The organism is Pseudomonas fluorescens (assembly GCF_902497895.1).
GTDB classification, from domain to species: Bacteria; Pseudomonadota; Gammaproteobacteria; order Pseudomonadales; family Pseudomonadaceae; genus Aquipseudomonas; species Aquipseudomonas fluorescens_BP.
Genome location: NZ_CABVHQ010000018.1, coordinates 1 through 57,325 on the forward strand (window position 1 = coordinate 1; position 57,325 = coordinate 57,325).

Sequence of the window (57,325 nt, forward strand, 5' to 3'; positions counted from 1 at the left end):
GGTGCCCGGGCACTGGCCGCCGCCGGCCGGCCGCTGGGGCGTGCAGCGGTGATCGGCGAGCCGACCGGGCTCAAGCCGATCAGGATGCACAAAGGGATAATGATGGAGCGCATCGATATTCTCGGGCAGAGCGGCCACTCATCGGATCCCCGCCTGGGTCATAGCGCGCTGGAAGCCATGCACGATGCCATGGGGGAATTGCGCGGCTTGCGTCTGGCATGGCAGCGCGAGTACCGCAATCCGCAGTTCAGCGTGCCGCAGCCGACCCTGAACTTTGGTTGCATCCACGGTGGCGACAACCCGAACCGGATTTGCGGCCAGTGCTCGCTGGAATTCGACCTGCGACCCCTGCCGGGCATGGACCCGAACGTCTTGCGTGCAGCGATCCGGCAGAAGCTCGAGCCTATCGCCGAGTGGCATAAGGTGAAGATTGATTACGCGCCGTTGTTCCCCGAAGTGCCGCCTTTCGAGCAAGCCGAGGACTGCGAATTGGTCCGCGTCGCCGAGAGACTCACTGGCCATCTCGCCGAAGCAGTAGCGTTTGGCACCGAAGCGCCTTATCTTCAGCGCCTTGGCTGCGAGACTGTGGTGCTTGGCCCGGGCGACATCGCCTGCGCGCACCAGCCAGGGGAATACCTTGAAATGTCACGCTTGCAGCCTACCGTGCATCTACTGCGTCAACTGATTGAACATTATTGCCTGACACCGGCCTGACCTCAGTTAAATCGCCGATGATCAAGCCCGTATCTATAAGGAGAGCTCGCGTGCCGCCTAGCCTGTTCCGACGATAACCAACAGCCCGCTGTGCGTTTTCTGTGTTGTCCCTTTTTTGGCTGCTTCTTATTACAGGTTCAGGTTATGCCCGAATACGTCACTTGGCTTCGTCATGCATCTCCCTACATCAATGCCCACCGCGATTGTACCTTTGTCGTCATGCTGCCGGGCGATGGGGTCGAGCATCCGAATTTCGGCAATATCGTCCACGACCTGGTGTTGTTGCACAGTCTGGGCGTACGGTTGGTTCTGGTGCATGGATCGCGCCCGCAAATTGAAACCCGCCTCACGGCTCGCGGCCTGACCCCGCATTACCACCATGGCCTGCGCATCACCGATGCGGCGACCCTGGAGTGCGTCATTGATGCGGTCGGCCAACTGCGGATCGCCATTGAAGCGCGTCTGTCGATGGATATGGCCGCGTCGCCGATGCAGGGCTCGCGCCTGCGGGTGGCCGGCGGCAACCTGGTGACTGCGCGGCCGATCGGCGTACTGGAAGGCGTCGACTATCACCACACCGGCGAAGTCCGCCGGGTCGACCGCAAGGGCATCAACCGGCTGCTGGACGAGCGTTCGATCGTGCTCCTGTCGCCGTTGGGTTACTCGCCGACCGGGGAGATTTTCAACCTGGCCTGCGAAGACGTCGCGACCCGCGCCGCTATCGACCTGGGTGCCGACAAGCTGCTGCTGTTCGGCGCGGATCTCGGCCTGATCGACGAAAACGGCAAGCTGGTGCGCGAGCTGCGGCCGCAACAGGTTCCCGCGCATTTGCAGCGCCTGGGTGGCAACTATCAGGCGGAATTGCTCGATGCCGCTGCCGAAGCCTGTCGTGGCGGGGTCGGCCGCAGCCATATCGTCAGTTACGTCGAAGATGGCGCATTGCTGACTGAACTCTTCACCCGCGACGGTGGCGGTACCCTGGTCGCCCAAGAGCAGTTCGAACTGGTCCGTGAAGCGGCCATTGAAGACGTCGGCGGATTGCTGGATCTGATCAGCCCGCTGGAAGAGCAGGGCATTTTGGTTCGGCGTTCCCGCGAAGTGCTGGAGCGTGAGATCGAGCAGTTCAGCGTGGTCGAGCGCGAAGGGATGATCATTGCCTGTGCGGCGCTGTATCAGATTGCCGATTCGGATGCCGGCGAGCTGGCCTGCCTGGCGGTGAACCCGGAATATCGGCATGGCGGTCGTGGTGATGAATTGCTGGAACGGATCGAAACCCGCGCCCGGGCGCAGGGCCTGAAAACCTTGTTCGTACTGACCACGCGAACCGCGCACTGGTTCCGCGAGCGCGGCTTCGTACCCAGCAGCGTTGAACGCCTGCCATCGGCCCGGGCTTCGCTGTACAACTATCAGCGTAACTCGAAGATCTTCGAAAAGGCGCTATGACCGCTGATAATTGATTAACGACAAACTTCCTGATCACCTACGGCGATAACCTGAAGCACGGCCGCAATGTCTCAGCTGCTTGAGTCATTGGACGGTTTGCCGAGGGTTGTCGCCGTTCTTGTTATGCCTTTATCGTATTAAAATTTACAAAATAATTCTTTTTAGATTTATGAAAAATTCATTACCCTGCACGAATCCATCACGCGGTTAGACCATGGCCGTAGACACACTTGGTTACGATTGACTTCCCAGTCACGGTCTGGCGCTAATCGCGCACCTACGGATCCAGGGCGTTCGACTCAGGACCTAAGTACAGAAGAATTAGAAAACGAGAGGAGCGAAACAATGAACAAGTCCATGTTGGCCCTGGCTGTGGCCGTGGGGGTGCTGGCACAGCAAGCAGGTGCCGCCGGTTTTGTTGAAGACAGCAAGGCTAACTTGAAGCTGCGCAACTTCTACATCAACAATGACAACCGTGATTCGAATACCCCTGCAAACGCGAACTATCAAGAAGAGTGGGGCCAAGGCTTCCAGCTCGACTTCGCATCGGGTTTCACCCAAGGTACTGTGGGCTTTGGTGTCGATGCGATCGGCCTGTTGGGTGTTCGGCTGGATTCGGGCAAAGGTCGCCATGGCAACCCAACCAGCTCAGCTTACGGCGGTTCGGTATTCCCGACTGACAGCGATGGCCGCGCCGTCAATGATTTCTCCAGCGTTGGCCTGACCGCCAAGGCTAAAGTCTCCAAGACCGAATTGCGCTACGGCACCCTGATGCCGAAACTGCCGGTCATTTCCTATAACGATGGTCGTCTGTTGCCGCAGACCTTTGAAGGTGGCCAGGTCACCTCGAACGAGATCAAGGACCTGACCCTGATCGGCGGCCAGATCGAGCATGTAAAAGGTCGTAACTCCAGCAACAACGAAGAGATGTCTATTGGCGGTGCGAACAACCCACAAACGGGTAAGTTCAGCAATAAATTCCTCTACGCGGGCGCTGATTACAAAGTCACCAAAGACCTGTTGCTGCAGTACTACTACGGCAACCTGGATCAGTTCTACAAACAGCACTTCCTGGGTCTGGTTCATAACTGGGCAATCGGCCCGGGTGTCCTGAAAACCGACCTGCGCTATTTCAACAGTCGGGACGACGGCGCCAACGGCCACGATCCTGCCTATTTCAGCGCTGGTAACTACTCGGGTGTGGCGAGCGGTAAAGGTAAAGTCGACAACAACCTGTACAGCGGCCTGCTCCTGTACACCGTTGTCGGTCACACATTTGGGGGCGGTTATCAGGTCAGCAATGGCAGCAGTGACTTCCCTTGGTTGAACCAGGGCGACGGTTCGTCCAACTACACCATCACCGACTCGCAGATTCAGAAGTTCGGTCGTGCAGGTGAACGTACCTGGCAAGCTCGCTACTCCTATGACTTTGCCAAGGTCGGCCTGCCAGGTGCAACCGCGGGTGTTGTTTACCTGCGCGGCGACGATATCGACACGGTAAACGGCGCTGGTGGCGTTGCAGGTTCTGGCCGTTCCGAGTGGGAACGCGACCTGACCCTGGCCTACGTCGTACCGGACGGTTCGTTGAAAGGTCTGGGGGTCATGTGGAAAAACGCCGTATGGCGCAACGACATTCCGGGCCAGCGCGACCAGGACGAAAACCGTCTGATCGTCAGCTATTCGATCCCGTTGTTGTAATACCTGTGTAAACCCCGTCCGGCGCAATGCCGGGCGGGGTTCTTTCAAATCAGGCTCCCCTTCAGCTCTCCTCGGATCAGCGCCTTCATCACCTTATCCAGTCCGATCTGAAGGCTCATCTTCACGTGTCTGTGTACGCGGAAAAAATGTTTTTTATATGCTATTTAGATATAAATAAATCGATATTAATTCTTTTTAGATAGTCCTCGGTGCAGGCAGAGTAGGCTGCACAAGCACACACCAGGAGCACTATCATGAGCCTCAGACTGGGCGACATCGCCCCCGACTTCGAACAGGATTCCAGCGCCGGCAAGATCCATTTTCATGAATGGCTTGGCGATAGCTGGGGCGTGCTGTTTTCCCATCCGGCGGACTTCACCCCGGTGTGCACCACGGAGCTCGGTTTTACCGCCAGGCTCAAGGACGAATTCACCCAGCGCGGGGTCAAGGCCATTGCCCTGTCAGTCGATCCGGTGGACTCGCACCACAAGTGGATCGAAGACATCAACGAAACCCAGAACACCCTCGTCAACTTCCCGATCCTCGCCGACGCGGATCGCAAGGTCTGCGACCTCTACGACCTGATCCACCCGAATGCCAGCGACACCCTGACCGTGCGTTCACTGTTTGTCATCGACCCGAACAAGAAGGTGCGCCTGACCATTACCTATCCGGCCAGTACCGGGCGCAACTTCCATGAAATCCTGCGGGTGATCGATTCGCTGCAGCTCACCGACAACTACAAGGTGGCGACGCCAGGCAACTGGCAGGACGGTGATGAGGTGGTGATCGTGCCATCGCTCCAGGATCCGGAAGAGCTCAAGCAGCGCTTCCCCCAAGGCTATCGCGCGGTGAAGCCGTATCTGCGACTGACGCCGCAGCCGAATCGTTAAAGTCAAAAGATCGCAGCCTGCGGCAGCTCCTACAGGATCGCGCCGTGTGCAAATCCCGTAGGAGCTGCCGCAGGCTGCGATCTTTTCAAGGTATCCACAAAGCAAGGGTTTTTCAGGCCGTTCCGACGGCCTTTTTTTACGCCTGGAGAAATACTCACTTCTTATGTGTTTAAGAAATAAGTAAATGAATAAATAAGATTTATAGATATATAAAACGCCTGTTAAGGTCTGTTCATCCCAGCGAGATCGCAGACAGCGAATCGCCAACAACCCAAGGAATTATCTGCATGCTGGTCGTCTCACTCGGTGGAAGTCCCAGCCAGCGCTCTCGTTCCGGGGTGCTGCTGGAATACTCCAAACGTTGGTTGCAGCAGCAGGGCGTAGAAGTGGTGAGTTATCAGGTACGGGACTTCCCGGCCGAGGATTTGCTCCATGCGCGCTTTGACAGTCCGATGGTGATCGACCTGCTGCAACAGATTGAAAACGCCGATGGTCTGCTGATCGCCACTCCGGTCTACAAAGCGTCGTTCTCCGGCGCACTGAAGACCGTGCTCGATCTGCTGCCGGAACGCGCGCTGAGCCACAAGGTGGTGCTGCCCTTGGCCACTGGCGGCAGCATCGCCCACATGCTGGCGGTGGATTACGCGCTCAAGCCGGTGCTTTCGGCGCTCAAGGCCCAGGAGATGCTTCAGGGGATTTTCGCCGAGGACAGCCAGATTGCCTACGGGGAAGGCAGCGCCCAGGCGCAGCTGGTGCCGATCCTCGAACGACGTTTGAACGAGGCACTGGAGCAGCTCTACAGCGCCATGGTGCGGCGGCCAAAGCCGATTGATCCGAATCTGTTGAACGAACGTTTATTGAGTGCTCGCTGGAGCATTTAAGCCCTATCTGAATCTGGAAGTACTCACCTTACTCAGCCGCTAACGGCCAAGCAGGTGCAGCCAAAAACCCAACAGCAAAAGGAGAGCGCTATGCGCACTGTCATTTTGCGTCGTGGTCTGGTCGCTCTGTTTGCTGCGGCTGTGTCCTTCGGCGTTGTTACTCAAGCTCAGGCCGAAAGTCTGCGCATCGGTTATCAGAAATACGGCACCCTGGTGCTGCTCAAGGCCAAGGGCACGCTGGAAAAGCGCCTGGCAGAGCAGGGCGTAAAGGTGCAGTGGACTGAATTTCCCGGCGGCCCGCAATTGCTCGAAGGGCTGAACGTCGGCTCCATCGACTTCGGCGTGACCGGTGAAACCCCGCCGGTGTTCGCTCAAGCGGCCGGTGCCGATCTGCTCTACGTGGCCTACGAGCCGCCGGCGCCGACCAGCGAGGCGATCCTCGTGCCAAAAGACTCGCTGATCAAATCGGTGCACGACCTCAAGGGCAAGAAGGTCGTCCTCAACAAAGGTTCCAACGTTCACTACCTGTTGGTTCGCACCCTCGAAGACGCCGGCCTCAAATACAGCGATATCCAGACGGTATTTCTGCCACCGGCCGATGCCCGCGCCGCATTCGAGCGCGGCAGTGTCGATGCCTGGGTGATCTGGGATCCGTACCAGGCGGCCGCCGAGCAGCAACTGCAAGCACGCACCCTGCGTGACGGCAGCGGCATCGTCGACAACCATCAGTTCTACCTGGCCACCCGGCCTTACGCCGAGAAACACCCGCAAATAATCAAGACGCTGGTGGAAGAAGTGCGTGCCGTCGGCGAATGGTCCAAAGCCAATCCTGAAGACGTGACCCAACAGGTTTCGCCGCTGCTCGGCTTGCCTGCGGATATCACCCTGACTGCGGTGAAACGCCAGGGTTATGGCGCGCTGTTCCTCACGCCGGAAGTGGTCGCCGCTCAGCAGAAAATCGCCGACAGCTTTTACCAGCTCAAGCTGATCCCCAAACCGCTGACCATCAAAGACGTGATCTGGACGCCACCGGCGACCGTTGCCAAAGCGCCGTAATTGGAATTCCCAAGGAGACAACTCCATGAGCCTGAGCATTTTCCGGTCCCTGACCCATCCTCCTCGACCCTGCGTCCCGGAACTGAGGCACGGCCATGAAGAGTAATAAATTTATCCAAAGCCTCGCACCCTGGGCCTTGCCGGTGTTGCTGCTGGCGGTGTGGCAGTTGTCGGTGTCGGCGGGCTGGTTGTCGACGCGGATTCTGCCGGCACCGAGTGCGGTGATCGAGGCTGGAGTCAGCCTGGTGCGCAGCGGTGAAATCTGGACTCACCTGGCAATCAGCGGCTGGCGCGCGGCAACCGGCTTCTTGATCGGCGGCAGTATCGGTCTGGCCCTGGGCTTTATCACCGGCTTGTCGAAATGGGGCGAACGCTTGCTCGACAGTTCGGTGCAGATGATTCGCAACGTGCCGCATCTGGCGCTGATTCCGCTGGTGATTCTGTGGTTCGGCATTGATGAGTCGGCGAAGATTTTTCTGGTGGCCCTGGGCACCTTGTTCCCGATCTACCTCAATACCTATCACGGCATTCGCAATGTCGACCCGGCGCTGGTGGAAATGGCTCGCAGTTATGGTTTGTCCGGCTTCGGCCTGTTTCGTCAGGTGATTCTGCCGGGAGCGCTGCCTTCGATTCTGGTGGGAGTGCGCTTCGCGCTGGGCTTTATGTGGCTGACCTTGATCGTCGCCGAAACCATCTCCGCCAGCTCCGGTATCGGCTACCTGGCGATGAATGCCCGGGAGTTTTTGCAGACTGACGTGGTGGTGCTGGCGATCCTGTTGTACGCGGTGCTCGGCAAGTTGGCCGACCTCGCGGCCCGCGGTCTGGAGCGGGTCTGGTTGCGTTGGCATCCGGCTTACCAGGTTGCCAAGGGAGGTGCCGCATGACTGCTCAAGAACAACCGTCTCGTCTGCTGCGCGGGATTCCACTGGCAGTACGCAAGCTGCAAAAGACCTTTGGCTCGCGGCAAGTGCTGCGCGAGATTGATCTGCATATTCCGGCTGGTCAGTTCGTCGCCGTGGTCGGCCGTAGTGGTTGCGGAAAAAGCACCCTGCTGCGCTTGCTCGCCGGTCTCGACAAGCCCACCGGCGGCGAGCTGCGTGCAGGTTCGGCAGCCCTGAGTGAAGCGCTTGAAGACACGCGTCTGATGTTTCAGGAAGCGCGGTTGCTGCCCTGGAATAAAGTCATCGACAACGTAGGGCTCGGGCTCAAGGGCGACTGGCGGCCAAAAGCACTGGAGGCACTGGAGGCGGTCGCCCTGGCGGATCGCGCCAATGAATGGCCGGCAGCCTTGTCCGGTGGGCAGAAGCAGCGTGTGGCGCTAGCCCGTGCGTTGATTCATCAACCTCGGTTGTTGTTGCTCGACGAACCGCTGGGGGCCCTGGATGCCCTGACTCGAATCGAGATGCAGCAATTGATCGAGCGCCTTTGGCAGCAACACGGATTCACCGTGCTGCTGGTGACCCATGACGTCAGTGAAGCCGTGGCGATTGCCGACCGGGTGATTCTGATCGAGGACGGTGAAGTCGGCCTCGACCTGCTGGTGGAGCTGCCGCGCCCTCGGGTTCGCGGTTCTCATCGGCTGGCGGCGCTGGAAACTGAAGTCCTTAACCGTGTGTTGTCGCTGCCTGGTTCGCCACCCGAGCCGGAACCCGTTTCACCCTTGCCCACGCAACTGCGTTGGGCTCAATAACTGCGCTGCAGAAAATCTCTTAGCCAAACAGGAATACCGCACATGACTATCAAAGCCATCAACGTCCGCAACCAGTTCAAAGGCACCATCAAGGAAATCGTATTAGGCGATGTACTGTCGGAAATCGACGTGCAGACGGCTTCTGGCGTGGTGACTTCGGTAATTACCACGCGCTCGGTCAAGGAGCTGGAGCTGGTAGTCGGCAGCGAAGTGATTGCCTTCGTGAAATCCACCGAGGTATCGATCGCCAAATTGTAGGTCGTGCGCTACAAGCGGCCCCGAACGGCTTGAGCCCTTCGGGGTTTTTTTGCGGGTGTTTGTCCGTGAATCGGCAGTGCGGCCATCGCGAGCAAGCTCGCTCGCACATTTGATCTTCAGTGAACACAGATTCTGTATGCGACAGAAATCCACTGTGGGAGCGACGGTGCGGCGATCCGACTTGCTCGCGATGAGGCCAGTGAAGCCAGCAAAGAAATCAGGCTGGAATAGCGCGTTTGGGCAGATAAGGCGGCAGATACAGCCCCAGATAGGCATCGAATACCCGCATGCCTTCCTCGGCCATGCGCGGGGTGATTTGCCCGTGCTGTTGCACTGAACGGGCGTAGACGCGATCGCCCAGCTCCATGGCCAAGGCGAACACATCGACATCCTTGGGCAGCGCCGGCAGCTGGAAATGCTGATCGAACAGTTTGTGCATCAAATCGCCCAGCTCGATGTCGTGCTGACGGTCGGCCTGGGTGACCTCGGTCAAGCCGTGCTGCGCCAGAATCAATTGGCGGGCGGCGGCGTCTTCGCTGTAGATGCTCAGCATGCGTTGCTCCACCAGCCGCGACAGGTCGCGCCAACCGTTGAGCGAGGCCGCTTCGATGGGCGCTTGCAGGCACGCGCGAAAGGCTGCGTGGACATCCGCGGTCAGGGCTTCGAGCAGGGCCGGGACGCTGGCAAAGAAGTGATAGACCGACGACGGCGGGATCTGCGCGCGTTCCGCCACACTATAGATCGACAGGCTGGCCACGCCCTCGGCGGCAAGCAGCGTGCGGGCGGCGTCGAGTATCGAGTCGATCCGGGCCTGGCTGCGTGCGCGGGGTTTGCGGATGGTGGCGGGGCGCGTCATTGAAGTCTCCTGCGGGGCAGCGGGCATTGTACGAGCAGGGTTCTGTGTTGTCTTCCCGGCCGCCATCGCGAGCAAGCCCGCTCCCACAGGGGATTTGTGTCGGATCACAAGATTGCGGGCTGCCACAAAACCTGTGGGAGCGGGCTTGCTCGCGATGAATCCAACTCGGTCCAACTGAATGAAGCCATAAAAAAACGCCGCAAGCTGTGAAGCCAACGGCGTTATTTTTACTGCAACCGCTTACACGGTATGCAGGTACCAGTTGTACTCGAGGTCGGAGATGGAGTGTTCGAACTCCTCCAGCTCGCTTTCCTTACAGGCGACGAAGATATCGATGTATTTCGGGTCGATGTACTTGGCCATGACTTCGCTGTCGTCCAGCTCGCGCAGGGCATCTCGCAGGTTGTTCGGCAGGCTCTGCTCGTTCTGCTCGTAGGAGTTGCCTTCTACGGGCGCGCCAGGCTCGATCTTGTTGGTCAGACCGTGGTGCACGCCGGCCAGAACCGAAGCCATCAGCAGGTACGGGTTGGCGTCAGCGCCGGCAACCCGGTGCTCCAGACGGACCGCGTCGGTAGAGCCGGTCGGCACGCGCACCGCAACGGTACGGTTGTCCAGACCCCAGCACGGGGCATTCGGCACGTAGAACTGTGCGCCGAAACGACGGTAGGAGTTGACGTTCGGGCAGAGGAAAGCCATCTGCGCCGGTAGGGTCTCGAGCACACCGCCGATCGCGTGACGCAGTGCGGCGTTCTGCTCGGGATCCTCACTGGCAAAGATATTCTTGCCGTCTTTATCAAGGATCGAGATGTGCACGTGCAGACCATTACCCGCCTGGCCTGGGTAAGGCTTGGCCATGAAGGTGGTGTCCATCTCATGGTCGTAGGCGATGTTTTTGATCAGCCGCTTGAGCAGTACCGCGTAATCGCAGGCTTTGATCGGGTCGGCAACGTGGTGCAGGTTCACTTCGAACTGCGCTGGAGCACTTTCCTTGACGATGGCGTCAGCCGGGATGCCTTGCTCTTTCGCACCTTCCAGAATGTCCTGGAGGCAATCGACGTATTCGTCGAGGTCGTCGATCAGGTAGACCTGGGTCGAATGCGGGCGTTTGCCGGAGATCGGCGAGCGCGGAGGTTGTGGCCGGCCATTCACGTTCTCCTGGTCGATCAGGTAGAACTCCAGTTCGAATGCGGCGCAGATGGTCAGGCCCATCTCGTCAAACTTGGTAACAACTTGGCGCAGGACTTCGCGCGGATCGGCGAAGAAAGGTTCACCTTCGATTTCGTGCATGGTCATTAACAGTTGCGCAGTGGGGCGCTTCTGCCAAGGTTCATTGCACAGGGTGTCAGGGATTGGATAGCAGATTCGGTCAGCATCACCGATGTCCAGGCCCAGGCCGGTGCTTTCCACCGTCGAACCATTGATATCCAGAGCAAATAGAGAGGCCGGCAGGTTGATGCCTTTCTCGTAAACCTTGTGGAGACTGGTGCGTTCAATGCGCTTGCCGCGCACCACACCATTCATATCCGCAATCAGAAGGTCAACGTACAGAACCTCAGGATGTTCCTTAAGGAACGCGTTCGCTTCGTTAAGCTGAACGGCACGCGGGGGTACCGACATGATGCAACACCTTTGTTGTTAAAAATATCAATCATTGAATTCTCGAGAAACCAGTCAACCCGAACGGCATGCCGAAGTCAAGTAAGGCCTTTTTTGCCCTGAAAAAGCGCTACAAGGGCATTTTTGGGGCAATTTAAACGTGGTTTTATGCATTCCGGGCCTTTGGTATTCACAGGCTTGAGCGGGCCGTGTTGTATTTTTTACGGGGGTGTTGTGTAAAAAAATGAACAAGGCTAAGCTCGATTCAAACCCATAACAGCAATAATACCGGGGTGCTACATGTCTCGCCTGCCGTTAATCGGCGTCACCGCCTGCTCCAGGCAGATCGGTTTGCATGCTTATCACATCAGTGGCGATAAGTACGTCCGCGCAGTCGCTGTTGCTGCAAAGGGCTTGCCATTGATTCTTCCGTCTCTGGCGGAACGGCTCGATCCGACCGATATTCTTGACGGTCTGGACGGCATCCTGTTTACCAGCTCTCCTTCAAACGTCGAACCCTTCCACTATAGCGGACCTGCCAGCACTCCGGGGACTGCTCATGATCCTGCATGCGATCGCGCCACCCTCCCGTTGATTCGCGCCGCTGTTGCGGCGGGCGCTCCGGTGCTCGGGATTTGTCGCGGTTTTCAGGAAATAAATGTGGCGTTCGGCGGGCCATTCCAGGCATTTGGCGATGCCTGTCGAAAGCGCGCAACCCAACGCGACGCGGATGCGTCAACCAGCGCCTGACTCCAACGAGTCAGGAAACCCAGCCCAGAGGCATTTATGAGTAACAACCTCGACCAGCTCACCGATTGGTTGAAAGACCATAAGATCACAGAAGTCGAATGCATGATTGGCGACCTTACCGGGATTACCCGCGGCAAGATCTCGCCGACCAACAAGTTCATCGCCGAGAAAGGCATGCGCCTGCCCGAAAGTGTGCTGTTGCAGACAGTGACGGGCGACTATGTCGAAGACGACATCTATTACGAACTCCTCGATCCGGCAGACATCGACATGATCTGCCGTCCCGATCAGAACGCGGTATTTCTCGTACCCTGGGCCATCGAGCCTACGGCCCAGGTGATTCACGACACCTACGACAAACAGGGCAACCCGATCGAGCTGTCGCCGCGCAACGTGCTCAAGAAGGTTCTGAAACTCTATGCCGACAGAGGCTGGCAGCCGATCGTGGCGCCAGAAATGGAGTTCTACCTGACCAAGCGTTGCGAAGACCCGGACTTCCCGTTGCAGCCGCCGATTGGCCGCTCCGGTCGCCCGGAAACCGGTCGCCAGTCCTTCTCTATAGAAGCAGCCAACGAATTCGACCCGTTGTTCGAAGACGTCTACGACTGGTGCGAACTGCAGGAGCTGGATCTCGACACGCTGATCCACGAAGACGGCACGGCGCAGATGGAAATCAACTTCCGTCACGGTGACGCCCTGTCCCTGGCCGACCAGATTCTGGTGTTCAAGCGCACCATGCGCGAAGCGGCGCTCAAGCATAACGTTGCCGCGACGTTCATGGCCAAGCCGATGACCGGTGAGCCGGGCAGTGCCATGCATTTGCACCAGAGCATCATCGACATCGAGACCGGTAAAAACGTCTTCTCCAATGAAGACGGGAGCATGAGCGAGCTGTTCCTGCACCACATCGGCGGCTTGCAGAAGTTCATCCCCGAGTTGCTGCCGCTGTTCGCACCGAACGTCAACTCGTTCCGCCGCTTCCTGCCGGACACCTCGGCGCCGGTGAACGTGGAGTGGGGCGAGGAGAACCGTACCGTCGGCCTGCGCGTGCCGGATGCCGGTCCGCAGAACCGTCGGGTGGAAAACCGCCTGCCGGGTGCCGATGCCAATCCGTACCTGGCCATCGCCGCGAGCCTGCTCTGCGGCTACATCGGCATGGTCGAGGGGATCGAAGCCAGCGCACCGGTAGTCGGGCGTGGTTACGAGCGACGCAATCTGCGTCTGCCATTAACCATCGAAGATGCACTGGAGCGCATGGAACGCAGCACCACCATCGAGAAATACCTGGGCAAGAAATTCATTACTGGCTACGTCGCGGTCAAGCGGGCCGAGCATGAAAACTTCAAGCGCGTCATCAGTTCGTGGGAGCGGGAGTTCCTGCTGTTCGCCGTCTGATGCGCCGGGCGCTGCTGTTCCTTGCGGCGCCCACTATTGGAATCTTGGGAGAATTCGTATGACCAGCAACAACCCGCAAACCCGTGAATGGCAAGCCCTGAGCAATGATCACCACCTGGCCCCTTTCAGCGACTTCAAGCAGCTGAAAGAGAAAGGCCCGCGGATCATCACCAATGCCAAAGGCGTGTACCTCTGGGACAGCGAAGGCAACAAGATCCTCGACGGCATGGCCGGCCTCTGGTGCGTGGCCATCGGTTACGGTCGCGACGAGTTGGCCGATGCCGCCAGCAAACAGATGCGTGAATTGCCTTATTACAACCTGTTCTTCCAGACCGCTCACCCGCCGGTGCTGGAATTGGCCAAGGCCATCGCCGACATCGCACCGCAAGGCATGAACCATGTGTTCTTCACCGGTTCCGGCTCCGAAGGCAACGACACCATGCTACGTATGGTCCGCCACTATTGGGCGATCAAGGGCCAGCCGAACAAAAAAGTCATCATCAGCCGCATCAACGGCTACCACGGTTCGACCGTCGCCGGTGCAAGCCTGGGCGGCATGACCTACATGCACGAACAGGGCGACTTGCCGATCCCGGGCATCGTGCACATTGCGCAGCCGTACTGGTTCGGCGAAGGCGGCGACATGAGCCCGGAAGAATTCGGGATCTGGGCGGCCGACCAACTGGAGAAAAAGATTCTCGAAATCGGCGTCGACAATGTCGGGGCCTTTATTGCCGAGCCGATCCAGGGAGCGGGTGGGGTGATCGTGCCGCCGGAAAGCTACTGGCCGCGCATCAAGGAAATCCTCGCCAAGTACGACATCCTGTTTGTCGCCGATGAGGTGATCTGTGGTTTCGGTCGTACCGGTGAGTGGTTCGGTTCCGATTTCTACGACCTCAAGCCGGACATGATGACCATCGCCAAAGGCCTGACCTCCGGTTACATCCCTATGGGCGGCCTGATCGTGCGTGACGAAGTGGTCGAGGTGCTCAATGAAGGTGGCGATTTCAACCACGGCTTCACCTACTCCGGGCACCCGGTAGCGGCTGCGGTCGCCCTGGAAAACATCCGCATTCTGCGCGACGAGAAAATTGTCGAGCGCGTCCATGCAGAAACGGCACCTTACTTGCAAAAGCGTCTACGGGAACTGAACGATCACCCCTTGGTGGGGGAAGTTCGTGGAGTCGGTCTGTTGGGTGCCATCGAGTTGGTTCAGGACAAGGCCACCCGTGCGCGGTATGTCGGGAAAGGCGTCGGCATGATCTGCCGGCAATTCTGCTTTGACAACGGCCTGATCATGCGCGCCGTGGGCGACACCATGATCATTGCTCCGCCACTGGTGATCAGCCATGCCGAGATCGACGAGCTGGTGACCAAGGCTCGCAAGTGTCTGGACCTGACCTTGAGTGCATTGCAAGGCTAAGTGCTAGGCTCTGAGCGGGGGTGCAACATTGCACCTTCGCTCGGAGCAATAACAAAGGATAGGGTCTTTCCTTGAAAGCCTGCCTTGGATCTTGCCAGACTACCCACAGTTCTAGTTGCCCGGGAATCGGCCGCTGGCTCTTGGTTAACAAGAACGTGGTTAAAAAGAATAATTGGAGCATGACGCATGAAGGCATTAGGTTTAAAGATCGCTGGCAAGACCCTCCTTGCCTTGTCGCTGATGGGAGTGATGGCTGGGGCTGCCCAGGCTGATGACAAGGTACTGCGCGTATACAACTGGTCCGATTACATCGCGCCAGACACCGTCAAGAAGTTCGAGGCCGAGTCGGGGATCAAGGTGGTCTACGACGTTTTCGACAGTAACGAGACCCTTGAAGCCAAGTTGCTGGCAGGCAAGTCCGGTTACGACATCGTCGTACCGTCCAACAACTTCCTCGCCAAACAGATTAAAGCCGGGGTTTACCAGAAGCTGGACAAGTCCAAGCTGCCTAACTGGAAAAACCTCAACCAGGACTTGCTCAAAGCGGTATCGGTGAGCGATCCGGGCAACGAACACGCTTTCCCTTACATGTGGGGCTCGATCGGTATTGGCTTTAACGCCGACAAGGTCAAAGCTGCACTGGGTGCCGATGCGCCAACCAACTCCTGGGATCTGCTATTCAAACCTGAAAACGCCGCCAAGTTGAAGTCATGCGGTATCAGTTTCCTTGATTCGCCCACCGAGATGATTCCGGTGGCGTTGCACTACCTGGGCTATCCAACCGACAGCCAGGACAAGAAACAACTGGCTGAAGCCGAAGCGCTGTTCCTGAAAATCCGTCCTTCGGTGGGCTACTTTCACTCGTCCAAGTACATCTCCGACCTTGCAAACGGCAACATCTGCGTAGCCGTTGGTTACTCGGGCGACATCTACCAGGCCAAGGCTCGTGCAGAAGAAGCCGGTGGCAAAGTCAAAGTCAGCTACAACATTCCGAAAGAAGGTGCCGGCAGCTTCTTCGACATGGTCGCTATCCCCAAGGATGCGGAAAACGTCGAGGGCGCCTACAAGTTCATGACCTTCCTGATGAAACCGGAAATTATGGCCGAAATCACTAACGCCGTGCGTTTCCCGAACGGTAACGCGGCTGCCACCGCATTGGTCGATAAAGAAATCACCAGCGATCCGGGCATCTATCCGCCAGCAGAAGTCATGGCCAAGCTGTATGCCATCGCCGATTTGCCGGCCGCTACCCAGCGGATCCTGACCCGCAGCTGGACCAAGATCAAATCGGGTAAATAAGCCTGTTTGAAGCAATGCCTGTAGCCGCCGACCCTCGCGCGGCGGCTACAGGAATAATTAAGTGACAGAAAGTTTTGCGGGAACGGTTTATCGAGGGTAAGTTGCGCGCCGGTTTTGTTGCCTGGCAGCCAAGGCTGTCATGTAACGCGGGCACAACTGCGGCCCAACTATTCAGAGGACCTCAACTTGCCTATTTCTTTGTTTCGCAACGCTATGCTGATCGGTGCCGGCCTGACTCTGGCAGTCGGTGTTCACGCGGCACCTACCGTGCATATTTATAACTGGTCGGATTACATAGGTGAGACCACCCTGGCCGACTTCGAAAAAGCCACGGGCATCAAACCGGTGTATGACGTGTTCGATTCCAACGAAACCCTGGAAGGCAAGTTGCTCGCCGGGCGCACCGGTTATGACGTGGTCGTGCCGTCCAACCACTTCCTGGGCAAGCAGATCAAGGCCGGGGCCTTCCAGAAGCTCGACAAGTCGAAACTGTCGAACTATTCGAACCTCGACCCGGTGCTGCTCAAGCGCCTGGAGAAGAACGATCCGGGTAACCAATACGCGGTGCCTTACCTGTGGGGCACTAACGGCATCGGTTACAACGTCGAGAAGGTCAAGGCGGTACTGGGTGTCGACAAGATCGATTCCTGGGCGATGCTCTTCGAGCCCGAGAACATCAAGAAGCTTTCCAGCTGCGGCGTCTCGTTTCTCGATTCCGCCGATGAAATGCTGCCGGCGGTGCTGAACTACATGGGTCTGAACCCTAACAGCGAGAACCCGGAAGACTACAAAAAGGCCGAAGCCAAGCTGATGGCGGTGCGGCCTTATGTGACCTACTTCCACTCCTCCAAGTACATCTCGGACCTGGCCAACGGTGACATCTGCGTCGCCGCCGGTTTCTCCGGCGATATCTTCCAGGCCAAGGCGCGTGCGGCCGAGGCTGGCAAGGGCGTCGACATTGCCTACGTGATTCCCAAGGAAGGCGGCAATCTGTGGTTCGATCTGTTGGCGATTCCCAAGGACGCCAGCAACGTCAAGGAAGCCCACGCCTTTATCAACTATTTGCTGAAACCTGAGGTGATCGCTCAGGTCAGTGATTATGTCGGCTACGCCAACCCTAACCCCGGGTCGGACAAGCTGATGGAAGAGTCGATACGCAACGACGAAGCGGTTTATCCACCGCAATCTGTCCTCGACAAGACCTATGTGTCTACCGAGTTACCGCCCAAGGTGATGCGTTTAATGACCCGCAGCTGGACCAAGGTCAAGTCGGGTAAATAGCTTCAATGGCTCAAACTATCCAAGGTTCGCCTGCATTGGGCGAACTGCAAATTCTGTTGGGAGTTTCGTAAATGGCAGTTGCCTCCGGCGCCTATAAGAAAGCCCTCGAGGGCGACCAGTCACCTAAGCAGGTGTTGGTCAAAATCGACCGGGTCACGAAAAAGTTCGACGAGACGATTGCTGTGGACGATGTGTCCCTGGAAATCAAGAAAGGCGAAATCTTCGCCCTGCTCGGCGGTTCGGGATCGGGCAAATCCACCTTGCTGCGGATGCTAGCAGGCTTTGAGCGGCCTACGGAGGGGCGCATTTTCCTTGATGGTGTCGACATCACCGACATGCCGCCCTACGAGCGGCCGATCAACATGATGTTCCAGTCCTACGCTTTGTTCCCGCACATGACGGTGGCGCAGAACATCGCCTTCGGTCTCAAGCAGGACAAGATTCCGTCGTCTGAAGTCGATGCTCGCGTAGCCGAGATGCTCAAGCTGGTACAGATGAGCCAGTACGCCAAGCGCAAGCCACATCAGTTGTCCGGCGGTCAGCGCCAGCGAGTGGCGCTGGCACGCTCCCTGGCCAAGCGGCCGAAGCTGTTGCTGCTCGACGAGCCGATGGGCGCTCTGGACAAGAAGCTGCGCTCGCAAATGCAGCTTGAGCTGGTCGAGATCATCGAGCGGGTCGGCGTAACCTGCGTGATGGTGACCCACGACCAGGAAGAGGCCATGACCATGGCCGAACGCATTGCGATCATGCACCTGGGCTGGATTGCCCAGATCGGCAGTCCGATCGACATCTACGAAACCCCGACCAGTCGCCTGGTCTGCGAATTCATCGGTAACGTCAACATCTTCGAAGGTGAAGTGGTGGACGATGCCGAGGGCCATGCACTGATTACCTGCAAGGATCTGGATCGCAACATCTACGTGGGTCACGGCATCAGCACCTCGGTGCAAGACAAGTCGGTCACCTACGCGATTCGTCCGGAAAAACTGCTGGTCACCTCGCAAATGCCGACTTGCGAAAACAATTGGTCGAGCGGCAAGGTGCATGACATCGCCTACCTGGGCGGGCACTCAGTGTTCTACGTCGAATTGCCGAGCGGGAAGTTGGTGCAGTCCTTCGTGGCCAACGCCGAGCGCCGCGGCACACGGCCGACCTGGGGCGATCAGGTGTATGTGTATTGGGAAGATGACAGCGGCGTGGTACTTCGCTCATGAACATGAAAAAATTCAAGCGCCGGCTACAGCGAATAACACCCGGTGGCCGCCAGTTGGTCATCGGGGTCCCGTTCCTCTGGCTGTTCCTGTTCTTCATGCTGCCGTTCTTCATCGTGCTGAAGATCAGCTTCGCTGAAGCTGACGTAGCCATTCCGCCGTACACCGAGATCTACAGCTACGTCGAGCAGAAGATCCAGCTGCTGCTCAACCTCAGCAACTACGTGATGCTGAGCGAAGACGAGTTGTACATCGCCGCTTACCTCGGTTCGCTGAAGATGGCGTTGGTCAGCACGGTCCTCTGCCTGCTGATCGGTTATCCAATGGCCTATGCCATTGCCACCGCGCGCAAGGAAATGCAGACCGTACTGATTCTGCTGATCATGATGCCGACCTGGACCGCGATCCTGATCCGTGTGTATGCGTGGATGGGCATCCTCAGCAACAACGGCCTGCTCAACGGCTTCCTGATGACGATGGGCTGGATCGACGAGCCGCTGCAGATCCTCAACACCAACCTGGCGGTCTATATCGGCGTGGTTTATTCCTACCTGCCGTTCATGATCCTTCCGCTGTATGCCAACCTGGTGAAGCACGACAACAGTTTGCTGGAAGCCGCTTCCGACCTGGGTTCGAGCACCTTCAACAGTTTCTGGAAAATCACCATCCCGCTGTCCAAGAACGGCATCATCGCAGGCTGCATGCTGGTGTTCATTCCGGTAGTGGGCGAGTTCGTGATCCCGGAACTGCTCGGTGGTCCGGAAACCCTGATGATCGGTAAAGTGCTCTGGCAAGAATTCTTCAACAACCGTGACTGGCCGGTGGCGTCCGCCTTGGCCGTGGTGATGCTGGCGATCCTGATTGTGCCGATCATCCTGTTCAACCGCAGTCAGGCTAAAGAAATGGAGGGCAAAGAATGAAGCGCTTCAGTTTTTCAAGCCTGATGCTGGTACTCGGCCTGCTGTTCATCTATCTGCCGATGCTGATCCTGGTGATCTACTCGTTCAACGCCTCGAAGCTGGTGACGGTCTGGGGTGGCTGGTCGATCAAGTGGTATGTCGGTCTGCTGGACAACACCCAGCTGATGGGCTCGGTGGTGCGCTCGCTGGAAATCGCCTGCTACACGGCGGTCGCCGCGGTGATCCTGGGGACGCTGGCGGCGTTCGTGCTGACCCGCATCACTCACTTCAAGGGCCGCACGCTGTTCGGTGGCCTGGTCACCGCGCCGTTGGTGATGCCTGAAGTAATCACCGGTCTGTCGCTGTTGCTGCTGTTCGTGGCCATGGCGCAGATGATCGGCTGGCCGCAGGAGCGCGGCATTATCACCATCTGGATCGCCCACACTACCTTCTGCGCGGCTTATGTGGCGGTGGTGGTCTCGGCGCGCTTGCGTGAACTGGACCTGTCCATCGAAGAAGCGGCCATGGACCTCGGTGCCCGGCCGTGGAAGGTGTTCTTTTTGATCACCATCCCGATGATCGCGCCTTCGCTGGGCGCGGGCGGCATGATGTCCTTCGCCCTGTCGCTGGATGACCTGGTACTGGCGAGCTTCGTCTCCGGGCCGGGTTCAACCACCCTGCCGATGGAGGTGTTCTCCGCCGTGCGCCTGGGGGTGAAACCGGAGATCAACGCGGTGGCCAGCCTGATCCTGCTGGCGGTATCGCTGATGACCTTCCTGGTCTGGTACTTCAGCCGCCGTGCCGAAGAACACCGCAAGCGCGCGATCCAGCAAGCCATTGACGAAAGCGCTGCCGACTCCTGGAAACAACCGGATATACGCCGCGCCCCGGCGCCGGCTTCGGTTTAACGACCCGATACCAAAAAAACCTCGCTCTCTGTACTGGGCGAGGTTTTTTTATGCGCTCGCGAACCCTTGTGGCGAGGGGGCTTGCCCCCGCTGGAGTGCGCAGCACTCCCAAAACATGCGAATGCGGTATGTCTGAAATGATGCGGTTACAGGTTTTGGGGCTGCTACGCAGCCCAACGGGGGCAAGCCCCCTCGCCACAGGATCGAGGTCAGCTCATCAGTATTGTTTAGCTCAAGCAGCCCAAGGGGATTGGCGGATGACTTCGACGAAGTTCATCGGCTTGAACCCCGGCTCCTGATCCACCAGCACATCGGTCTTCACATTGCCGAAGGTAGTCTGCGGGCGATGGCGCAAGCCATTGGCAAAGGCGCAGATGATGCACTCCTTGAACCCCTCTCCCCGTGGATGCGCATGCACCACCGCTTCAGGCTGCACGCTGGAAAACGCTGCGTAGTCCATCCCCAGCAGGCTTGGGGTGACGCCGCAGCAGTTTCGGATGAATTTTTCGGCGATGGATTGAGTGGCGGCGGGAGGATTTAGAGGTTTGATGCCTGACAGCCAAAGATCGCAGCCTACGGCAGCTCCTACAGAGGCATAGGAGTACGCAGCCCCCGTAGGAGCTGTCAAGCGAAGCGAGGCTGCGATCCTGACTGATGAACAGGCGCCGTGTTTGTAGCGCGAACCAAGATCAAAAGATCGCAGCCTGCGGCAGCTCCTACAGGGATTGTGTACATCCGATGATTTTGTCTGTACCCGGGTGGCGTAGGAGGAGCCTGCGATCTTTTGATGTTTGCTTATTGAACCACCTTCGCCGGCACCAGTTTCAGGGTGCTGCGGGTATTGGCCGCCACTTCCTCTTCGCTGAAGTGCGCCTGCTGGTAAACCCCCTCGATGTACGCCTCGGCCTGATCGTCATAGTGCTTGTCGAACAACACGCCGCTTTGCCCGACCGGGTTGATGGTCAGGCTGTGGGCCGGGTCGGCGAAGTCGATGATGCGCCGGGTCGAAGGACCGTAGGTCACCGGCCACGGCGCCGGACCGATCCTGGCCGAGAGGTTGTTCGGCACTTCGTGGCTGCCCGGGGCTTCGAACGGGCCGATGTTGAAGACTCGGTCCAGTGGTTTTTGCAGCCCCAATGGATGGCCGTGGGTCAGGGTGTGAGCCTTGCCCCACAACCATTGGTTCGAGTCATCGCCGAGAGTGGCCTTGAGGTGGGCGATGCTGGCCTGCCAGGCAACGGTGACCGTGTCGGCGCGGTTTTCCTTGCCGAGGGTGTTGCGGTTGTCCCACCACGGCGAATCGGTAGAAGCGGCGAGACGTGGCAGCGCGGCATCGATCACCCGAGTAGCGAGCAGGGTCGCGAAGAAGCCGTCGCCCAATTCGTCGTGGAACGCGGCATCGGTCAGGTTGAACAGCAATTGGTTGAACAGCGTGGCGCTGGTGGAATCCAGCGGATAGTCGCCTTTCCACTGCGCCAGTTGCGCCACCAGTTGGAGTTCCGCGGGATCTTTCAGCACCTCTCGCAGCACCGGCAACAGCGGCGCGAGCAGGCGCGGGCCGTAGGCGGTGGTGGTACCCAGTTGCAGCTTCTGACTGCTCTCCAGGTCCCATTTGGCATTCGTCTCGCTCAGCTGTTTGTTCAACTGCTGACCGCGATCCGCCAGGTTGTAATAGCCAGGGATTTCCAGGGTTGGCGACGACGGCTGGAAGTTGGCCGAGACGATGTAGCCACGCGCCGGATTCTCTTCCTGGGGGTTGGCGCTGAAGGGGTAAAAGCCGTCCTTGTCCGCCTGACTGGTACTGCCGTCGAGGATAAAGCCCGGCGTGACCCCGGCCGGACGCTTGGGCAGTTGCGCCGCCGCCCACCAACCGATGTCACCCTTGGCGTTGGCCCATACCAGATTCAAACCGGGGGCCTGCACCTTGGCCGCGGCGCCCCGGGCCTTGGCCAGGGTGTCGGCGCGGTTGAGCTGGTAGAAGCCTTCGAGGATCGGATTCCGGGTTTCGAGGAATGCCCACCACATGGCAATCGGCGTCTTGCCGACGCTGGTACCGAGCAAGTCATTGATGATCGGGCCGTGGGGCGACTGGCGCAGGAGCAGCCTGACCGGTGCCTGGCCTTTGACGGCGATCTGCTGTTCGCTGCTGCTCAGCTCGACCCACTTGTCGCGATACCAGATCTGATTGGGGTTTTGGGGGTTGACCTTTTCGGCGATCAGATCGAGGTCATCGTTCTGGAACATGGTCATGCTCCAGCCGAAGTCACGGTTGTGACCCAGGGAGGCGAAGGGCATCAGCGCCTGGTAGTGGCCGTACAGCTCGAAATCGGGCGCCGACAAATGAGCTTCGTACCACACCGAGGGCACGGAGAAACGGATGTGCGGGTCGCCGGCCAACAGCGGTTTGCCACTTTTGCTCCGGTTACCGGAAATCGCCCAGGCATTGCTGCCTTCGAACTGCGGCAAGCCGTGGTCGGCCAGCGCCTGTTCGCTCAGCCGGGCAATGGCGTTCAGGTCTTTCCAGTCGCTGGCAGCCAGGGTGGGGGTCGAGGCCAGCACGCCCTTGGGCTGCCAGTCGAGGTCAAAGACACTGAGGTAGTCATTGCCCAGTTGGTCGCGCACATAGGTCAGCAAGGGTTCGGTGCGAAACGCCGCGGCAAAGCTGTAGGCCATGTAACCGACGATGCTGATAGTGTCCTGTGCGGTGAAAGGGCGCTTGGGAATGCCCAGTACATCGAACTCCATGGGCCTGGCGTGAGTCGCCTGATACTGGTTGATACCGTCCAGATAGGCATCCAGGGCCTTCCAGCTGGCAGATTGCCGGTCCATCCCGGCCAGGTAAGTCTCGGCGCGCTCGCGGATGCGCAGGTTGCGCATCAGTTTATCGGTGTCGAGCAATTTCGGACCCAGCACGTCGGCCAGTTCGCCACGAGCCAGCCGGCGCATGATGTCCATCTGGAATAGCCGGTCTTGCGCCTGCACGTAACCGAAGGCATGGTACATATCGATCTGATTCCCGGCGCGGATATGCGGCACTCCGCGTTCGTCATAACGCACCGTGACCGGTCCTTGCAGGCCTTGCAGTTCCACCTGCCCCTGACGCAATGGCTGCTTGCTGTACACGTACCAGCCCCCACCGATGGCGAGTGCGACGACCAGGGTGGCCAGTACGGTCAGGCTGCGCTTCATTGAAACTCCTTGTTCTTCCTGGGTTGCCGCCACTCGCAAGCGCGAACATTTAGCACAGGCCCTCTGTGCTGTGCTGCGTTGTCCTTGAAAAGTCAGGAATGCCTTAGTTCGTCTGGCTGATCGACCACGGGCAATAACAGCCCACCGCCAGGGTGTGAGTAGCGTTGACCGCTCGTCCTTCACTCAGCGCCTGCAGAATGGGTTCGATAAAGCTGTTGTTGGAGTTACAGGTCAGGCCTTCGCTATAAGGCCCGAAATACGCCAGTTTGCCGTTGCGATCCCAGATCGCCACGGCTGGGCTGGCGGGGATGTGTTCGGCGCCGGGCAGGGTCGTCAGGGGCTTCAGGCTGCTCAGGTTGCTGGGCAACTGCCCGTGGCTGCCTGGTTTTTGCACCGAATAGAACTCCACGCCTTGGGGCCCGAAATGTTCGATCAGTTCGCTCAGGTGCTGCTGGTTACCGACGTTGCACGGGCAGGCCGGGTCCCAGAAGTGCACCAGGCGGATAGCCCCGGGGCCGGCCAGTTCGGCGGGCAGGCTCAGGGGGTCGCCGGAAAACACGGCGGTCTGGTCGCTGAAGGCGCGCAGGTAGCGCCCCTGGAACCAGTCGTAAGCCGCCCACAGCGCACCGGCGCACACAAGGGCGAGCAGGCTGGCAAGCAAGGTCGTGCGGTAGGGCAGACGCATTTGGATCAATCCTCGAAGGTCGGGTAGCTTGCCATGCTTGCCGCGACAGATGAATATCGCAGACCTATAAAGTCTGTTTCGCGTTTTTGTCTGGAATTCTTCATGCCTGCCACCTTCGACCCCGATCACCTGCGTGCCAGCCTGCGACCCTTGGCCGCCGGGCAGCCGCTGTCGGTGGAAGCGCAGGCCTATCAACGTTTCTATGGATTGGATTTTGCCCAGCACAGTGTCCCGGTCAAGCGTGCGCTGGGACGCTTCGAGGTCGGCAACTATGAGCTGGTCAGCCAGGTCTGGTGGCCACCGCAGGTCGTGGCCACGCTGTTTTTGTTTCACGGCTTCTACGATCACATGGGGCTCTACCGCCACGTGATCGAATGGGCACTGCAGCAGAATTTCGTGGTGATTTCCTGCGACCTGCCGGGGCATGGCCTGTCCAGCGGCGAGCGCGCCAGCATCGAAGATTTCGCCGAGTACCAGGCCGTGCTGCAAGGGTTGTTCGCCGAGGCGCAATCCCTCGACCTGCCGCAGCCGTGGCACCTGTGCGGACAAAGCACCGGCGGGGCGATAGTGCTCGATCATCTGCTCAATCACGGCGCCAGCAGCCCGGCGCAGGGTCAGGCCATACTTCTCTCGCCGCTGGTGCGGCCGCGGTCCTGGGGGTGGTCGCAGTTGAGCTACTACCTGGTCAAACCCTTCGTCAATGGCATCGCCCGGCGCTTCAGCGAGAACTCCAGCGACCCAGGGTTTTTACCCTTCCTGCAGGCCGATCCGTTGCAGCCGTTACGGCTGCCGACTGCCTGGGTCGGCGCGCTGGCGCGCTGGATCAAACGCATCGAAGCCGCGCCGCGCAGCAACCGGCGGCCCCTGATTGTTCAGGGGCAAGCGGACATGACGGTGGATTGGGCGCATAACCTGGAGGTGTTGCGCAGCAAGTTCGATCAGCCGCAGGTGTTGCTGCTGCCTGAGGCGCGGCATCATCTGGCGAATGAAACTGCGGCGTTGCGCGAGCGGTATTTCGGGTTTTTGACCAAGAACTTCTGAAAGGATTGTAGTGGCTACACTGGCGCTATCGCGAGCAAGCTCGCTCCTACATGGGACCTTCATCAACCACAAACTTTTTGTACACAGCAGATCCAGTGTGGGAGCGGGCTTGCTCGCGATTGGATTCTGCAGGCGCCTCAAGTCACTGCGTCAGGCTCGAGGTACTTTGCCCCACCGCCAATCCTGCGCGGATCGCTGCCAGCGCGGCCTGATAGTAAGCCTTGCCTTCCTGCGACTCGGCGAAGGTGGCGAATTCTTCCAGTTCCGTATCTGACAGGTCGCGGTAAACGTAGAGCAAGGTGTTGTTCAGGTCGGTGCCGATCTGATCCATCAGTCGCTGGCGCTGACCATTCAACATCCCCTGGGCCTGACCACTGCCCAGCAAGCCAGGGATCATCTGGCTCAGGCTGTCGGCGGCAACCCCGGCGATGGCCAGGCTGACCTCGGCACCGGCCTCGCGGGCAGGCAGCGCCTGAGCCAAGTGGCCAATGATCAGCAGGCGGGCATCGCTGGCCTCGATTTTCGGCAAGCCCTGGGCGTTTTTCGCCAGTTGGTCGCGGCGGGTCGCCAGCAGTTCGGCGGCGACGATCTTGCGGCCCAAGGGGGACTGAAAGAACGCCAGTGCCGGTTTCGGATCGACGAGTTTCTGCCGTAACTGCGCCTGGGCTCGCTGGTCCATTGCCTGGGGGGCAAAGCGCTGATTGCTGTTGTTCACCAGCGCCTGGAACACCGCAGGTGGCAGGCTGTTTTTGTAGCGTTGCTGGGCGGCGGTGAGGGCATCATTAAAATGCGCGCGTTGTTCTGGCCAACCGGCGACCTTGTATAACTGGTCGAGGCCGTCTGCCCAAACGGGCAAAGTGCAGAGCATCAGCAGTGGAAAAAGCAAACGGCGCATGAGGACTCCTGTCAGCAGGGCACTATTCTCCGTGTGAGTACCAGACTTGTCGAGAATTCGTATCAGTCCGCCCTGTGGCTCTGTCGGATTTCCAGGCGTATGGATACTATGCGCGGCATGCAAATACCCTCTGACCACCCGCTGCTGTTACGTATCGTCGATGACCTGGCTGCACGCGGCTGGTCGCAGCAGAATATTTTCCTGCCAGAGACTCTGACCCTGGAACTGGCGGCTGAGTGCCATAGACGTGCGGCCGAGGGTGAACTGGCTCCGGCCGCGGTGGGTCGAGGGGCCTCCCAGGAAATTCGCGAGGGGATTCGGGGCGATCATATCCAGTGGCTCGAACCCGGTCAGGTCGAGTCGTGCGACCGCTACCTGGGGTTGATGGACAGTCTGCGGCTTGCCATGAATCGCGGGTTGTATCTGGGGCTGGAAGATTTCGAAAGCCATTTCGCGCTGTACCCACCAGGCGCGTTTTACCTCAAACATGTCGACCGCTTTCGTGATGATGACCGGCGTATGGTCTCCGCGGTGCTTTATCTGAATCAGGCCTGGTTGCCTGAGCATGGTGGCCAGTTGCGGATGTATCTGGACGTTGGCGTTGAATATGATGTGGTGCCCACCGGCGGTTGCCTGGTGGTATTCCTTTCCGGCGAAGTGCCCCATGAAGTCCTGCCGGCCACTCGGGATCGCCTGTCGCTGACAGGGTGGTTTCGTCGCCGCGGTAATGAGCCGTTCTGAGATGCAAAGGATTCTGATGAGTTGCTGCTTGCTTGGGCAATGTGGGAGCGGCGGTGCGGCGATCCCACATTACTAGATCTTCGGTGTAACAAATCCCTCAGCCAGACTTATCAAGGCGTCGGCGGTTTGCTCGCATCCATCCCGAACCATTTTTCCGAGAGTGCCATCAAGCGACCATCGGCCTTGATGCGTTGCAGGGCGTTGTCGATGCTGGCCTGGAACGCTGGATTACCCTTCTGGAATGGAATCGCCAGGCTCAGCGTCGGGCCGACTTTGGCACCTTCCTTGACCGGTAAGTGGCTGTCACGAATGGCGTAAGGCACCAGCAGACGATCGCTGATGGCCGCGTCGATCTGCTTTTCCGCTACGTCCTTGAGTGGCTGTTGGGCGTCGGGATAGCTGCGCAGGTCAATGCCTTCGACAGTGCGTGCCTGCTCGACGAACTGACTGCTTTGCGCCACGCCCAGCGCCTGACCCTTGAGCGCCTGCAGCGAACTCAGCGGGCGTTGCTCTTCCTGGCGAACGATCAGCTGCGCACTGGAATAGCTATAAGGTTCGCTGAAGTCGAAACGTTCCTTGAGTTCGGGGGTCATTGCTATGTGGTTGATGGCGACGTCGTACCGGCCGCTTTCGACGCCCTGCAGCAGATCACCCGGGTCGGTGACGACGAAATCCGCACGCACGTCCAGCTCGCTGGCGAGCATGTGACCCAGTTCGACCTCGAAACCACTGAGCTTGCCGTCATCCTTGAAGTTGAATGGCGGCGTATTGGCTTCCAGAGCGATGCGCAACTCGCCGCGGTCATTCACATCATCGATCAGTTCGGCTTGAGCGCAAGTGCTCACAAGGGGTAGCAAAAGTAACAGGCCAGGCAAAAACCGCATGGTCACTCCTTTGAATTCATATGTGCTGTGCGCGGTATCGGGTGCGCTTTGCTATGGTGTTGATTGGCTTCGACAACTTTTTGTCACTTAGTTGTCGCAACCCTACAGATTTTGCTGAAATACTGGAGAAGAGAATGAAAACCTTAATGTCTCGTGCTGCTTTTGCCAGCCTGATGCTGGGAGCTTCGATGCTGGTGAACGCTGCGGATGGCATCCCGCGCTCCCCGACTCCCAAAGGCGCGGAAGTGTTCATCGTCTCTCCCGAAGACGGTGCCACGGTAGGTCAAACCTTCAAGGTCAAATTCGGCGTCAAGGATATCGCCCTGGCTCCGGCCGGCGATCAGACCAAAAATACCGGCCACCATCACCTGCTGATCGACGTCGACAAATTGCCGGCGGAGACTGCGCCGATCCCTATGGACGCCAACCACATGCACTTCGGCAAGGCGCAGACCGAAGCCGAGGTCAAGCTGGCCCCAGGCAAGCATACCCTGCAGCTGGAACTGGGCGACAAAAACCATGTGCCGTTCGATCCGCCGATTGTCTCGAAGAAAATTACCGTGACCGTGAAATAGCCCTTTCGCGGGCATGAAAAAGGGAGACCCGAGGGTCTCCCTTTTTCATGGGCACTTGAAGCTTAGAACAACACGCGGCAACGGATGGTGCCGTTGATGTGTTGCAGTTTTTCTTGCGCCAGGTCCGAGTATTCGGCGTCGACGTCGATCACGACGTAGCCGACTTTCTCGTTGGTCTGCAGGAACTGACCGGAGATGTTGATACCGTTTTCGGCGAAAACCTTGTTGATCTCGCTCATCACACCCGGGATGTTCTGGTGGATGTGCAGCAAACGGTGCTTGCCCGGGTGAGCCGGCAGGGCCACTTCCGGGAAGTTGACCGAGGACACCGAGGTACCATTGTCGCTGTACTTGACCAGCTTCTCTGCCACTTCCAGACCGATGTTGGCCTGGGCTTCAGCGGTGGAGCCGCCGATGTGCGGCGTCAGGATCACGTTGTCCAGGCCACGCAGCGGGCTTTCGAACTCTTCGTCGTTGGAGCGTGGCTCCACCGGGAATACGTCGATGGCCGCGCCGATCAGGTGCTTGTCCTTGATCGCGTCCGCCAGGGCTTGCAACTCGACCACGGTGCCGCGAGCGGCGTTGATCAGAATGCCGCCTTTCTTGATGGCGCGGATTTCCTTCTCGCCGATCATCCACTGGGTCGCAGCGGTTTCCGGAACGTGCAGGGTGACGATGTCGGACATGCCCAGCAGCTCGGTCAGGCTGGCGACCTGAGTCGCGTTACCCAAAGGCAGCTTGGTGATGGTGTCGTAGAAGTACACCTGCATGCCCAGGCCTTCAGCCAGCACCGACAACTGAGTGCCGATCGAGCCATAACCCACGATGCCCAGCTTCTTGCCGCGGATTTCGAAGGAGTTGGCCGCGCTTTTGATCCAGCCGCCACGGTGGCAGGAAGCGTTTTTCTCCGGAATACCGCGCAGCAGCAGGATCGCTTCAGCCAGCACCAGCTCGGCCACCGAACGGGTGTTGGAGTAAGGCGCGTTGAAGACTGCGATCCCGCGTTCGCGAGCCGCGTTGAGGTCGACCTGGTTGGTGCCGATGCAGAAACAGCCGACAGCGACCAGCTTCTTCGCCTGATCGAAGATCTCTTCGGTCAGTTGAGTACGGGAGCGAATGCCGATGAAGTGAGCATCAGCGATCTTTTCCTTGAGCTGGGCTTCTGGCAGAGAACCGGTGAGGTACTCAATGCTGGTGTAACCGGCGGCCTTGAGGACGTCGACAGCGGATTGGTGGACACCTTCGAGAAGAAGGAACTTGATCTTGCTCTTGTCGAGGGAAGTCTTGCTCATCTGCGTAAACCTATGTCCCGGAGAAAAATGGCAGAGAAGGGCAGCTGGAGCTGACCTGCGCGGCATGTTAGCCGTCACCGCAGAACGCCTTTGGGCACTATCCTGCGGGGGCGGTATGCTAGCATACGCACCCCGCAAACACTCATTCCTGCGACGTGAAGCGTTCTCAGGATGACCATGAATTGTTCGAGAGTTCTGTCGATGACCAATCCTGCCCTGATTGATGAGCTGAAGACCCTGGTTGAGCCAGGCAAGGTGCTGACCGATGCCGACTCCCTGAATGCTTATGGCAAGGATTGGACCAAGCATTTCGCCCCGGCCCCCACCGCCATCGTGTTCCCCAAGACGACCGAGCAGGTCCAGGCCATCGTGCGCTGGGCCAATCAGCACAAGATCGCGCTGGTGCCATCCGGCGGGCGTACCGGGCTTTCCGCCGCTGCGGTGGCGGCCAATGGCGAAGTGGTGGTGTCGTTCGACTATATGAATCAGATCCTCGACGTCAATCTGACCGACCGCACCGCGATCTGTCAGCCGGGCGTGGTCACTGAGCATTTGCAGAACGTCGCTGAAGAAAAAGGCCTGTATTACCCGGTGGACTTCGCTTCGGCCGGTTCCAGCCAGATTGGTGGCAATATCGGCACCAATGCCGGGGGGATCAAGGTCATTCGCTACGGCATGACCCGTAATTGGGTGGCTGGCATGAAAGTCGTGACCGGCAAGGGCGACCTGCTGGAATTGAACAAAGATCTGATCAAGAACGCCACCGGTTACGACTTGCGTCAGCTGTTCATCGGCGCCGAAGGCACTCTGGGTTTTGTCGTCGAAGCGACCATGCGCCTGGACCGGGCACCGAAAAACCTCACCGCGATGGTCCTCGGCACGGCCGATTTCGACTCGATCATGCCGGTGCTGCATGCCTTCCAGAGCAAACTGGACCTGACCGCCTTCGAATTTTTCTCCGACAAGGCGCTGGCCAAGGTTCTGGCCCGTGGTGATGTGCCGGCGCCATTCGAGTCCGATTGCCCGTTCTACGCGCTGCTGGAATTCGAAGCGACCACTGAAGAAGTGGCCAACGATGCCCTGGAGACCTTCGAGCATTGCGTCGAGCAGGGCTGGGTAGTCGATGGAGTGATGAGCCAGAGCGAGCAACAACTGCAGAATCTCTGGAAATTGCGCGAATACATCTCCGAAACCATTTCCCACTGGACGCCGTACAAAAACGACATTTCGGTCACTGTGTCGAAAGTCCCGGCATTCCTCAAGGAAATCGATGCGATCGTCGGCGAACACTACCCGGACTTCGAAATCGTCTGGTTCGGCCACATCGGCGACGGCAACCTGCACTTGAATATCCTCAAGCCGGATAACCTGAGCAAGGACGAGTTCTTTGCCAAGTGCGCGACCGTCAACAAGTGGGTTTTCGAAACCGTCGAAAAATACAACGGCTCGATTTCCGCCGAACATGGCGTCGGCATGACCAAGCGCGACTACCTGACCTACAGTCGCTCGCCGGTCGAGATTGAATACATGAAGGCCGTCAAAGCGGTGTTCGACCCGAACGGCATCATGAATCCGGGGAAAATCTTCGCCCTGTGACGTTCTAAAGCCGAGAAATACTATTTGAAGCAGGAGTGGTAAATGAGCTATCAGCACCAGTATGTCGACGGTACTCGTATTCACTTCCCGCTCGGGAAGGTGGTGTGCATTGGCCGCAACTATGCCGAACACGCCAAGGAACTGGACAACCCGGTACCCACTGAACCGCTGCTGTTCATCAAGCCGGGCAGTTGCGTGGTGCCGCTCGAAGATGGTTTCACGATTCCGACCGAGCGTGGCTCGGTGCACTACGAGGCGGAAATTGCCGTGTTGATCGGCAAACCGCTGTCGACCAAGCCAAGCCGCGAAGAAGTGCTCGACGCGATTTCCGGTTTCGCTCCGGCATTGGACCTGACCTTGCGTGACAAGCAGGCCGAGCTGAAAGCCAAAGGCCTGCCCTGGGAGATTGCCAAGTCGTTCGACGGCGCTGCCGTCCTGGCGCCGTTTGTGGTCAGCAGCAGCTTTGACGATCTGACTGACATCGGCATCCGCCTGACCATCAATGGCGAAGTCCGTCAGGATGGCAACAGCAGCGACATGCTCAACCCGATCGTGCCGATGATCCAGTACATGGCCGGCTGCTTCTCGCTGCAGGCCGGGGACGTGATCCTGACCGGTACTCCGGTGGGCGTCGGCCCGCTGAATGTCGGTGATGAACTGGTACTGGAGTTGCCGGGCGTGAGCAGCTTCAACAGCAGCGTTCGCTGAGGCCTGAGTCCGGCCGCTAAAAGATCGCAGCCTGCGGCAGCTCCTACAGGGGTCTCGTACATCCGAAATGTTATTGGGTGTATGCAAAACCTGTAGGAGCTGCCGATAGGCTGCGATCTTTTGGGTCACCACCTATTAAGCTGTGATCACCTATTCCTGTTTTCCTGTTTTCCTGTTTTCCTGTTTTCCTGTTTTCCTGTTTTCCTGTTTTCCTGTTTTCCTGTTTTCCCGTTTTTTTCACATTTTGTCTGGATAATTATTCGGTGCTGGGCACGCGAACCTGTCCACGTCGTGTTATTACCCACAGCTGACTTTTCCGGAACGATCTCTCAATGCCCACGCAACCCGCTTCCATCCTGGATGCTGCTCGTCGCTCGCGCTTCGCCATGCGCTGGTATTCCTGGCTATTGCTGGTCGGGGCAATGGCGTATGGCCTCGCGTTCACGATGCATTGGGATGATCGGGCTGTGCTTTGGGTGCAAGAGCAGCTTGAAAGCCCGGCCGGGCGCCAGGAAAGCGTCTGGTTACCGGACTATCGGGTAGTGATCGATGCCAAGCCGCTGCCGGGCATGGAGGAGGATGAAGCCTCGGATATCGCCTACAGCCCGATCAGCAAAACGCTATTCGCGGTAATGGGGAAAAAGCCCTTCCTCGCCGAATTGACCCTGCAAGGCGAGGTCTTGCGCAAAATGCCGTTGCTGGGCTGGAGCAATCCGGAAGGTGTGGCGGTGATGGACGATGGCTTGATCGCCATTGTCGATGAGCGCCAGCACAGCTTGAGCATCGTCAAGGTCGATACCCAGACGCGTGAACTGAATATCGACAGCTTCCCGAAATATGACCTCGGGCCCTCGAAAGACCAGAACAAGGCCTTCGAAGCGATTGCCTGGGACCGTCGCAACCAGCAGTTGTTATTGGGCGAGGAGCGTCCGCCGGTGTTGTTTGCCTGGAAAAGCGATGGCAGTCAGATCCTCAAGGGCGACAAGTACAAGCTCGAGAGCAATGCGCTGGACCTGCGTAACCTCTCGGCCTTGGCCATCGATCCGCGCACCGGCCATACTTTGGCGTTGTCCGCCGATTCGCATCTGTTGCTCGAGCTGGATGAAAAGGGCGACAAGGTCAGTTTCATGACCTTGCTCGGCGGTTTCAATGGCCTGAAAAACACCATTCCGCGCGCCGAAGGGGTGACGATCGACGAAGCGGGCACGCTGTATATCGTCAGCGAACCGAACCTGTTCTATCGATTGGAAAAACCGTAGGGGCTGGCGTAGTCTGCGATCTTTTGATCCTGCTTTGCGACCTGTTGCCAATTGCACAGGTTGCACCAGGAAATCGCAGCCTCCCGTGCTTATTAAGCTTGAATTCATAAATCCGTGTTATTTCATCGGCCCGTTTTGTTTTTGAGCTTGCCTGCATGCGCCAACTTGCCCGTCTCAAACCTCTTCTGCTGATCCTGTTGCTGGCGGCATTGATCGCGCTGGCGGTTGTTGGTCAGCATCTGCGGTTGTTCGAGCGTACCTGGTTCAATGTGCAGACCTGGTGGCAGCCGGTGGACGCTCGGTCCATGGGCCTGGCGGATTATCGGGTAACGCTGGAGGCCAGGGTTATCGACGGGCTGGATGACGACGTATCAGCCCTGACCTATGACCCCGTGCGCAAAAGCCTGTTTACAGTCACCAACAAGAATGCCGAGTTGGTCGAGCTGGCCCTCGATGGTCGGATCCTGCGGCGTGTGGCATTGATCGGGTTCGGCGATGCGGAGGCCGTCGAGTTCATCAGCGCCGACACCTACGTGATTACCGATGAACGCCAGCAACGCCTGATCAAAGTTCACCTGGAAGACGGCACGCAGTTTCTCGACGCGGCGGACGCCGAGCAGATTTCGCTCGGGGTACACATGAGCAGTAACAAGGGCTTCGAAGGGCTGGCGTACGATTCGGTGGGCAAGCGGCTGTTCGTCGCCAAGGAGCGCGACCCGATGCTGATCTACGAAGTGCAGGGTTTCCCCCATTACAACCCGGAGAAATCCTATGCGGTTCACGTGGTCAACAACCCCAAGCGTGACGCCGGATTGTTTGTCCGTGACCTGTCGAGCCTGCAATACGATGAGCGCAGCGGGCATTTGCTGGCGCTGTCCGATGAGTCGCGATTGGTGCTGGAGCTGGATGTCGACGGCCGGCCATTGAGCACTATGTCATTGCGCAAAGGGCGTCAGGGGCTGCAAAAGACCGTGCCGCAGGCGGAAGGGATCGCCATGGATGACGACGGCACGATTTACCTCGTCAGCGAACCGAACCTGTTCTACGTCTTCAAGAAACCGCCGCAGCCCTGATTGGCACCACAAAACCAATGTGGGAGCGAGCTTGCTCGCGATGGGGCCATAACATTCAACATCTACATTTGAATGTCAGACCGCTATCGCGAGCAAGCTCGCTCCCACAGGGGGGCAGTTTCAATCACAAATCCGTGTGCGGGTTTATTTGGCGCGCAGGGTTTTCACGCCTTCGCTTGTACCCAGCAACAGCAAATCGGCCGGACGTGCCGCGAACAGGCCGTTGGTGACCACGCCGACGATGGCGTTGATCTGGCTTTCCAGCTCGACCGGGTTGGTGATCTGCAGGTTGAACACGTCGAGGATGATGTTGCCGTTGTCGGTCAACACGCCCTCACGGTAAACCGGGTCGCCGCCCAGCTTCACCAGCTGACGAGCCACATGGCTGCGAGCCATTGGAATCACTTCAACCGGCAGCGGGAAGGCGCCCAGGACCGGCACCAGTTTGCTGGCGTCGGCAATGCAGATGAATGTCTTGGCCACGGCCGCGACGATCTTCTCGCGGGTCAGGGCGGCGCCGCCGCCCTTGATCAGATTCAGGTGTTCGTCGCTTTCATCGGCGCCGTCGACGTAGAACTCCAGGTCGCCGACGGTATTCAGCTCATACACCGGAATACCGTGGCCCTTGAGGCGTGCGGCGGTGGCTTCGGAGCTGGCGACCGCGCCGTCGAACGCGCCCTTGTGCAGGGCCAGGGCGTCAATGAAGCAGTTGGCGGTGGAGCCGGTGCCGACCCCGACGATGCTTTTGTCGTCGAGTTTTGGAAGGATGAAGTCGACGGCGGCCTGAGCCACTGCCTGTTTGAGTTGATCCTGGGTCATGCGGGCTCCGAGGGTGCCGAAGGGGAACGAAAGGCCGGCATTATAGCCGTATGCCCGGTTAAAACCTCTTGATTCGTGTGGTCGCACGGCCAAACGCTGAGTTAGACTCCTTGACCCTGCCCAACTCGCTCAGTGATGCTTTCCGATGCTCGAACAGTACGTCAAGAAGATCCTCACCTCGCGCGTTTATGACGTTGCCGTAGAAACCCCATTGCAGACTGCCCGCCAGCTCTCCGAGCGGCTGGGCAATCAGATCCTGCTCAAGCGCGAAGACTTGCAGCCGGTGTTTTCGTTCAAGATTCGCGGCGCTTACAACAAACTCACTCAGTTGAGCGATGAAGAGCGCTCGCGTGGCGTGGTCACCGCCTCGGCCGGCAACCATGCACAAGGCCTGGCCCTGGCGGCCAAGGTATTGGGGGTCAAGGCGATCATTGTGATGCCCAAGACCACTCCGGAGATCAAGGTCGAAGGCGTGCGTTCCCGTGGCGGCAAAGTAGTGCTGCACGGCGATACCTTCCCGGAAGCCTTGGCTTACTCGCTGAAACTGGTCGACGAAAAAGGCTACGTGTACATCCATCCCTACGATGATCCGCACACCATTGCCGGGCAGGGCACCGTGGCGATGGAGATCCTGCGTCAACATCCGGGGCGCCTGGACGCCATTTTCGTTCCGGTGGGTGGCGGCGGCCTGATTGCCGGGATCGCCGCGTATGTGAAATACCTGCGTCCGGAGATCAAAATCATCGGCGTCGAGCCGGATGATTCCAATTGCCTGCAAGCCGCCATGGCGGCCGGCGAGCGAGTGGTGTTGCCCACTGTAGGGCTGTTCGCCGATGGCGTGGCCGTGGCGCAGATCGGCCAGCACACCTTCGACATCTGCAAAGACTATGTCGATGAAGTGATCACCGTCAGCACTGACGAGATCTGCGCGGCGATCAAGGATATCTACGACGATACCCGCTCGATCACCGAGCCTGCCGGCGCCTTGGGCGTGGCCGGGATCAAGAAGTATGTCGAGCTGCGTGGCGTCACCGGCCAGACCCTGGTGGCCATCGACTCCGGGGCCAACGTCAACTTCGACCGCCTGCGCCACGTCGCCGAGCGCGCCGAGTTGGGTGAAGGTCGGGAAGCCATCATCGCCGTGACCATTCCGGAGCAGCCTGGCAGCTTCAAGGCGTTCTGCGAAGCCATCGGCAAGCGCCAGATCACCGAATTCAACTATCGCTACAACACCGGCAGCGAGGCGCATATTTTCGTCGGCGTGCAGACCCATCCGGAAAACGACCCTCGCAGCGCGCTGATCAGCAGCCTCACCGAGCAGGGTTTCCCGGTAGTCGACCTGACCGACAATGAACTGGCCAAGCTGCACATCCGGCATATGGTCGGCGGGCACGCGGCGCGTGTCAGCGATGAAGTGGTATTTCGCTTCGAGTTCCCGGAGCGTCCGGGCGCGCTGTTCAACTTCCTCAACAAACTCGGCGGGCGCTGGAATATTTCGATGTTCCATTATCGTAACCACGGGGCCGCGGATGGGCGAGTGGTGGCGGGTCTGCAGGTGCCAGCGGACGAGCGTCATCTGGTGTCGGCGGCGCTGGCGGAAATTGGTTACCCGTACTGGGATGAAAGCGACAATCCGGCGTATCAGCTGTTCCTCGGCTGAGGGACTACGCTGATGGGCACGGCCTGAGGAATTGAAGAAATGGAAACGTTGATGACCCTGAAAACCGTTCACATCCTGGCGACCGTGCTGCTTCTGGCCAGTGCGCTGGGGTTGGCGATACGGGTCTGGCTGGCTCGTCGCAAGGGCGACACGACGATTCACACTCGCACCTTGCAGCGGCCCTGGCTGTTCGTCTGGCTGCTGATGGGGATTTGCCTGATCAGCATGCCGTTCAGCGGCTGGTGGCTGGCGCATCTGGTGGGCTGGCCGCTGGGGCAGACCTGGATTCTCGCCTCCAGCGCGCTTTACACCGTTGCGGCGTTGGCCTGGTTCTGGCTGCTGGTGCGGCTCAACCGGTTGCGCACGGCACCGGTGGGGAGCAACGGGAAGTTCACCTTGGCGTTGGCGCTGTTCAGCTTTGTCTGCTTTATCGCCATTGCCGGGTTGATGGGCGCCAAGCCGGTTTAAGGCTTGGGATCGAGTTGGCCCCAAAAAGATCGCAGCCTGCGGCAGCTCCTACAGGGATCGAGTTTCAACCGAATGTCGCGGGTGACTCGGTCCGCGTAGGAGCTGCCGCAGGCTGCGATCTTTTGCTTTTCAATCGCGCAACGAAATCACCGGCCAGCCGCGCTTCTCGGCCTCAGCCCGCAAATTCGGATCGGGATCCACCGCCACCGGATGGGTCACCAACTCCAGCAACGAAAAATCATTCATCGAATCGCTGTAGAAGTAGCTGTCTTCCAGACTGAACCCGGTCTCTTCCAGCCAGCGTTGCAGGCGTGTCACCTTACCTTCACGAAAGCACGGAACGTCGGTGCTGCGCCCGCTGTAGCGGCCGTCGATCATTTCGCATTCGGTGGCGATCAGGGTCTCGACGCCCAGGCGTGCGGCAATTGGCCCGGTGACGAAACGGTTGGTGGCGGTGATGATTACCAGCTTGTCGCCGGCAGCCTGGTGTTTGGCCAGCAGTTCAATGCCCTTGGACAGCACGATCGGCTCGATGCAGTCGCGCATGTAGTCACGATGCCATTCGTCCAGCACGGCCATCTCGGTGCGCCCGAGCACTTCCAGGCAGAAGTTCAGGTAAGCGGTATTGTCCAGCTTGCCGGCCAGGTAATCCTGATAGAACTGATCGTTGCGTGCTTTGTAGGCGACAGCGTCTAGGAAGCCCCGTTCGCACAGGTAGTCGCCCCAGGCGTGGTCACTGTCACCGCCCAAAAGCGTGTTGTCCAAGTCGAATAAAGCCAGGCGCATTGCGGTTACTCGCTGAAAAGTCTGTAAAAAGACGTCCAGAATACGGTCTTTTCACAAGAGTGCACATAAGGTAGGTCGTCTCGTTGCTGCTTTAACAACCTTTGTGGAACAATGCGGCGACATGCGTTTGCGAGGTTGTTGCCGTGATCGACCCCGATGGTTTCCGCCCCAATGTCGGGATCATTCTGACGAATGATGCCGGCCAGGTGCTATGGGCTCGCCGTATCAATCAAGATGCCTGGCAGTTTCCTCAGGGAGGGATCAATCCTCAGGAAACGCCGGAAGACGCCTTGTATCGCGAGTTGAACGAAGAAGTGGGACTGGAGCGCGAAGATGTGCAAATTCTCGCCTGCACCCGGGGCTGGTTGCGCTATCGTTTGCCGCAACGTCTGGTGAGGACGCACAGCCAACCGCTGTGCATCGGCCAGAAACAGAAATGGTTTCTCCTGCGCCTGGTCTCCAACGAGCAGCGGGTGCGGATGGATTTGACCGGTAAACCGGAATTCGATGGCTGGCGCTGGGTAAGCTATTGGTATCCGTTGGGCCAGGTGGTGACATTCAAGCGCGAGGTGTATCGACGCGCTCTCAAAGAGCTTGCCCCGCGCCTTTTATCGCGCGACTGACGACGGAGTTCGACCCCGAGCCATGCTCAATACGCTGCGCAAGATCGTCCAGGAAGTTAACTCCGCCAAGGATCTCAAGGCGGCGTTGGGGATTATTGTATTGCGCGTCAAAGAGGCCATGGGCAGCCAGGTTTGCTCGGTCTACCTGCTGGACCCCGAGACCAACCGTTTCGTGCTGATGGCTACCGAGGGCTTGAACAAGCGCTCGATCGGCAAGGTCAGCATGGCACCCAACGAAGGTCTGGTCGGTCTGGTCGGTACGCGTGAAGAACCCCTGAACCTCGAAAACGCTGCCGATCACCCGCGTTATCGCTACTTCGCCGAAACCGGTGAAGAGCGCTACGCTTCCTTCCTTGGCGCACCGATCATTCACCACCGCCGCGTCGTCGGCGTGTTGGTCATCCAGCAAAAAGAGCGGCGCCAGTTCGACGAAGGCGAAGAAGCCTTCCTGGTGACCATGAGCGCCCAGCTTGCCGGGGTAATCGCTCACGCCGAAGCCACTGGTTCGATCCGCGGTCTGGGCCGTCAAGGCAAAGGCATCCAGGAAGCCAAGTTCGTCGGCGTACCCGGCTCGCCCGGTGCGGCGGTGGGTATCGCGGTGGTCATGCTGCCGCCGGCGGATCTGGACGTGGTGCCGGACAAGGCCATCACCGACATCGAAGCCGAGCTGGGGCTGTTCAAGACCGCGATCGAAGGCGTTCGCGCGGACATGCGCACGCTGTCCGCCAAGCTGGCGACTCAGCTGCGGCCGGAAGAGCGGGCGCTGTTCGACGTCTACCTGATGATGCTCGATGACGCCTCGCTGGGCAGCGAAGTGACCACCGTCATCAAGACCGGTCAGTGGGCCCAGGGTGCCTTGCGCCAGGTGGTCACCGATCACGTCAACCGTTTCGAATTGATGGACGACGCCTACCTGCGTGAGCGGGCATCGGACGTCAAGGACCTTGGCCGGCGTCTGCTGGCCTATCTGCAGGAAGAGCGTCAGCAGACCCTGGTGTATCCCGACAACTCCATTCTGATCAGCGAAGAATTGACGCCGGCCATGCTCGGCGAGGTGCCGGAAGGCAAGCTGGTGGGGCTGGTCTCGGTATTGGGTTCGGGTAACTCTCACGTGGCGATCCTGGCCCGGGCCATGGGTATCCCGACGGTGATGGGCCTGGTTGACCTGCCATATTCCAAGGTCGACGGCATCCAGATGATCGTCGATGGCTACCACGGCGAGGTCTACACCAACCCCAGCGAAGTGCTGCGCAAGCAGTTCGCCGAGGTGGTCGAAGAAGAGCGACAGCTGGCCTTGGGGCTGGATTCGCTGCGCGACTTGCCATGCGTGACCCTCGATGGTCACCGCATGCCATTGTGGGTCAACACCGGCCTGCTGGCGGATGTGGCGCGGGCGCAGAAGCGCGGCGCCGAGGGCGTGGGTCTGTACCGCACCGAAGTGCCGTTCATGATCAATCAGCGCTTCCCGAGCGAAAAGGAGCAGCTGGCGATTTATCGCGAGCAACTCGCCGCCTTCCATCCGCAACCGGTAACCATGCGCAGCCTGGACATTGGCGGCGACAAGTCATTGTCGTATTTCCCGATCAAGGAAGACAACCCGTTCCTCGGCTGGCGCGGGATCCGCGTGACCCTCGACCACCCGGAGATTTTCCTGGTCCAGACCCGGGCCATGCTCAAGGCCAGCGAAGGCCTGAACAACCTGCGCATTCTGTTGCCGATGATTTCCGGCACTCATGAGCTTGAAGAAGCCCTGCACCTGATCCACCGCGCCTGGGGTGAAGTCCGCGACGAAGGCTGCGACGTGCCGATGCCGCCGATTGGCGTGATGATCGAGATACCGGCGGCTGTTTATCAGACCAAGGAACTGGCGCGGCAAGTGGACTTCCTCTCGGTTGGCTCCAATGACCTGACCCAGTACCTGCTGGCCGTGGACCGCAACAATCCACGGGTCGCCGATCTCTACGACTATCTGCACCCGGCGGTGCTGCAAGCCCTGCAGAACGTGGTGCGTGACGCCCATGCCGAAGGCAAGCCGGTGAGCATCTGCGGTGAGATGGCCGGTGATCCGGCGGCGGCGGTACTGTTGATGGCGATGGGTTTCGACAGCCTGTCGATGAACGCCACCAACCTGCCAAAAGTGAAGTGGATGCTGCGCCAGATCAACCTGAGCAAGTCCAGGGAACTGCTGGCCGAGCTGATGACCATCGACAATCCGCATGTTATCCACAGCTCGCTGCAACTGGCGCTGAAGAACCTCGGGTTGGCGCGGATGATCAATCCGGCTTCGGCCAAGACCCTCTAAACCTGTGTGGCGAGGGGGCTTGCCCCCGCTCGACTGCGCAGCAGTCGTAACCCAGCTGATGCATTCTTTCTGAAAGACCGCGGTTGCTGGTTTCAGGACCGCTACGCGGCCCAGCGGGGCGGTGCGGCGTTCCGACAAGCCCCCTCGCCACAGTGCCGACAACGGCTAAGCCCTCACCTCAACCTCCCCCAAATGCCCGCCATACGGCCCGAAGCTGCGCTCGACCATGTGCCGTGAACCATCGGCATTAACGATCAGCGCGGTACTGGCGCGGGTGCCATAGCTGGGACTGGCAATAAACACGCTCGACAACAGACTCTCCGTCGCCAGGCCAACCCCGGTATCGGGCAGTTCGGCGAAGGGCGCAGTCTGTGGATCGTTCAACAGTGCGAGCAACGCCTGCGGCTGCGGATCGTCGAGGACTTCGCTTAATGCCGCCTTGGCCTTGAGCACTTTCGGCCATGGGGTATCGAGTCCTGCATTGGACAGTCCGTAGATACCTGCCGCCAACAGGGTAGGCTCAGACTGCAGCGCGTTGTAGTGCCATAATTCGTTTGAAGTGCCAAGTAGCAGATTGAATCCGGCATATTCGAGCGATCTAGCGACAACGTCGGCTAAATAGTTGTCGACCGGCATTTCCCCGCTGAGAAAACGCGCCACCAGTTCACCCCGTGAGCGAGGGGCCGGAGTCTGAAGAGGGTTGCGAATATTGGTCAGCGCCGCAAAACGTCCAGCGGCACCGACTCCAAGCCAGGTGCCCCCGGCCTCCAGATCGCGACCGGCATAAACCTGGGGTGCCTCAGGCCATTGCGCCAACGGCAGGCTCGGGCGGGCATAGAACTCGTCGCGGTTGGCGGCCACGATCAGCGGTTGGGCGTGGCCAGGCCGCCAGGCGAAAACAATCAGGCACATTAAGGTGATCCCTGTGTGTTTTTTGCTCACTCTACGCAGTCATCGCCTGTCGATCCATCGCCATCCACAGTGGAGCCCGAGGCCATGCATCCGTTACCATGCCGCTCCTGTTTTTGGGATGCCTGGGGATACGGCCATGGAATTTCTGCTCTATCTGGCGCTGGGCGCCTGTGCAGGCGTGCTGGCCGGGCTGTTCGGGGTGGGTGGCGGGATAATTATCGTCCCGGTGCTGGTGTTCAGTTTCACCTTGCAAGATTTCGATGCGTCGGTGCTGACGCACCTGGCGGTCGGTACCTCTCTGGCGACTATTATCTTTACTTCGGTCAATGCGGTCCGCGAGCATCAGCGCAAAGGCGCGGTGCGCTGGCCGATCTTTGCCTGGATGACCGTGGGAATTCTGATCGGCGCGGGTTTCGGTGCGCTGACCGCCGAAGCTATCTCCGGGCCGAACCTGCAGAAGATCATCGGCGTGTTTGCCCTGGTGATTGCCGTGCAACTGGCGCTGGATTTCAAACCCAAGGCCAGCCGAACCGTTCCGGGAAAGCTCGGTCTGACCCTGGCCGGCAGCGTGATCGGTTGGGCCTCGGCGATTTTTGGCATTGGCGGCGGCTCGCTGACCGTACCGTTCCTGACCTGGCGCAGCGTGCCGATGCAGCAGGCGGTGGCGACTTCCTCTGCCTGCGGCCTGCCTATCGCCCTGGCCAGCGCCTTAAGTTTCATGATTCTGGGCTGGCATGATCCATTGCTGCCGGCTCATAGTCTGGGGTTCATTTATTTGCCGGCGCTGCTCGGGATCGCCCTGACCAGCATGGTGTTCGCCCGTTTTGGCGCGCGTCTGGCGCACCGACTGTCGGCACGCCTGCTCAAGCGGATGTTTGCCGCATTGCTGTTTTGCGTGGGTTTGAGCTTCCTGCTCTGACACACATTCGCAATGTTGGCTTAATCCAGGCGTGGCATGTTCCGGCCTGGAATTTTAGGTTTCTACTCTAACGAGGAGTCGCAATGCTGCCTTACCCGCAGATTGACCCGGTGGCCCTGGCCATCGGCCCGCTGAAAATCCACTGGTACGGCCTGATGTACCTGATCGGTATTGGCGGCGCCTGGTGGCTGGCATCGCGCCGGATGAACCGTTTCGACCCGACCTGGACCAAGGAGAAGCTCTCCGACATGGTCTTCTGGATGTCGATGGGGGTTATTCTCGGCGGTCGATTGGGTTATGTGCTGTTCTACGACCTCCATGCCTACCTGGCCAATCCGATGCTGATCTTTGAAGTGTGGAAAGGTGGCATGTCGTTCCACGGCGGTTTTATCGGGGTCATGCTGGCGGCCTGGTGGTTCGGCAAGCGCAACGGCAAGTCGTTCTTCGAACTGATGGACTTCGTTGCGCCGATGGTGCCGATCGGCCTGGGTGCCGGGCGGATCGGCAACTTCATCAACGCCGAGCTGTGGGGCAAGCCGACCGACGTGCCTTGGGCGATGGTGTTTCCTCCGTTCAGCGATCCTGCGCAACTGGCACGCCATCCCTCGCAGCTCTACCAGTTCGCACTGGAAGGTGTCGCGCTGTTCGCTATCCTCTGGCTGTTCTCGCGCAAACCGCGGCCGACCATGGCAGTGTCCGGGATGTTCGCGTTGTTCTACGGAATCTTCCGCTTCATCGTCGAGTTCGTCCGGGTACCCGATGCGCAGCTCGGCTATCTGGCATGGAACTGGCTGACCATGGGTCAGGTGTTGTGCCTGCCGATGATCATCGGCGGCCTGGCCTTGATCTGGCTGGCGTATCACCGCGCTCCGGCAAGTAAAAGCGCCGCGCTTTAAATTCGAATCGCAGGGCCCGGGCCCTGCATTCAAGGACACAGGTAACTCATGAAGCAATATCTCGAACTGGTCGCCCACGTCATCAAGAACGGCACCAAACAGGCCAACCGCACCGGCGTGAACACCATCAGCTTCCCTGGCGCCATGCTGCGCTATGACCTGAAGGAAGGTTTCCCGGCTATCACGACTCGCAGGATGGCTTTCAAATCGGCGATCGGCGAGATGGTCGGTTTCTTGCGTGGGGTGAACAACGCCGCCGAGTTCCGTGCCCTGGGCTGCAAGGTCTGGGACCAGAACGCCAACGAAAACGCCCAATGGCTGGCCAACCCGTTCCGCCAGGGCGATGACGACCTCGGCGAGATCTACGGCGTGCAATGGCGTAAATGGCCGGCGTACAAGCAGATCAACACCGGCAATCAGGCGGCGATCGAACTGGCATTGAGCCAGGGCTACCGGCAGATCGCCGAAGGTGAAGAAGACGGCCAGGCTTACGTGGTGCTGTACAAGGCCATCGATCAGATTCGCCAGTGCCTCGACACCATCATCAAGGATCCGGGCAGCCGCCGGATCCTGTTCCACGGGTGGAACTGCGCCCAGCTGGATGAAATGGCCTTGCCGCCGTGCCACCTGCTGTACCAGTTCCACCCGAATGTCGACACCAAAGAAATCTCTTTGACCCTCTACATCCGTTCCAACGACTTGGGGTTGGGCACGCCGTTCAACCTGACCGAAGGCGCAGCGCTGCTGAGCCTGATCGGCCGCCTGACCGGCTACACGCCGCGCTGGTTCACCTATTTCATCGGTGATGCCCACGTCTACGAAAACCACCTGGACATGCTCAACGAACAGCTCACCCGCGAGCCGTTCCCGATGCCGAAACTGGTGATTTCCGAGCGAGTGCCGGAGTTTGCCAGGACCGGTGTCTACCAACCGGAATGGCTGGAGCAGATCGAACCGAGCGACTTCTCGCTAGAGGGTTATCAGCACCACGCGCCGATGACCGCGCCGATGGCGGTCTAAGCCTTTACCACCCCGCCGGCCGCATACACCCGTGATATCGCGGATGTGCACAAATCCTGTAGGAGCTGCCGCAGGCTGCGATCTTTTGATCTTCGGCGCTCCTGCGGGCGCCAAAAGATCGCAGCCTTCGGCAGCTCCTACAAAAGCGGTCTGCGCACGAACCTTTTAATGCCCATGACTTCTCCCGATATGGGAATGCTCACCTTCCGTCGCTACAACCCCGCCACTCACCTCCAACCGCTGCAATATCCCGCACTGATCGATATCCGGCCCTTCGCTGCAGCGTTGGCGCAGGTCGACCAGTTGTGCCTGCAAGGCCAGCAAACCGTCGATCCGCGCCTTGACGTGAAGGATGTGCTCGTCGATCAAGGCGTTGACGCTTTGGCATTGACCTTGTGGACTGTCGCGCAGGCCCAGCAGGCTGCGGATTTCCTCGAGGGTCATGTCCAGGGTGCGGCAGTTGCGGATAAAGGTCAGCCGCTCGCTGTGGGCCTGGGTGTACAAGCGGTAATTGCCTTCACTGCGCGCAGGCTCCGGCAGCAGGCCTTCGCGTTCGTAATAACGGATGGTTTCGACGGGGCAGTCGGTGAGTTTCGCCAGTTCGCCGATCTTCATAACGGCAATCTCCGAATGGGTGCTTGACCCTATAGTGGCTACAGGGTCTTTACTTGGCAACAGGCACCTTTTCGGATGGACCCTCATGAGCGATTCTCTTCACACCCACAAGCCCGAGGCGGGGCACGATCACGATCACAGCCACAAGCTGCAGCCCGTGCAGAAGCACGAGCATGCCAGTCACGGGGATTCCTGCTGTTCCTCCAAGGCTGCGCCATCGCGGATCCTGCTGAGCGAAACCCTGACGGCCGGCGCACAGCTGAGCAGTTTTCGCATCGAAGCCATGGACTGCCCGACCGAGCAGACGCTGATCCAGAACAAGCTCGGTAAGCTTGCGGGTGTGCAGCAATTGCAATTCAACCTGATCAATCGGGTGCTGGAAGTTACTCACGACCTGCCGTCCACTGCGCCGATCATCGACGCGATCAAATCCCTCGGCATGCAGGCCGAGCCGATCGAGCAGGGCACCGATGCCGAGATAACCATCACGGCTCCCGCGAAAAAGCCCTGGTGGCCGCTGGCCCTGTCCGGCGTCAGCGCCTTGGCCGCCGAAGTGATCCACTTCACCAGTGCGGCGCCGACCTGGGTGGTGGCACTGATCGCGCTGGTGTCGATTCTCAGCGGTGGTCTTGGCACCTACAAGAAGGGCTGGATCGCCCTGAAAAACTTCAACCTGAACATCAATGCGCTGATGAGCATCGCGGTTACAGGGGCAGTATTGATCGGCCAGTGGCCGGAAGCAGCGATGGTGATGTTCCTGTTCACCGTGGCCGAGCTGATCGAAGCCAAGTCCCTGGATCGTGCACGCAATGCCATCAGCGGCCTGATGCAGATGACTCCGGAGCAGGCCATCGTGCGGCAGGCCGACGGCAGTTGGCTTGAGCAGGAGGTGAAAAGCATTGAGCCGGGAGCTTGGGTCCGGGTCCGACCGGGCGAGCGCATCGGCCTGGACGGTGAAGTGGTGTCCGGCAACTCGACCATCGATCAGGCGCCGATCACCGGCGAAAGTCTGCCGGTCGAGAAAACCATCGGTGACAAAGTCTTCGCCGGAACCATCAATCAGTCCGGCTCCCTGGAATACCAAGTGACGGCGGCCGCCAATAACTCGACCCTGGCGCGGATCATTCATGCCGTCGAGCAGGCCCAGGGCGCGCGGGCACCGACTCAACGTTTCGTCGACACCTTCGCCAAGGTCTACACGCCGGTGGTGTTCATTTTCGCCCTGGGCGTGGCGGTGATTGTGCCACTGTTCATGGGCGGTGTCTGGTTCGACTGGATCTACCGCGCACTGGTGCTGTTGGTGGTTGCTTGCCCATGTGCCCTGGTGATTTCCACTCCAGTGACCATTGTCAGTGGTCTCGCGGCGGCGGCGCGCAAAGGCATCCTGATCAAGGGCGGGGTCTATCTGGAGGGAGGTTACAAGCTCGATTACCTGGCGCTGGACAAGACCGGCACCATCACCCACGGCAAACCGGTGCAGACCGATTATCTGTCCCTTGATCCGATCGCCGAGCAGATCGCTCCGGGGATTGCCGCCAGTCTGGCCGGGCGCTCCGATCACCCGGTGTCGCTGGCTATTGCCAGCGGGGCTGTGGATAAACAACTCCCGTTGCACGCTGTGGATAACTTTGCAGCATTGGCCGGTCGTGGTGTGCGCGGAGAAATCGGCGGTCAGGTCTATCACTTGGGCAACCATCGATTAGTGGAAGAGTTGGGTCTGTGTTCGCCCGCGCTGGAAGAGAAGCTGTTCGCCCTGGAAAAACAGGGCAAATCCGTCGTGTTGCTGCTCGACACCTCAGGCCCGCTGGCGCTGTTCGCCGTGGCCGACACGGTGAAAGAGTCCAGTCGCGAGGCGATCCGGCAATTGCACGAGTTGGGGATCAAGACCCTGATGCTGACGGGCGATAACGTCCACACCGCTCAGGCGATTGCCGCGCAAGTCGGCATTGATCAGGCCAAGGGGGATCTGCTGCCAACCGACAAACTGCAAGCCATCGAAGCCTTGTACGCCCAGGGTCATCGGGTCGGGATGGTCGGCGATGGCATCAATGACGCCCCGGCCCTGGCCCGTGCCGAAATTGGTTTCGCCATGGCCGCGGCTGGCACCGATACCGCCATCGAGACCGCCGATGTCGCCCTGATGGACGACGATCTGCGCAAGATTCCGGCATTTATCCGGCTTTCGCGGCGGACCTCAAGCATCCTCAAGCAAAATATCGCTCTGGCACTGGTCATCAAGGCAATCTTTCTTGGAGTAACCTTCGCCGGTCTCGCCACCATGTGGATGGCGGTATTTGCCGACATGGGTGTGAGCCTGTTGGTGGTGTTCAATGGTTTGCGCCTGTTGCGCAAATAGACGATGAGAGGCTGAGCTTTTCGAGCAGGACCCACTGTGCGCTGTCGGTCTGCGGATGAGACATTGGGATGAGCAGGCCAAGGACATGGGGGTGCCGCTGCTGGACCTTGAAGACTTGAAGGAAAAGGCCCGGCGCTTGCTGGTGGCGTGATCCGCTGATTGCCTCTCGTTGATTAGAGAAAGCTCTTACTGCAATGCAGGAGTTGTCATGTGGGGCATTCTCGCGGCTGACGATAGTCTTGAAGCACCTTTGGTCTTCAAGAGACACCTACATGCGCTATTTGAAAGTCACCGCCCAGGATCGCAGCGGCAATCATCGTGCGGATACCGTTCTTCTACATTTTTTCGAAGCAATGGAAAATGCCGAAGACAAACTGATCCATAAGGCTTATGCACTTGACATCACGGCAGACGGCAAGGTTGATTTCCAGGTCGGCGATGTGAATAACGATGGTCAGGAAAACACCAGGGACGAGCGCCTGCTCAAGAAGTTCGCGGACGCCTACTTGCAACTGAACTGGTTCAACAAAGGCGATACCTGGGAGCGCTATATGAAGATTTTCGTCGAAGACTTTGCCCGGGATGGCTCTCCCGATACTGTGCGCCTGCACTTCCACCAGGGTATGGGCAAACCGACGGATGAAACCATCGTCTATACCGCCTCTGCGTACGACACCAACAATGACGGGAAACTGGATTCGCTTATCCATTTCGACATGGATAATGATGGTGATATCGACGCAGTGGATCAGCGTCATGTGAAATTGCTGAGCAAAGAATATCTGAAGTTCAAATGGAAATGACCGGTCGGTAACACGCAAGGTGGCTGGCCATCTGACGATCGTTCCCGTTCTGCGACGCGGGAGCGATCGGAATAGAATCCGTGCTGCGTCATCAGCCTGCGCAGTAGCGTAAGTAAGGGCGGGATGAATCAGGACAGTTCCTACAGGTCGTGCGGAACTCAAGTCGTAGAGGTTTTTATTCGAGGCGACTAGCGTTTGGGGTTCCTTACATTCAATGGTATTCCCATGCGCTACTTAAAAGTTACCGCTCAAGATCGTCTTCGAAATGGCAAAGCAGAAACGGTACTCCTTCAGTTCTATGAACAGCCGGGGGGCGGGGCTGAAGATATTCTGGTCAATACGGCCTTTGCTCTGGACCTGACAGCTGATGGCAAGGTCGACTACAAAATGGGCGACGTGACGAACAACGGCCGGGAAAACACCGTCGATGAGCGATTACTGGAAACCTTCGCCAACGCCTATCTACAGCTGAACTGGTTCAATCGTGGAGCGGTCTGGAAGCGCTACCTCAAAATATTCGCTGAAGACTTTTATGCCGATGGTACGCCCGACACCGTACGTTTGCAGTTGCACGAAGGTGCTGGCGAGGCGAGCGAGCGAACGCTGGCCTCCTGGCATGCGGCCTACGACTTTGACAACGATGGGACGCTCGAGTGGAACATCCATTTTGATGTGAACCATGACGGTATTATCGACGAAGTAGACGAGGCGCTGGTCCGGCGGCTGGCTGATACCTTCCTGAAATTCAGATGGAAATGATCAGCGGGCTGCTGGCCGGGATGGGGCTGACAAGCGTTTTTTTTTGAAGTGATCGTTTCAAGCTTCATTGAGTTTGAGGGCTAACACTTCAACCTGCTCCTGCCGCTCCGCCTGACTCAGCTTCGCTTGAGGATTAAGCGACGACCATTGTGGGTGCGCCCGGGCCTTGTGCAGTGCTTCCGGTAACTTGCCCTCGCGCCAGGTTTTGTCTTGCGGGGTGGCGACCTGGATGCTGTCCATCGCCGCATGCCCGCGCAGGTCCAGCGCTTGCAGTAATTGCCGTTGGCGCAAGGCAATCAGGCGCAGCACGCTGTCGTCAACGGTCAATTCGCGCTGGCCCTTGATCTTGCCAAGCAAGCGACTGCCATAACTGCGGGCGGTTTGCAGTGCGCCGCCAGCGATGGCCCCGGCCAGCGCGGCGGCGCCCAGGGTCAGGCCGCCCACCAGCAAGTCCACTCCGGCACCGGCCGCCGCGCCCGCGGCAATCCCGCCGCCGACCCGAACGCCCAGCTGCTTGAGGGTTTCCGGGTTGAACAGGTCGTCGCCCCAGCGGCCATCGAGCAAGGGTAGATCACTGGCTGCAGCATCCTGCGGGCGGAAGGCATAGAGCTTGAGCAGTGCTTCGACACAGCGTTGTTCCCGTTGGCGAACGGCTTTGCGCAGTTCGCTGATGGCTTGCTGTTCTTGCTTGGCTTCGCTGACCACGCTACGGCGACAGGCCGCGCAGTCGATCAACAGTTCGGCGATCAAGCGTGCGGCACTTTGCTGACGAGCCAGGCGTTGCTTGTGTTGGTCGGCAATCAACCGCTCCAGTTGATCGCGAGAACTTTCCAGGAGCAGGGACAGGCTCTCGTAGAGCCTCCGTTCACCGTCTTCCGGCGGGGCTACGCTGTCGAACCGCACCAGCGCATGCAATCCCAGGCGGGCCAGGGCCTCGCGCCAATCGGGTTCGCGGTGGTTGGCACTGCTGACGAAATTCAGCACCGGTAACAGCGGCTTGCCACAGCTGGAGAGCACTGCGAGCTCATCGCGGTACTTGGCCAGCACCGGCTCCCGGGCGTCGATCACATAGAGCCCGGCATCCGAGGCCAGCAACTGGCGCAGGACTTTGGCTTCCTGTTCGAAACGCTGGCGCGCCTCGCTGCCGTCGAGAAACCGCGCCAGTCGTGCGGGGCCGTCGAGGCGTTCGCCGGGGTGTTCCAGGCGTTCCAGATAGTCGAGCAGGGCGATCGCGTCTTCCAGCCCCGGGGTGTCATAGAGTTCGAGCAAAGCTTCGCCGTCCACCGACAACCGCGCACCTTCGACGTGGCGGGTAGTGCTCGGGCGATGGGAGACTTCGCCGAAGCCGACGTCCCGGGTCAGGGTGCGCAGCAGCGAGGTTTTGCCGACGTTGGTGTGACCGACCACGGCCAGCTTCAATGGCTTAGTCATGTCCATTCTCCAACCAGTTCAGCGGGGCACAATCGGCGAAGGGTAATTCCAACTGTTGCAGAGCGACGTGCCAGTCGCCGAGGCGTTCGGCGTCCAGCGCCTGGCCAGGTGGCGCTTGCAGCAGCCAGACGCGGGTCGCCGTGGCATTGCGGGCCAGTTCGGCGATCAGTGCCAGGCTGCCGCGATCCGGCGAACGACGCGGGTCGCAGGCAATCGCCAGACGCGCCGGGGGGAAGCGGCTCATTTGCTCGAGGAGCTTTTGCCGGGATTCACGGCTGTCAAGAATGCCGGCGTCTTTGACGGTTTTTGGCAGTTGCGGCGGCCACGGACGTTGATCGTCCAGCTCGATGGCGACCAGCAATGCGCCATCGCTTTCCAATGCGCTGACGCCACTCTGAATCACCGGCAATTGCTCGGGTGCAGCATCGTTGATGCCGAGCCGTTCACTGCTGGGCATCAGGCGTTCGCGCAGCTGGCTGTAGCCGGGCAGATTCAAGTCGAGGCGCAAAGCTGAGCGGCCGTGTTTCCAGCGCCACAAACAGAACAGCGCCAGCAGCAGGCGCGGCACTAGCCCATAGACCAGCAGCACCCCCACCAGCCACGCCGCCCAGGCTTGCCGGGCGCTTTCGATATTCAGCGCGGCATCGCCGCTGGCGCGGATCATGTCCTCGGTTGGCACGCTGAAACCCAAGACGGCGGGCAGGGCGCCAAGGGCCTGGGTCATGGCGACAAAGGTCTCGCCACCGAGAATGGTGGTCTCCCAGACGAAACCGTAGCGCCGGGTCGCCAGCAGCATCAGCACAATTACCAGGGCGCTGAGCAGCGCCAGCAGCCACAAGCCGTTGACCAGTACGCCGACGGCCCAGCGATTGAGCTTCTTGCGTTGCAGTAACAGCAACAGGGCGGGTGCCAACTGTGCGGCTTTGGCATCCCGCGCGAGTTTTTCGCTGAGCCACAACCATAAGCGCCCCAGGCTGGCGCTGTGCTCACCAGCGAACAGCAGACCCAAGGCCCAGCCGAACAGCAGAATCAAGTTCAAACCCAGCAGGCTGCCCAGCGCCCAGAACACATTGACCGGAGCCTGGCCGTTGCCCAGCGCGGCAAACGCCAGACCGGCACCGCTGACCACCGCCAGTAGCGCCAGCACGATCAATGCCAGTCGTGCGCCCTGCAGCCAATGGCGTAGCGCATCAGTGAGCCCATCGCGGTCGGCCAGCCACCTGGCGCGATACTGGATCCGGCTCGGCAGGTCGCCCCCGGCGCTGCGAGCCAGGCGGTTGGCTTCGAGGTCTTCCAAAGGGCCTGCGTGTTCTTCCCGCAGGCGTACAGTTTCAGTCAGCCAGAGACTTTCCAGCGGAGTCAGTGCAGTCACGCGCCATCCCATTGCTCAAGTGAGCCAAGAGCATAACCGCTGGATGCCAATCGGGCACGTTGCGAGCACGATTGCCTCTGGTATCCTCGCCAACATGAAAACTACTCTCCCCCTCAGCCTGATCGCAGCCCTCGGTGAAAACCGTGTGATCGGCGTCGACAACAGCATGCCCTGGCACTTGCCGGGGGATTTCAAATACTTCAAGGCCACCACCCTGGGCAAGCCGATCATCATGGGTCGCAAGACCTGGGATTCCCTTGGTCGTCCGTTGCCGGGCCGGCTAAACATCGTGGTCAGTCGTCAGGCGGATTTGCGCTTGGAAGGCGCGCAGGTTTATCCATCGCTGGAGGCTGCCGTGGTCCGCGCTGAAGAATGGGCCCGGGAGCAGGGCGTCGATGAGGTGATGCTGATTGGCGGCGCGCAGTTGTATGCGCAAGCGCTGGCGCAGGCCGATCGGTTGTACCTGACTCGCGTGGCGTTGAGTCCGCAAGGCGATGCGTGGTTTCCGGAGTTTGATCGGGCGCAGTGGAAGCTGGTGTCCACTACAGAGAACCCGGCGGTGGATGACAAGCCGGCGTACAGCTTCGAGGTTTGGGAGAAAGCTTAAAAGCATCGCGAGCAAGCCCGCTCCCACGGGTCAGGGGGTTGATCACGATTTGTGATTCAACCCTGAACCTGTAGGAGCTGCCGCAGGCTGCGATCTTTTGGCGGCAAAAATCAAAAGATCGCGGCAAAGGTCGCACCACCGCCGACCCCGGCCGAACTCAAGGTCACAATCGCCACCAGCGTCGCGATCCACAGCGGAGATTGAGGATCAGCGGCAGATTCATTGAAGCTCCATAAAGACTTGTGCCAATCGCCTTGGGTTGCGATTGCCAGCCGAGAATCCTAACAGTTTGATATCTAACGAATTAATATCTGTGTGGAATGATTGCTGTCGTTTTTGGAATAAGCCGCTGACGCTCAGGCGAATGCCGATGACGTGATCAGAACGCAAGCAGTCGCGCGCAGGAGAGGACTGTCATAGGGATTTGTTAGCGTCGATAGCTTCAGTTCAGGGAGAAAACGCATATGAAGCTCGCTCCGAGATTGTTTGCCGCCGCGCTGTGCCTGGGCCTTGCCGGTCAGGCATTCGCCACCGACTTGAAGCATTGGCCGCAAGACCAGGCCAGGCAACTGGACGCGATGATCGCGGCCAACGCCAACAAGGGTAACTACGCGGTGTTCGACATGGACAACACCAGTTACCGCTACGATCTGGAAGAGTCTTTGTTGCCGTTCATGGAAAACAAAGGCCTGATCACTCGCGAAAAACTCGATCCCTCCCTGAAACTGATCCCGTTCAAGGACAGCGCCGATCACCAGGAAAGCCTGTTCAGCTACTACTACCGCCTTTGCGAACTCGACGACATGGTCTGCTACCCATGGGTCGCGCAAGTCTTCTCCGGCTTTACCCTCAAGGAGCTCAAGGGCTACGTCGACGAGCTACTGGCCTCTGGCAAGCCGGTGCCGAGCACCTATTACGAAGGCGATGTGGTCAAGACCATCGAAGTGAATCCGCCGAAGATCTTCACCGGTCAGAAGGAGCTCTACAACAAGCTGATGGAGAACGGCATCGAAGTCTACGTGATGACCGCCGCCTCCGAAGAACTGGTGCGGATGGTCGCTTCCGATCCGAAGTACGGCTACAACGTCAAACCGCAGAACGTGATCGGCGTGAGCCTGCTGCTCAAGGACCCCAAGACCGGCGAACTGACCACTGCGCGCAAGCAGATCACTGCCGGCAAATATGACGAGAAGGCCAACCTTGGCCACGAGCTGACGCCGTACCTGTGGACGCCTGCAACCTGGATGGCCGGCAAGCAGGCAGCCATTCTGACTTACATCGACGAATGGAAAAAACCGGTTCTGGTGGGCGGCGATACCCCGACCAGCGACGGCTATATGTTGTTTCACAGCGTCGACGTGGCCAAGGGTGGCATCCACCTGTGGATCAACCGCAAGGACAAATACATGACCCAGATTAACGGCATGATGGCCAAGCACGCCGCGGCTCAGGCCAAAGAAGGCCTGGCGGTGACAGCGGACAAGAACTGGGTGATCGTCAAGCCGGAAGATATCCTGTAGGAGCTGGCGAAGCCTGCGATCTTTTGATCTTGATCTTCTGGGATTGGCGCCGCACCGAAAAAAATCGCAGCCTGCGGCAGCTCCTACGGGATCGCGTATAGCCAGAATTTCACGGGTGTACCCGATCGGCGTAGGAGCTGGCGAAGCCTGCGATCTTTTGATCTTTGGTCTTTCTGAAAACAAAAAAATGCCCCGCAGTGGCGGGGCATTTTTATTGTTGCTTACAGCCCGTCGAGCATCGCCTTGTTACGCACCGCGCCTTTGTCGGCGCTGGTCGCCAGCAAGGCGTAGGCTTTCAGTGCGGTGGTCACTTTACGTGGACGCTTTTCCACCGGTTTCCAGCCTTTCTGGTCCTGCTCGGCACGGCGCCCAGCCATCTCTTCATCGCTGATCAACAGATTGATCGAGCGGTTCGGAATGTCGATCAGCACCTTATCGCCATCCTGAACCAGGCCAATCGCGCCACCGGCCGCGGCTTCAGGCGAAGCGTGACCGATGGACAGGCCCGAGGTACCGCCGGAGAAGCGGCCGTCGGTGAGCAGTGCGCAGGCTTTGCCCAGGCCTTTGGACTTCAGATAGGACGTCGGATAGAGCATTTCCTGCATGCCCGGACCGCCTTTCGGGCCTTCGTAACGGATGATCACGATGTCGCCGGCTTTCACTTCGTCGGCAAGGATGCCGCGTACGGCGCTGTCCTGGCTTTCGTAGATTTTTGCATTGCCTTCGAACACATGAACCGACTCGTCGACTCCGGCGGTTTTCACCACGCAGCCGTCCAGGGCGATGTTGCCGTACAGCACGGCCAGGCCGCCTTCTTGCGAGTAAGCGTGCTCGACACTGCGGATGCAGCCGTTTTCACGGTCGTCATCCAGGGTTTCCCAACGGGTCGACTGGCTGAATGCGGTCTGGGTCGGGATACCGGCCGGGCCTGCTTTGAAGAAGGTGTGAACGGCTTCATCGTCAGTCTGGGTGATGTCCCATTTGGCGATGCCCTCGGCCAGGGTCTTGCTGTGCACGGTCGGCAGGTCGGTGTGCAGCAAGCCGCCACGGGCCAGTTCGCCAAGGATGCTGAAGATCCCGCCAGCGCGGTGCACGTCTTCCATGTGGTACTTCTGGATGTTCGGCGCGACCTTGCACAGCTGCGGGACTTTGCGCGACAGGCGATCGATGTCCTGCAGGTTGAAGTCGATCTCGGCTTCTTGAGCCGACGCCAGCAAGTGCAGGATGGTGTTGGTCGAGCCGCCCATGGCGATGTCCAGCGTCATGGCGTTCTCGAACGCCTTGAAGTTGGCGATGTTGCGCGGCAATACCGAGTCATCGTTGTCGTTGTAGTACTGACGGCACAGGTCGACGATGGTGCGGCCCGCTTGCAGGAAAAGCTGCTCGCGATCGCTGTGGGTGGCAAGTGCCGTGCCGTTGCCCGGCAAGGCCAGGCCCAGGGCTTCGGTCAGACAGTTCATCGAGTTGGCGGTGAACATGCCGGAGCATGAGCCGCAGGTCGGGCAGGCGCTACGCTCGTATTCAGCTACTTTCTCGTCAGAAGCACTGGAATCGGCGGCGATGACCATGGCGTCGACCAGGTCCAGACCGTGGCTGGCGAGCTTGGTTTTACCGGCTTCCATCGGCCCGCCGGAAACGAAGATTACCGGGATGTTCAGGCGCAAGGCGGCCATCAGCATGCCGGGGGTGATCTTGTCGCAGTTGGAGATGCAGACGATCGCATCGGCGCAGTGAGCGTTGACCATGTACTCGACGGAGTCGGCGATGATCTCGCGGCTCGGCAGCGAATAGAGCATGCCGTCGTGGCCCATGGCGATCCCGTCATCCACCGCGATGGTGTTGAATTCCTTGGCGACGCCACCGGCGCGCTCGATCTCGCGAGCGACCAGTTGGCCCATGTCCTTGAGGTGGACGTGGCCGGGTACGAATTGAGTGAACGAGTTGGCAATGGCGATGATCGGCTTTTTGAAGTCGGCATCTTTCATCCCCGTGGCGCGCCACAGTGCGCGAGCGCCGGCCATGTTGCGGCCATGGGTGGATGTTTTCGAGCGGTAATCAGGCATGTAGCACTCCGGGCGGCTAATCAGGTATCAAAAGGGAAGTGAGCTTCTATTGACGTCTGGAACACACAGAAATGGCCGTGTGCCCGGAAGATGCCGTTAACACTGCGGGATCGCCGCGTGTCTGGGCTTGAGCTCATAAACCCGCCGGGGGATGACTGGCGATGAGTCGTGCGATTCTACACAACTGGCGCCAGGAAGGAATGGCGGGAAGTGTTGAGTCAGAGGTGACATCCCGTGGCGGCTGACGACTGGCAGGTCTTCAGTCGGCAATCAGAGCGCAATTGCCGCGACGGGTGAGTGCATTCAGGACCAATCCCGCGACACTCAATATGAGAAAGCACGCAGCTAGGGTCGATTCCAGATTATTCGCGGTCAGATTGATCAGTGCACTGATAAGGCCGCCGAAGATAAAAATCAGGGTGTTGCCTGCCGAAGCCGAGGTGCCGGCGTTGTCCGGGAACAGGTTCATGGCTTTGGAGGTGGCGGCAGGCCGGGTGATGGTAGTGCCGGCCGTGCAGATGATCATCGGGATCAATACGGTCAAGGTGGATACGCCGAACTGATTCAATAGACACAGCATTACCAGTCCCGAGAAGAAGATCAGGCATAACCCGGCGATGATCTGGGTGTTGGCATTGATTCGAGTGCTGAGCAGCCCGGCGATAATTCCGCCGATGATGTAGGCGGCGCCGTAGAGCAGCAGGGTCAGTGAAAATTCATAGGCGGACAGTTGCAACTGTTCCATGAAGATCAGCGGCGAGATAACGATAAAGGAAAAATGGCAGGCAAACACGATCGCGCAAATCAGCCAGTAGGCAAGGAACCTAAAGTCGCAACAGACCGTGCGGTAGGACTGGATGATGTTATGGCGCGGGCCGGCTGTTTTGGCTGGCGCGTTTTCAAGAAAGAAGCAGGCTTTTAAAAACACCGCCGCGGCAATCGCGATAAAGATATAGAAGCTGCCTTGCCAGCCCAGATGTAATTGCAACCAGGTCCCGAGCAGGGGCGAAATCGAAATGAAAATCCCGCCGCCGGTCACCATCCAGATCCTGATTCGTTCCTGTTCCCGGCCGGCGAACAGGTCCTGGACCAGTGCCTGAGACAACACAAAGGACCCGCAGCCCACGGCCTGAATCACGCGAAAGCCCAGAAACCAACGGTATTCGCTGGAAAACAGGCAGCCCGTTGCGCCGACCACCGCGACG

At 59.2% G+C, this 57,325-nt stretch carries 50 protein-coding genes and 3 pseudogenes (1 of these 53 cut by a window edge); 37 read left to right on the plus strand and 16 right to left on the minus strand.

Annotated elements, in window-relative coordinates:
* The 9 genes from F8N21_RS11410 to F8N21_RS11450 form a co-directional block, all read left to right on the plus strand.
* On the plus strand, positions 1–714 hold a 714-nt coding region (locus tag F8N21_RS11410), incomplete at its 5' end, for a M20/M25/M40 family metallo-hydrolase (protein ID WP_150642232.1).
* Between the two features lie 144 nt (positions 715–858).
* Positions 859–2,157 (plus strand): amino-acid N-acetyltransferase, encoded by a 1,299-nt coding sequence (argA, locus tag F8N21_RS11415; RefSeq protein ID WP_150642233.1) that lies wholly within the window; start codon positions 859–861, stop codon positions 2,155–2,157.
* Positions 2,158–2,502: 345 nt separating this feature from the next.
* Positions 2,503–3,855 (plus strand): OprD family porin, encoded by a 1,353-nt coding sequence (locus F8N21_RS11420; protein ID WP_150642234.1) that lies wholly within the window; start codon positions 2,503–2,505, stop codon positions 3,853–3,855.
* Between the two features lie 254 nt (positions 3,856–4,109).
* Entirely contained in the window at positions 4,110–4,748 is a 639-nt protein-coding gene (locus tag F8N21_RS11425) for a peroxiredoxin (protein WP_150642235.1), read from the plus strand.
* 287 nt (positions 4,749–5,035) lie between these two features.
* Complete coding sequence (ssuE, locus tag F8N21_RS11430; RefSeq protein ID WP_150642236.1) at positions 5,036–5,629, plus strand: NADPH-dependent FMN reductase; 594 nt, start codon at positions 5,036–5,038, stop codon at positions 5,627–5,629.
* Between the two features lie 90 nt (positions 5,630–5,719).
* A complete protein-coding gene (locus tag F8N21_RS11435) occupies positions 5,720–6,685 on the plus strand; it encodes a sulfonate ABC transporter substrate-binding protein (RefSeq protein ID WP_150642237.1) in 966 nt (321 codons plus the stop codon).
* A 95-nt stretch (positions 6,686–6,780) separates the two neighbouring features.
* On the plus strand, positions 6,781–7,569 hold the full coding sequence (gene ssuC / locus F8N21_RS11440; protein ID WP_150642238.1) for an aliphatic sulfonate ABC transporter permease SsuC: 789 nt from the start codon (positions 6,781–6,783) through the stop codon (positions 7,567–7,569).
* Positions 7,566–8,375, plus strand: coding sequence for an aliphatic sulfonates ABC transporter ATP-binding protein (ssuB, locus tag F8N21_RS11445; RefSeq protein WP_150642239.1), 810 nt, complete (start codon positions 7,566–7,568; stop codon positions 8,373–8,375). The genes ssuC and ssuB overlap by 4 nt, the downstream gene beginning before the upstream one ends.
* Positions 8,376–8,417: 42 nt before the next feature.
* The gene (locus F8N21_RS11450; RefSeq protein WP_150642240.1) at positions 8,418–8,633 is read left to right on the plus strand and encodes a TOBE domain-containing protein; all 216 of its coding nucleotides are present in this window, start codon (positions 8,418–8,420) and stop codon (positions 8,631–8,633) included.
* Positions 8,634–8,850: 217 nt separating this feature from the next.
* Here F8N21_RS11450 and F8N21_RS11455 read toward each other — a convergent pair whose 3' ends face one another.
* Both F8N21_RS11455 and F8N21_RS11460 read right to left on the minus strand, forming a co-directional pair.
* On the minus strand, positions 8,851–9,489 hold the full coding sequence (locus tag F8N21_RS11455; protein WP_150642241.1) for a TetR/AcrR family transcriptional regulator: 639 nt from the start codon (positions 9,487–9,489) through the stop codon (positions 8,851–8,853).
* A gap of 240 nt (positions 9,490–9,729) precedes the next feature.
* Positions 9,730–11,106, minus strand: coding sequence for a glutamine synthetase family protein (locus tag F8N21_RS11460; protein ID WP_150642242.1), 1,377 nt, complete (start codon positions 11,104–11,106; stop codon positions 9,730–9,732).
* Between the two features lie 279 nt (positions 11,107–11,385).
* Here F8N21_RS11460 and F8N21_RS11465 point away from each other — a divergent pair.
* From F8N21_RS11465 to F8N21_RS11500, 8 genes and pseudogenes are all read left to right on the plus strand, one after another.
* Positions 11,386–11,760: pseudogene (locus tag F8N21_RS11465) on the plus strand (gamma-glutamyl-gamma-aminobutyrate hydrolase family protein); the annotation flags it as partial.
* Between the two features lie 111 nt (positions 11,761–11,871).
* On the plus strand, positions 11,872–13,230 hold the full coding sequence (locus F8N21_RS11470) for a glutamine synthetase family protein (protein WP_150642244.1): 1,359 nt from the start codon (positions 11,872–11,874) through the stop codon (positions 13,228–13,230).
* A gap of 58 nt (positions 13,231–13,288) precedes the next feature.
* The gene (locus F8N21_RS11475; RefSeq protein ID WP_150642245.1) at positions 13,289–14,653 is read left to right on the plus strand and encodes an aspartate aminotransferase family protein; all 1,365 of its coding nucleotides are present in this window, start codon (positions 13,289–13,291) and stop codon (positions 14,651–14,653) included.
* A 186-nt stretch (positions 14,654–14,839) separates the two neighbouring features.
* The gene (locus F8N21_RS11480) at positions 14,840–15,952 is read left to right on the plus strand and encodes a polyamine ABC transporter substrate-binding protein (RefSeq protein ID WP_150642246.1); all 1,113 of its coding nucleotides are present in this window, start codon (positions 14,840–14,842) and stop codon (positions 15,950–15,952) included.
* 186 nt (positions 15,953–16,138) lie between these two features.
* A complete protein-coding gene (locus tag F8N21_RS11485; protein ID WP_150642247.1) occupies positions 16,139–17,233 on the plus strand; it encodes a polyamine ABC transporter substrate-binding protein in 1,095 nt (364 codons plus the stop codon).
* Positions 17,234–17,304: 71 nt separating this feature from the next.
* Entirely contained in the window at positions 17,305–18,447 is a 1,143-nt protein-coding gene (locus F8N21_RS11490; RefSeq protein WP_150642248.1) for an ABC transporter ATP-binding protein, read from the plus strand.
* Positions 18,444–19,364: an ABC transporter permease subunit gene (locus tag F8N21_RS11495; protein WP_150642249.1), complete on the plus strand. Its 921-nt coding sequence runs from the start codon at positions 18,444–18,446 to the stop codon at positions 19,362–19,364. The genes F8N21_RS11490 and F8N21_RS11495 overlap by 4 nt, the downstream gene beginning before the upstream one ends.
* Positions 19,361–20,251 (plus strand): ABC transporter permease subunit, encoded by an 891-nt coding sequence (locus F8N21_RS11500; RefSeq protein WP_150642250.1) that lies wholly within the window; start codon positions 19,361–19,363, stop codon positions 20,249–20,251. The genes F8N21_RS11495 and F8N21_RS11500 overlap by 4 nt, the downstream gene beginning before the upstream one ends.
* A gap of 232 nt (positions 20,252–20,483) precedes the next feature.
* Here the strand turns inward: F8N21_RS11500 and F8N21_RS11505 are convergent.
* The 3 genes and pseudogenes from F8N21_RS11505 to F8N21_RS11515 form a co-directional block, all read right to left on the minus strand.
* A pseudogene (locus F8N21_RS11505) lies at positions 20,484–20,726 on the minus strand (phosphohydrolase); the annotation flags it as partial.
* A gap of 320 nt (positions 20,727–21,046) precedes the next feature.
* A complete protein-coding gene (locus F8N21_RS11510; protein ID WP_150642251.1) occupies positions 21,047–23,440 on the minus strand; it encodes a penicillin acylase family protein in 2,394 nt (797 codons plus the stop codon).
* 103 nt (positions 23,441–23,543) lie between these two features.
* Entirely contained in the window at positions 23,544–24,125 is a 582-nt protein-coding gene (locus F8N21_RS11515; protein ID WP_150642252.1) for a DUF6436 domain-containing protein, read from the minus strand.
* Between the two features lie 102 nt (positions 24,126–24,227).
* Between F8N21_RS11515 and F8N21_RS11520 the strand changes: the two genes are divergently transcribed.
* Positions 24,228–25,166: an alpha/beta hydrolase gene (locus F8N21_RS11520; protein ID WP_150642253.1), complete on the plus strand. Its 939-nt coding sequence runs from the start codon at positions 24,228–24,230 to the stop codon at positions 25,164–25,166.
* Between the two features lie 142 nt (positions 25,167–25,308).
* Here F8N21_RS11520 and F8N21_RS11525 read toward each other — a convergent pair whose 3' ends face one another.
* Positions 25,309–26,061 (minus strand): DUF2059 domain-containing protein, encoded by a 753-nt coding sequence (locus F8N21_RS11525; protein ID WP_150642254.1) that lies wholly within the window; start codon positions 26,059–26,061, stop codon positions 25,309–25,311.
* A gap of 108 nt (positions 26,062–26,169) precedes the next feature.
* Between F8N21_RS11525 and F8N21_RS11530 the strand changes: the two genes are divergently transcribed.
* A complete protein-coding gene (locus F8N21_RS11530) occupies positions 26,170–26,802 on the plus strand; it encodes a 2OG-Fe(II) oxygenase (protein WP_150642315.1) in 633 nt (210 codons plus the stop codon).
* Positions 26,803–26,912: 110 nt separating this feature from the next.
* Here F8N21_RS11530 and F8N21_RS11535 read toward each other — a convergent pair whose 3' ends face one another.
* Complete coding sequence (locus tag F8N21_RS11535) at positions 26,913–27,686, minus strand: transporter substrate-binding domain-containing protein (RefSeq protein ID WP_150642255.1); 774 nt, start codon at positions 27,684–27,686, stop codon at positions 26,913–26,915.
* A gap of 134 nt (positions 27,687–27,820) precedes the next feature.
* Here F8N21_RS11535 and F8N21_RS11540 point away from each other — a divergent pair, with 134 nt between their 5' ends.
* Positions 27,821–28,261, plus strand: coding sequence for a DUF4399 domain-containing protein (locus F8N21_RS11540; RefSeq protein WP_150642256.1), 441 nt, complete (start codon positions 27,821–27,823; stop codon positions 28,259–28,261).
* 62 nt (positions 28,262–28,323) lie between these two features.
* Here F8N21_RS11540 and serA read toward each other — a convergent pair whose 3' ends face one another.
* On the minus strand, positions 28,324–29,553 hold the full coding sequence (serA, locus tag F8N21_RS11545) for a phosphoglycerate dehydrogenase (protein ID WP_150642257.1): 1,230 nt from the start codon (positions 29,551–29,553) through the stop codon (positions 28,324–28,326).
* 201 nt (positions 29,554–29,754) lie between these two features.
* Here serA and F8N21_RS11550 point away from each other — a divergent pair, with 201 nt between their 5' ends.
* From F8N21_RS11550 to F8N21_RS11565, 4 genes are all read left to right on the plus strand, one after another.
* Complete coding sequence (locus F8N21_RS11550; protein WP_150642258.1) at positions 29,755–31,149, plus strand: FAD-binding oxidoreductase; 1,395 nt, start codon at positions 29,755–29,757, stop codon at positions 31,147–31,149.
* A gap of 42 nt (positions 31,150–31,191) precedes the next feature.
* Complete coding sequence (locus F8N21_RS11555) at positions 31,192–31,857, plus strand: fumarylacetoacetate hydrolase family protein (RefSeq protein ID WP_150642259.1); 666 nt, start codon at positions 31,192–31,194, stop codon at positions 31,855–31,857.
* Positions 31,858–32,189: 332 nt separating this feature from the next.
* Entirely contained in the window at positions 32,190–33,116 is a 927-nt protein-coding gene (locus tag F8N21_RS11560; protein ID WP_150642260.1) for an SdiA-regulated domain-containing protein, read from the plus strand.
* 155 nt (positions 33,117–33,271) lie between these two features.
* Positions 33,272–34,189 (plus strand): SdiA-regulated domain-containing protein, encoded by a 918-nt coding sequence (locus F8N21_RS11565; RefSeq protein WP_150642261.1) that lies wholly within the window; start codon positions 33,272–33,274, stop codon positions 34,187–34,189.
* Positions 34,190–34,333: 144 nt separating this feature from the next.
* Here F8N21_RS11565 and rpiA read toward each other — a convergent pair whose 3' ends face one another.
* Positions 34,334–35,008 carry a ribose-5-phosphate isomerase RpiA gene (gene rpiA, locus F8N21_RS11570; RefSeq protein ID WP_150642262.1) on the minus strand — a complete coding sequence of 225 codons (675 nt, stop codon included), beginning with the start codon at positions 35,006–35,008 and terminating at the stop codon, positions 34,334–34,336.
* Between the two features lie 145 nt (positions 35,009–35,153).
* Here rpiA and ilvA point away from each other — a divergent pair, with 145 nt between their 5' ends.
* Positions 35,154–36,668, plus strand: coding sequence for a threonine ammonia-lyase, biosynthetic (gene ilvA / locus F8N21_RS11575; protein ID WP_150642263.1), 1,515 nt, complete (start codon positions 35,154–35,156; stop codon positions 36,666–36,668).
* Positions 36,669–36,707: 39 nt separating this feature from the next.
* On the plus strand, positions 36,708–37,136 hold the full coding sequence (locus F8N21_RS11580; protein ID WP_150642264.1) for a DUF2269 family protein: 429 nt from the start codon (positions 36,708–36,710) through the stop codon (positions 37,134–37,136).
* Between the two features lie 129 nt (positions 37,137–37,265).
* Here the strand turns inward: F8N21_RS11580 and F8N21_RS11585 are convergent, their stop codons facing one another.
* Positions 37,266–37,922: an HAD family hydrolase gene (locus F8N21_RS11585; RefSeq protein ID WP_150642265.1), complete on the minus strand. Its 657-nt coding sequence runs from the start codon at positions 37,920–37,922 to the stop codon at positions 37,266–37,268.
* Between the two features lie 143 nt (positions 37,923–38,065).
* Here F8N21_RS11585 and F8N21_RS11590 point away from each other — a divergent pair, with 143 nt between their 5' ends.
* Positions 38,066–38,545 (plus strand): RNA pyrophosphohydrolase, encoded by a 480-nt coding sequence (locus F8N21_RS11590; RefSeq protein ID WP_020293475.1) that lies wholly within the window; start codon positions 38,066–38,068, stop codon positions 38,543–38,545.
* A gap of 22 nt (positions 38,546–38,567) precedes the next feature.
* Positions 38,568–40,847, plus strand: a complete 2,280-nt coding sequence (gene ptsP / locus F8N21_RS11595) for a phosphoenolpyruvate--protein phosphotransferase (protein WP_150642266.1) — start codon at positions 38,568–38,570, stop codon at positions 40,845–40,847.
* A 165-nt stretch (positions 40,848–41,012) separates the two neighbouring features.
* Here ptsP and F8N21_RS11600 read toward each other — a convergent pair whose 3' ends face one another.
* On the minus strand, positions 41,013–41,759 hold the full coding sequence (locus tag F8N21_RS11600; RefSeq protein WP_150642267.1) for an NRDE family protein: 747 nt from the start codon (positions 41,757–41,759) through the stop codon (positions 41,013–41,015).
* Between the two features lie 136 nt (positions 41,760–41,895).
* Between F8N21_RS11600 and F8N21_RS11605 the strand changes: the two genes are divergently transcribed.
* From F8N21_RS11605 to F8N21_RS11615, 3 genes are all read left to right on the plus strand, one after another.
* The gene (locus F8N21_RS11605; protein ID WP_150642268.1) at positions 41,896–42,678 is read left to right on the plus strand and encodes a sulfite exporter TauE/SafE family protein; all 783 of its coding nucleotides are present in this window, start codon (positions 41,896–41,898) and stop codon (positions 42,676–42,678) included.
* Positions 42,679–42,761: 83 nt separating this feature from the next.
* Positions 42,762–43,574, plus strand: a complete 813-nt coding sequence (gene lgt / locus F8N21_RS11610; protein ID WP_150642269.1) for a prolipoprotein diacylglyceryl transferase — start codon at positions 42,762–42,764, stop codon at positions 43,572–43,574.
* Positions 43,575–43,622: 48 nt separating this feature from the next.
* The gene (locus tag F8N21_RS11615) at positions 43,623–44,594 is read left to right on the plus strand and encodes a thymidylate synthase (RefSeq protein ID WP_150642270.1); all 972 of its coding nucleotides are present in this window, start codon (positions 43,623–43,625) and stop codon (positions 44,592–44,594) included.
* A gap of 165 nt (positions 44,595–44,759) precedes the next feature.
* Here the strand turns inward: F8N21_RS11615 and cadR are convergent, their stop codons facing one another.
* On the minus strand, positions 44,760–45,209 hold the full coding sequence (gene cadR / locus F8N21_RS11620) for a Cd(II)/Pb(II)-responsive transcriptional regulator (RefSeq protein ID WP_150642271.1): 450 nt from the start codon (positions 45,207–45,209) through the stop codon (positions 44,760–44,762).
* An 85-nt stretch (positions 45,210–45,294) separates the two neighbouring features.
* Between cadR and F8N21_RS11625 the strand changes: the two genes are divergently transcribed.
* From F8N21_RS11625 to F8N21_RS11640, 4 genes and pseudogenes are all read left to right on the plus strand, one after another.
* Positions 45,295–47,565, plus strand: coding sequence for a heavy metal translocating P-type ATPase (locus F8N21_RS11625; protein ID WP_150642272.1), 2,271 nt, complete (start codon positions 45,295–45,297; stop codon positions 47,563–47,565).
* 7 nt (positions 47,566–47,572) lie between these two features.
* Positions 47,573–47,716: pseudogene (locus tag F8N21_RS11630) on the plus strand (phosphohydrolase); the annotation flags it as partial.
* Between the two features lie 121 nt (positions 47,717–47,837).
* Complete coding sequence (locus F8N21_RS11635) at positions 47,838–48,368, plus strand: hypothetical protein (RefSeq protein WP_150642273.1); 531 nt, start codon at positions 47,838–47,840, stop codon at positions 48,366–48,368.
* Between the two features lie 225 nt (positions 48,369–48,593).
* Positions 48,594–49,127 carry a hypothetical protein gene (locus F8N21_RS11640; protein ID WP_150642274.1) on the plus strand — a complete coding sequence of 178 codons (534 nt, stop codon included), beginning with the start codon at positions 48,594–48,596 and terminating at the stop codon, positions 49,125–49,127.
* Between the two features lie 57 nt (positions 49,128–49,184).
* On the opposite strand, the gene F8N21_RS11645 is transcribed toward F8N21_RS11640, so the two are convergent.
* Both F8N21_RS11645 and F8N21_RS11650 read right to left on the minus strand, forming a co-directional pair.
* Positions 49,185–50,558 carry a GTPase/DUF3482 domain-containing protein gene (locus F8N21_RS11645; RefSeq protein WP_150642275.1) on the minus strand — a complete coding sequence of 458 codons (1,374 nt, stop codon included), beginning with the start codon at positions 50,556–50,558 and terminating at the stop codon, positions 49,185–49,187.
* Positions 50,551–51,930 (minus strand): DUF2868 domain-containing protein, encoded by a 1,380-nt coding sequence (locus F8N21_RS11650; protein WP_150642276.1) that lies wholly within the window; start codon positions 51,928–51,930, stop codon positions 50,551–50,553. The genes F8N21_RS11645 and F8N21_RS11650 overlap by 8 nt, the downstream gene beginning before the upstream one ends.
* A gap of 94 nt (positions 51,931–52,024) precedes the next feature.
* Between F8N21_RS11650 and F8N21_RS11655 the strand changes: the two genes are divergently transcribed.
* Both F8N21_RS11655 and F8N21_RS11660 read left to right on the plus strand, forming a co-directional pair.
* Complete coding sequence (locus F8N21_RS11655) at positions 52,025–52,537, plus strand: dihydrofolate reductase (RefSeq protein ID WP_150642277.1); 513 nt, start codon at positions 52,025–52,027, stop codon at positions 52,535–52,537.
* Between the two features lie 464 nt (positions 52,538–53,001).
* Positions 53,002–54,057, plus strand: a complete 1,056-nt coding sequence (locus tag F8N21_RS11660) for a haloacid dehalogenase-like hydrolase (RefSeq protein WP_150642278.1) — start codon at positions 53,002–53,004, stop codon at positions 54,055–54,057.
* A 221-nt stretch (positions 54,058–54,278) separates the two neighbouring features.
* Here the strand turns inward: F8N21_RS11660 and ilvD are convergent, their stop codons facing one another.
* Positions 54,279–56,120, minus strand: coding sequence for a dihydroxy-acid dehydratase (gene ilvD, locus F8N21_RS11665; protein ID WP_150642279.1), 1,842 nt, complete (start codon positions 56,118–56,120; stop codon positions 54,279–54,281).
* A 259-nt stretch (positions 56,121–56,379) separates the two neighbouring features.
* A protein-coding gene (locus F8N21_RS11670; RefSeq protein ID WP_150642280.1) for an MFS transporter crosses the window boundary here: on the minus strand, positions 56,380–57,325 show its 3' portion. 254 nt of this gene lie beyond the right edge of the window; 946 of the gene's 1,200 nt are visible here — the last part of the coding sequence; the start codon falls outside the window, past its right edge — the gene reads right to left on this strand; it ends in the stop codon at positions 56,380–56,382.

Coding starts and splice junctions, on each gene's coding strand:
- argA (WP_150642233.1), top strand. CDS start 859: ATGCCCGAATACGTCACTTGGCTTCGTCATGCATCTCCCTACATCAAT.
- F8N21_RS11420 (WP_150642234.1), top strand. CDS start 2,503: ATGAACAAGTCCATGTTGGCCCTGGCTGTGGCCGTGGGGGTGCTGGCA.
- F8N21_RS11425 (WP_150642235.1), top strand. CDS start 4,110: ATGAGCCTCAGACTGGGCGACATCGCCCCCGACTTCGAACAGGATTCC.
- ssuE (WP_150642236.1), top strand. CDS start 5,036: ATGCTGGTCGTCTCACTCGGTGGAAGTCCCAGCCAGCGCTCTCGTTCC.
- F8N21_RS11435 (WP_150642237.1), top strand. CDS start 5,720: ATGCGCACTGTCATTTTGCGTCGTGGTCTGGTCGCTCTGTTTGCTGCG.
- ssuC (WP_150642238.1), top strand. CDS start 6,781: ATGAAGAGTAATAAATTTATCCAAAGCCTCGCACCCTGGGCCTTGCCG.
- ssuB (WP_150642239.1), top strand. CDS start 7,566: ATGACTGCTCAAGAACAACCGTCTCGTCTGCTGCGCGGGATTCCACTG.
- F8N21_RS11450 (WP_150642240.1), top strand. CDS start 8,418: ATGACTATCAAAGCCATCAACGTCCGCAACCAGTTCAAAGGCACCATC.
- F8N21_RS11455 (WP_150642241.1), bottom strand. CDS start 9,489: ATGACGCGCCCCGCCACCATCCGCAAACCCCGCGCACGCAGCCAGGCC.
- F8N21_RS11460 (WP_150642242.1), bottom strand. CDS start 11,106: ATGTCGGTACCCCCGCGTGCCGTTCAGCTTAACGAAGCGAACGCGTTC.
- F8N21_RS11470 (WP_150642244.1), top strand. CDS start 11,872: ATGAGTAACAACCTCGACCAGCTCACCGATTGGTTGAAAGACCATAAG.
- F8N21_RS11475 (WP_150642245.1), top strand. CDS start 13,289: ATGACCAGCAACAACCCGCAAACCCGTGAATGGCAAGCCCTGAGCAAT.
- F8N21_RS11480 (WP_150642246.1), top strand. CDS start 14,840: ATGAAGGCATTAGGTTTAAAGATCGCTGGCAAGACCCTCCTTGCCTTG.
- F8N21_RS11490 (WP_150642248.1), top strand. CDS start 17,305: ATGGCAGTTGCCTCCGGCGCCTATAAGAAAGCCCTCGAGGGCGACCAG.
- F8N21_RS11495 (WP_150642249.1), top strand. CDS start 18,444: ATGAACATGAAAAAATTCAAGCGCCGGCTACAGCGAATAACACCCGGT.
- F8N21_RS11500 (WP_150642250.1), top strand. CDS start 19,361: ATGAAGCGCTTCAGTTTTTCAAGCCTGATGCTGGTACTCGGCCTGCTG.
- F8N21_RS11510 (WP_150642251.1), bottom strand. CDS start 23,440: ATGAAGCGCAGCCTGACCGTACTGGCCACCCTGGTCGTCGCACTCGCC.
- F8N21_RS11515 (WP_150642252.1), bottom strand. CDS start 24,125: ATGCGTCTGCCCTACCGCACGACCTTGCTTGCCAGCCTGCTCGCCCTT.
- F8N21_RS11520 (WP_150642253.1), top strand. CDS start 24,228: ATGCCTGCCACCTTCGACCCCGATCACCTGCGTGCCAGCCTGCGACCC.
- F8N21_RS11525 (WP_150642254.1), bottom strand. CDS start 26,061: ATGCGCCGTTTGCTTTTTCCACTGCTGATGCTCTGCACTTTGCCCGTT.
- F8N21_RS11530 (WP_150642315.1), top strand. CDS start 26,170: ATGCGCGGCATGCAAATACCCTCTGACCACCCGCTGCTGTTACGTATC.
- F8N21_RS11535 (WP_150642255.1), bottom strand. CDS start 27,686: ATGCGGTTTTTGCCTGGCCTGTTACTTTTGCTACCCCTTGTGAGCACT.
- F8N21_RS11540 (WP_150642256.1), top strand. CDS start 27,821: ATGAAAACCTTAATGTCTCGTGCTGCTTTTGCCAGCCTGATGCTGGGA.
- serA (WP_150642257.1), bottom strand. CDS start 29,553: ATGAGCAAGACTTCCCTCGACAAGAGCAAGATCAAGTTCCTTCTTCTC.
- F8N21_RS11550 (WP_150642258.1), top strand. CDS start 29,755: ATGACCAATCCTGCCCTGATTGATGAGCTGAAGACCCTGGTTGAGCCA.
- F8N21_RS11555 (WP_150642259.1), top strand. CDS start 31,192: ATGAGCTATCAGCACCAGTATGTCGACGGTACTCGTATTCACTTCCCG.
- F8N21_RS11560 (WP_150642260.1), top strand. CDS start 32,190: ATGCCCACGCAACCCGCTTCCATCCTGGATGCTGCTCGTCGCTCGCGC.
- F8N21_RS11565 (WP_150642261.1), top strand. CDS start 33,272: ATGCGCCAACTTGCCCGTCTCAAACCTCTTCTGCTGATCCTGTTGCTG.
- rpiA (WP_150642262.1), bottom strand. CDS start 35,008: ATGACCCAGGATCAACTCAAACAGGCAGTGGCTCAGGCCGCCGTCGAC.
- ilvA (WP_150642263.1), top strand. CDS start 35,154: ATGCTCGAACAGTACGTCAAGAAGATCCTCACCTCGCGCGTTTATGAC.
- F8N21_RS11580 (WP_150642264.1), top strand. CDS start 36,708: ATGGAAACGTTGATGACCCTGAAAACCGTTCACATCCTGGCGACCGTG.
- F8N21_RS11585 (WP_150642265.1), bottom strand. CDS start 37,922: ATGCGCCTGGCTTTATTCGACTTGGACAACACGCTTTTGGGCGGTGAC.
- ptsP (WP_150642266.1), top strand. CDS start 38,568: ATGCTCAATACGCTGCGCAAGATCGTCCAGGAAGTTAACTCCGCCAAG.
- F8N21_RS11600 (WP_150642267.1), bottom strand. CDS start 41,759: ATGTGCCTGATTGTTTTCGCCTGGCGGCCTGGCCACGCCCAACCGCTG.
- F8N21_RS11605 (WP_150642268.1), top strand. CDS start 41,896: ATGGAATTTCTGCTCTATCTGGCGCTGGGCGCCTGTGCAGGCGTGCTG.
- lgt (WP_150642269.1), top strand. CDS start 42,762: ATGCTGCCTTACCCGCAGATTGACCCGGTGGCCCTGGCCATCGGCCCG.
- F8N21_RS11615 (WP_150642270.1), top strand. CDS start 43,623: ATGAAGCAATATCTCGAACTGGTCGCCCACGTCATCAAGAACGGCACC.
- cadR (WP_150642271.1), bottom strand. CDS start 45,209: ATGAAGATCGGCGAACTGGCGAAACTCACCGACTGCCCCGTCGAAACC.
- F8N21_RS11625 (WP_150642272.1), top strand. CDS start 45,295: ATGAGCGATTCTCTTCACACCCACAAGCCCGAGGCGGGGCACGATCAC.
- F8N21_RS11635 (WP_150642273.1), top strand. CDS start 47,838: ATGCGCTATTTGAAAGTCACCGCCCAGGATCGCAGCGGCAATCATCGT.
- F8N21_RS11640 (WP_150642274.1), top strand. CDS start 48,594: ATGCGCTACTTAAAAGTTACCGCTCAAGATCGTCTTCGAAATGGCAAA.
- F8N21_RS11645 (WP_150642275.1), bottom strand. CDS start 50,558: ATGACTAAGCCATTGAAGCTGGCCGTGGTCGGTCACACCAACGTCGGC.
- F8N21_RS11655 (WP_150642277.1), top strand. CDS start 52,025: ATGAAAACTACTCTCCCCCTCAGCCTGATCGCAGCCCTCGGTGAAAAC.
- F8N21_RS11660 (WP_150642278.1), top strand. CDS start 53,002: ATGAAGCTCGCTCCGAGATTGTTTGCCGCCGCGCTGTGCCTGGGCCTT.
- ilvD (WP_150642279.1), bottom strand. CDS start 56,120: ATGCCTGATTACCGCTCGAAAACATCCACCCATGGCCGCAACATGGCC.